The sequence below is a fragment of the Micromonospora sp. DT228 genome, assembly GCF_049841595.1.
In the GTDB taxonomy this organism is placed as follows: domain Bacteria; phylum Actinomycetota; class Actinomycetes; order Mycobacteriales; family Micromonosporaceae; genus Micromonospora.
In genome coordinates this window covers 109,489-165,866 of the sequence record NZ_JBNCKO010000017.1, presented here as the reverse complement: position 1 = coordinate 165,866, position 56,378 = coordinate 109,489, and the positions used below count along the sequence as shown (strand labels likewise).

Annotated in this window: 54 protein-coding genes and 1 pseudogene (1 of these 55 running past the window's edge); 36 read left to right on the top strand and 19 right to left on the bottom strand. The window is 71.9% G+C overall.

Annotated features, from left to right (window positions below; translation table 11 throughout):
• Positions 1–1,082, top strand: partial view of a Pup--protein ligase gene (pafA, locus tag ACLQ29_RS28345; protein WP_007459930.1) — the 3' portion only. The gene continues 277 nt to the left of window position 1, outside the view; 1,082 of the gene's 1,359 nt are visible here — the last part of the coding sequence; its start codon lies off the left edge, out of view; it ends in the stop codon at positions 1,080–1,082.
• Positions 1,083–1,161: 79 nt separating this feature from the next.
• A complete protein-coding gene (locus tag ACLQ29_RS28340) occupies positions 1,162–1,356 on the top strand; it encodes a hypothetical protein (protein WP_425774476.1) in 195 nt (64 codons plus the stop codon).
• Positions 1,357–1,495: 139 nt separating this feature from the next.
• Here ACLQ29_RS28340 and ACLQ29_RS28335 read toward each other — a convergent pair whose 3' ends face one another.
• Positions 1,496–2,581, bottom strand: coding sequence for a DUF3866 family protein (locus ACLQ29_RS28335; RefSeq protein WP_425774475.1), 1,086 nt, complete (start codon positions 2,579–2,581; stop codon positions 1,496–1,498).
• A 61-nt stretch (positions 2,582–2,642) separates the two neighbouring features.
• Positions 2,643–3,647 carry a cation diffusion facilitator family transporter gene (locus ACLQ29_RS28330; protein WP_425774474.1) on the bottom strand — a complete coding sequence of 335 codons (1,005 nt, stop codon included), beginning with the start codon at positions 3,645–3,647 and terminating at the stop codon, positions 2,643–2,645.
• A 117-nt stretch (positions 3,648–3,764) separates the two neighbouring features.
• Between ACLQ29_RS28330 and ACLQ29_RS28325 the strand changes: the two genes are divergently transcribed.
• From ACLQ29_RS28325 to ACLQ29_RS28300, 6 genes are all read left to right on the top strand, one after another.
• A complete protein-coding gene (locus ACLQ29_RS28325) occupies positions 3,765–4,763 on the top strand; it encodes a helix-turn-helix transcriptional regulator (protein ID WP_425774473.1) in 999 nt (332 codons plus the stop codon).
• Complete coding sequence (locus ACLQ29_RS28320) at positions 4,760–5,815, top strand: helix-turn-helix transcriptional regulator (protein ID WP_425774472.1); 1,056 nt, start codon at positions 4,760–4,762, stop codon at positions 5,813–5,815. Before ACLQ29_RS28325 ends, ACLQ29_RS28320 begins: the two co-directional genes overlap by 4 nt.
• A 10-nt stretch (positions 5,816–5,825) precedes the next feature.
• Positions 5,826–6,071 carry a hypothetical protein gene (locus ACLQ29_RS28315; RefSeq protein WP_425774471.1) on the top strand — a complete coding sequence of 82 codons (246 nt, stop codon included), beginning with the start codon at positions 5,826–5,828 and terminating at the stop codon, positions 6,069–6,071.
• 168 nt (positions 6,072–6,239) lie between these two features.
• Positions 6,240–6,554 (top strand): Sec-independent protein translocase subunit TatA, encoded by a 315-nt coding sequence (tatA, locus tag ACLQ29_RS28310; RefSeq protein WP_425774470.1) that lies wholly within the window; start codon positions 6,240–6,242, stop codon positions 6,552–6,554.
• Between the two features lie 84 nt (positions 6,555–6,638).
• Positions 6,639–7,529, top strand: coding sequence for a twin-arginine translocase subunit TatC (gene tatC, locus ACLQ29_RS28305; protein ID WP_425774487.1), 891 nt, complete (start codon positions 6,639–6,641; stop codon positions 7,527–7,529).
• Positions 7,530–7,805: 276 nt separating this feature from the next.
• Complete coding sequence (locus tag ACLQ29_RS28300; protein WP_425774486.1) at positions 7,806–8,690, top strand: diacylglycerol kinase family protein; 885 nt, start codon at positions 7,806–7,808, stop codon at positions 8,688–8,690.
• Positions 8,691–8,759: 69 nt separating this feature from the next.
• Here ACLQ29_RS28300 and ACLQ29_RS28295 read toward each other — a convergent pair.
• Positions 8,760–9,062, bottom strand: a pseudogene (locus ACLQ29_RS28295) (EamA family transporter); the annotation flags it as partial.
• Positions 9,063–9,899: 837 nt separating this feature from the next.
• Here ACLQ29_RS28295 and ACLQ29_RS28290 point away from each other — a divergent pair.
• The 3 genes from ACLQ29_RS28290 to ACLQ29_RS28280 all read left to right on the top strand — a co-directional run bounded on the left by ACLQ29_RS28290 (position 9,900) and on the right by ACLQ29_RS28280 (position 11,913).
• Positions 9,900–11,108 (top strand): MFS transporter, encoded by a 1,209-nt coding sequence (locus ACLQ29_RS28290; RefSeq protein WP_425774469.1) that lies wholly within the window; start codon positions 9,900–9,902, stop codon positions 11,106–11,108.
• A 101-nt stretch (positions 11,109–11,209) separates the two neighbouring features.
• Positions 11,210–11,518: a hypothetical protein gene (locus tag ACLQ29_RS28285; protein WP_425774468.1), complete on the top strand. Its 309-nt coding sequence runs from the start codon at positions 11,210–11,212 to the stop codon at positions 11,516–11,518.
• The gene (locus ACLQ29_RS28280) at positions 11,515–11,913 is read left to right on the top strand and encodes a hypothetical protein (protein WP_425774467.1); all 399 of its coding nucleotides are present in this window, start codon (positions 11,515–11,517) and stop codon (positions 11,911–11,913) included. The genes ACLQ29_RS28285 and ACLQ29_RS28280 overlap by 4 nt, the downstream gene beginning before the upstream one ends.
• A gap of 17 nt (positions 11,914–11,930) precedes the next feature.
• On the opposite strand, the gene ACLQ29_RS28275 is transcribed toward ACLQ29_RS28280, so the two are convergent.
• On the bottom strand, positions 11,931–12,698 hold the full coding sequence (locus ACLQ29_RS28275; protein WP_425774466.1) for an HAD family hydrolase: 768 nt from the start codon (positions 12,696–12,698) through the stop codon (positions 11,931–11,933).
• Positions 12,699–12,784: 86 nt separating this feature from the next.
• Between ACLQ29_RS28275 and ACLQ29_RS28270 the strand changes: the two genes are divergently transcribed.
• A complete protein-coding gene (locus ACLQ29_RS28270; protein WP_425774465.1) occupies positions 12,785–15,577 on the top strand; it encodes a DEAD/DEAH box helicase in 2,793 nt (930 codons plus the stop codon).
• 164 nt (positions 15,578–15,741) lie between these two features.
• Positions 15,742–16,626 (top strand): MHYT domain-containing protein, encoded by an 885-nt coding sequence (locus tag ACLQ29_RS28265; RefSeq protein ID WP_425774464.1) that lies wholly within the window; start codon positions 15,742–15,744, stop codon positions 16,624–16,626.
• Between the two features lie 14 nt (positions 16,627–16,640).
• Here the strand turns inward: ACLQ29_RS28265 and ACLQ29_RS28260 are convergent, their stop codons facing one another.
• The 4 genes from ACLQ29_RS28260 to ACLQ29_RS28245 form a co-directional block, all read right to left on the bottom strand.
• Positions 16,641–17,507 (bottom strand): endonuclease/exonuclease/phosphatase family protein, encoded by an 867-nt coding sequence (locus ACLQ29_RS28260; RefSeq protein ID WP_425774463.1) that lies wholly within the window; start codon positions 17,505–17,507, stop codon positions 16,641–16,643.
• A gap of 104 nt (positions 17,508–17,611) precedes the next feature.
• Positions 17,612–18,550, bottom strand: a complete 939-nt coding sequence (locus tag ACLQ29_RS28255; protein ID WP_425774462.1) for an SMP-30/gluconolactonase/LRE family protein — start codon at positions 18,548–18,550, stop codon at positions 17,612–17,614.
• Positions 18,551–18,710: 160 nt separating this feature from the next.
• The gene (locus ACLQ29_RS28250; protein WP_425774461.1) at positions 18,711–21,047 is read right to left on the bottom strand and encodes a beta-L-arabinofuranosidase domain-containing protein; all 2,337 of its coding nucleotides are present in this window, start codon (positions 21,045–21,047) and stop codon (positions 18,711–18,713) included.
• A gap of 39 nt (positions 21,048–21,086) precedes the next feature.
• Positions 21,087–21,254 carry a hypothetical protein gene (locus tag ACLQ29_RS28245; protein WP_425774460.1) on the bottom strand — a complete coding sequence of 56 codons (168 nt, stop codon included), beginning with the start codon at positions 21,252–21,254 and terminating at the stop codon, positions 21,087–21,089.
• 701 nt (positions 21,255–21,955) lie between these two features.
• Here ACLQ29_RS28245 and ACLQ29_RS28240 point away from each other — a divergent pair.
• Positions 21,956–23,797 (top strand): family 43 glycosylhydrolase, encoded by a 1,842-nt coding sequence (locus tag ACLQ29_RS28240; protein ID WP_425774485.1) that lies wholly within the window; start codon positions 21,956–21,958, stop codon positions 23,795–23,797.
• A gap of 414 nt (positions 23,798–24,211) precedes the next feature.
• Positions 24,212–25,621, top strand: coding sequence for an endo-1,4-beta-xylanase (locus ACLQ29_RS28235; protein ID WP_425774459.1), 1,410 nt, complete (start codon positions 24,212–24,214; stop codon positions 25,619–25,621).
• Positions 25,622–25,711: 90 nt separating this feature from the next.
• On the opposite strand, the gene ACLQ29_RS28230 is transcribed toward ACLQ29_RS28235, so the two are convergent.
• The 3 genes from ACLQ29_RS28230 to ACLQ29_RS28220 form a co-directional block, all read right to left on the bottom strand.
• Positions 25,712–28,624 carry a glycosyl hydrolase gene (locus ACLQ29_RS28230; protein WP_425774458.1) on the bottom strand — a complete coding sequence of 971 codons (2,913 nt, stop codon included), beginning with the start codon at positions 28,622–28,624 and terminating at the stop codon, positions 25,712–25,714.
• A gap of 156 nt (positions 28,625–28,780) precedes the next feature.
• A complete protein-coding gene (locus tag ACLQ29_RS28225; protein WP_425774457.1) occupies positions 28,781–29,188 on the bottom strand; it encodes an MmcQ/YjbR family DNA-binding protein in 408 nt (135 codons plus the stop codon).
• 40 nt (positions 29,189–29,228) lie between these two features.
• Complete coding sequence (locus tag ACLQ29_RS28220; protein ID WP_425774456.1) at positions 29,229–29,924, bottom strand: DUF1223 domain-containing protein; 696 nt, start codon at positions 29,922–29,924, stop codon at positions 29,229–29,231.
• A 116-nt stretch (positions 29,925–30,040) separates the two neighbouring features.
• Between ACLQ29_RS28220 and ACLQ29_RS28215 the strand changes: the two genes are divergently transcribed.
• Positions 30,041–30,355 carry a GNAT family N-acetyltransferase gene (locus ACLQ29_RS28215; protein WP_425774455.1) on the top strand — a complete coding sequence of 105 codons (315 nt, stop codon included), beginning with the start codon at positions 30,041–30,043 and terminating at the stop codon, positions 30,353–30,355.
• A gap of 42 nt (positions 30,356–30,397) precedes the next feature.
• Positions 30,398–31,114: an isocitrate lyase/PEP mutase family protein gene (locus tag ACLQ29_RS28210; RefSeq protein WP_425774454.1), complete on the top strand. Its 717-nt coding sequence runs from the start codon at positions 30,398–30,400 to the stop codon at positions 31,112–31,114.
• A gap of 164 nt (positions 31,115–31,278) precedes the next feature.
• Here ACLQ29_RS28210 and ACLQ29_RS28205 read toward each other — a convergent pair whose 3' ends face one another.
• Positions 31,279–32,205, bottom strand: coding sequence for a 5'-3' exonuclease (locus ACLQ29_RS28205; RefSeq protein ID WP_425774453.1), 927 nt, complete (start codon positions 32,203–32,205; stop codon positions 31,279–31,281).
• Positions 32,206–32,263: 58 nt separating this feature from the next.
• Positions 32,264–32,491, bottom strand: a complete 228-nt coding sequence (locus ACLQ29_RS28200) for a hypothetical protein (RefSeq protein ID WP_425774452.1) — start codon at positions 32,489–32,491, stop codon at positions 32,264–32,266.
• Positions 32,492–32,697: 206 nt separating this feature from the next.
• Between ACLQ29_RS28200 and ACLQ29_RS28195 the strand changes: the two genes are divergently transcribed.
• Entirely contained in the window at positions 32,698–33,348 is a 651-nt protein-coding gene (locus ACLQ29_RS28195) for a hypothetical protein (protein ID WP_425774451.1), read from the top strand.
• 51 nt (positions 33,349–33,399) lie between these two features.
• Here ACLQ29_RS28195 and ACLQ29_RS28190 read toward each other — a convergent pair whose 3' ends face one another.
• Entirely contained in the window at positions 33,400–33,648 is a 249-nt protein-coding gene (locus ACLQ29_RS28190; protein ID WP_425774450.1) for a hypothetical protein, read from the bottom strand.
• Positions 33,649–33,728: 80 nt separating this feature from the next.
• On the opposite strand from ACLQ29_RS28190, the gene ACLQ29_RS28185 reads away from it, so the two are divergent.
• Positions 33,729–34,616, top strand: coding sequence for a winged helix-turn-helix transcriptional regulator (locus ACLQ29_RS28185; RefSeq protein WP_425774449.1), 888 nt, complete (start codon positions 33,729–33,731; stop codon positions 34,614–34,616).
• 31 nt (positions 34,617–34,647) lie between these two features.
• Here the strand turns inward: ACLQ29_RS28185 and ACLQ29_RS28180 are convergent, their stop codons facing one another.
• Complete coding sequence (locus tag ACLQ29_RS28180) at positions 34,648–36,015, bottom strand: glycosyl hydrolase family 18 protein (protein WP_425774448.1); 1,368 nt, start codon at positions 36,013–36,015, stop codon at positions 34,648–34,650.
• Positions 36,016–36,251: 236 nt separating this feature from the next.
• On the opposite strand from ACLQ29_RS28180, the gene ACLQ29_RS28175 reads away from it, so the two are divergent.
• Both ACLQ29_RS28175 and ACLQ29_RS28170 read left to right on the top strand, forming a co-directional pair.
• Entirely contained in the window at positions 36,252–37,394 is a 1,143-nt protein-coding gene (locus ACLQ29_RS28175; protein ID WP_425774447.1) for an acyl-CoA dehydrogenase family protein, read from the top strand.
• Positions 37,395–37,497: 103 nt separating this feature from the next.
• The gene (locus tag ACLQ29_RS28170; RefSeq protein WP_425756531.1) at positions 37,498–38,004 is read left to right on the top strand and encodes an Lrp/AsnC family transcriptional regulator; all 507 of its coding nucleotides are present in this window, start codon (positions 37,498–37,500) and stop codon (positions 38,002–38,004) included.
• On the opposite strand, the gene ACLQ29_RS28165 is transcribed toward ACLQ29_RS28170, so the two are convergent.
• The gene (locus ACLQ29_RS28165) at positions 37,934–38,545 is read right to left on the bottom strand and encodes a histidine phosphatase family protein (RefSeq protein WP_393374537.1); all 612 of its coding nucleotides are present in this window, start codon (positions 38,543–38,545) and stop codon (positions 37,934–37,936) included. The two genes, ACLQ29_RS28170 and ACLQ29_RS28165, sit on opposite strands and share 71 nt — an antisense overlap.
• A gap of 157 nt (positions 38,546–38,702) precedes the next feature.
• On the opposite strand from ACLQ29_RS28165, the gene ACLQ29_RS28160 reads away from it, so the two are divergent.
• From ACLQ29_RS28160 to ACLQ29_RS28150, 3 genes are all read left to right on the top strand, one after another.
• Complete coding sequence (locus ACLQ29_RS28160) at positions 38,703–38,897, top strand: CsbD family protein (RefSeq protein WP_393374539.1); 195 nt, start codon at positions 38,703–38,705, stop codon at positions 38,895–38,897.
• A gap of 73 nt (positions 38,898–38,970) precedes the next feature.
• Complete coding sequence (locus ACLQ29_RS28155) at positions 38,971–39,312, top strand: YnfA family protein (RefSeq protein ID WP_393374541.1); 342 nt, start codon at positions 38,971–38,973, stop codon at positions 39,310–39,312.
• Positions 39,313–39,459: 147 nt separating this feature from the next.
• The gene (locus tag ACLQ29_RS28150; protein WP_425774446.1) at positions 39,460–40,368 is read left to right on the top strand and encodes a polysaccharide deacetylase family protein; all 909 of its coding nucleotides are present in this window, start codon (positions 39,460–39,462) and stop codon (positions 40,366–40,368) included.
• Between the two features lie 7 nt (positions 40,369–40,375).
• On the opposite strand, the gene ACLQ29_RS28145 is transcribed toward ACLQ29_RS28150, so the two are convergent.
• Positions 40,376–41,320 carry an NADP-dependent oxidoreductase gene (locus ACLQ29_RS28145; RefSeq protein ID WP_425774445.1) on the bottom strand — a complete coding sequence of 315 codons (945 nt, stop codon included), beginning with the start codon at positions 41,318–41,320 and terminating at the stop codon, positions 40,376–40,378.
• A 103-nt stretch (positions 41,321–41,423) separates the two neighbouring features.
• On the opposite strand from ACLQ29_RS28145, the gene ACLQ29_RS28140 reads away from it, so the two are divergent.
• From ACLQ29_RS28140 to ACLQ29_RS28130, 3 genes are all read left to right on the top strand, one after another.
• The gene (locus tag ACLQ29_RS28140; protein ID WP_425774444.1) at positions 41,424–41,981 is read left to right on the top strand and encodes a TetR/AcrR family transcriptional regulator; all 558 of its coding nucleotides are present in this window, start codon (positions 41,424–41,426) and stop codon (positions 41,979–41,981) included.
• Between the two features lie 409 nt (positions 41,982–42,390).
• Positions 42,391–42,960, top strand: a complete 570-nt coding sequence (locus ACLQ29_RS28135) for an RNA polymerase sigma factor (protein ID WP_425774443.1) — start codon at positions 42,391–42,393, stop codon at positions 42,958–42,960.
• On the top strand, positions 42,957–44,018 hold the full coding sequence (locus ACLQ29_RS28130) for a hypothetical protein (protein WP_425774442.1): 1,062 nt from the start codon (positions 42,957–42,959) through the stop codon (positions 44,016–44,018). Before ACLQ29_RS28135 ends, ACLQ29_RS28130 begins: the two co-directional genes overlap by 4 nt.
• 58 nt (positions 44,019–44,076) lie before the next feature.
• Here ACLQ29_RS28130 and ACLQ29_RS28125 read toward each other — a convergent pair whose 3' ends face one another.
• A complete protein-coding gene (locus ACLQ29_RS28125; RefSeq protein WP_425774441.1) occupies positions 44,077–45,468 on the bottom strand; it encodes a KamA family radical SAM protein in 1,392 nt (463 codons plus the stop codon).
• A gap of 152 nt (positions 45,469–45,620) precedes the next feature.
• On the opposite strand from ACLQ29_RS28125, the gene ACLQ29_RS28120 reads away from it, so the two are divergent.
• From ACLQ29_RS28120 to ACLQ29_RS28080, 9 genes are all read left to right on the top strand, one after another.
• Entirely contained in the window at positions 45,621–46,670 is a 1,050-nt protein-coding gene (locus ACLQ29_RS28120; RefSeq protein WP_425774484.1) for a zinc-binding alcohol dehydrogenase, read from the top strand.
• Between the two features lie 4 nt (positions 46,671–46,674).
• Positions 46,675–48,240: an amidohydrolase gene (locus tag ACLQ29_RS28115; RefSeq protein WP_425774440.1), complete on the top strand. Its 1,566-nt coding sequence runs from the start codon at positions 46,675–46,677 to the stop codon at positions 48,238–48,240.
• Entirely contained in the window at positions 48,237–49,796 is a 1,560-nt protein-coding gene (locus ACLQ29_RS28110; protein WP_425774439.1) for a lysine 5,6-aminomutase subunit alpha, read from the top strand. Before ACLQ29_RS28115 ends, ACLQ29_RS28110 begins: the two co-directional genes overlap by 4 nt.
• Complete coding sequence (locus ACLQ29_RS28105) at positions 49,793–50,542, top strand: OAM dimerization domain-containing protein (RefSeq protein WP_425774438.1); 750 nt, start codon at positions 49,793–49,795, stop codon at positions 50,540–50,542. The genes ACLQ29_RS28110 and ACLQ29_RS28105 overlap by 4 nt, the downstream gene beginning before the upstream one ends.
• The gene (locus ACLQ29_RS28100) at positions 50,539–50,931 is read left to right on the top strand and encodes a hotdog domain-containing protein (RefSeq protein ID WP_425774437.1); all 393 of its coding nucleotides are present in this window, start codon (positions 50,539–50,541) and stop codon (positions 50,929–50,931) included. The genes ACLQ29_RS28105 and ACLQ29_RS28100 overlap by 4 nt, the downstream gene beginning before the upstream one ends.
• Positions 50,928–52,265, top strand: coding sequence for a glutamate mutase L (locus ACLQ29_RS28095; RefSeq protein ID WP_425774436.1), 1,338 nt, complete (start codon positions 50,928–50,930; stop codon positions 52,263–52,265). Before ACLQ29_RS28100 ends, ACLQ29_RS28095 begins: the two co-directional genes overlap by 4 nt.
• Before the next feature lie 488 nt (positions 52,266–52,753).
• Complete coding sequence (gene lnt, locus ACLQ29_RS28090; protein ID WP_425774483.1) at positions 52,754–54,412, top strand: apolipoprotein N-acyltransferase; 1,659 nt, start codon at positions 52,754–52,756, stop codon at positions 54,410–54,412.
• Positions 54,413–54,446: 34 nt separating this feature from the next.
• Complete coding sequence (locus ACLQ29_RS28085; protein WP_425774435.1) at positions 54,447–55,256, top strand: polyprenol monophosphomannose synthase; 810 nt, start codon at positions 54,447–54,449, stop codon at positions 55,254–55,256.
• 67 nt (positions 55,257–55,323) lie between these two features.
• On the top strand, positions 55,324–55,842 hold the full coding sequence (locus tag ACLQ29_RS28080) for an FxsA family protein (RefSeq protein WP_425774434.1): 519 nt from the start codon (positions 55,324–55,326) through the stop codon (positions 55,840–55,842).
• A 67-nt stretch (positions 55,843–55,909) separates the two neighbouring features.
• On the opposite strand, the gene ACLQ29_RS28075 is transcribed toward ACLQ29_RS28080, so the two are convergent.
• Positions 55,910–56,251: an RNA polymerase-binding protein RbpA gene (locus tag ACLQ29_RS28075; protein WP_030489777.1), complete on the bottom strand. Its 342-nt coding sequence runs from the start codon at positions 56,249–56,251 to the stop codon at positions 55,910–55,912.
• Positions 56,252–56,378: the final 127 nt, after the last annotated feature.

The window sequence follows — 56,378 nt, the reverse complement described above, 5'->3', positions numbered from 1 at the left end:
CGGAGAAGCGGCTGCACGACGAGGGCATCGCGGGTGAGATCTATCTGTTCAAGAACAACACCGACTCGGCCGGTAACTCGTACGGCTGCCACGAGAACTACCTGGTCTCCCGGCACGGGGAGTTCGGCCGGCTCGCCGACGTACTCATCCCGTTCCTGGTCACCCGGCAGTTGATCTGCGGGGCCGGCAAGGTTCTGCAAACCCCACGCGGCGCGGTCTACTGCCTGTCGCAGCGGGCCGAGCACATCTGGGAGGGCGTCTCCTCGGCGACCACCCGCAGCCGTCCGATCATCAACACCCGCGACGAGCCGCACGCCGACGCGGAGCGCTACCGGCGGTTGCACGTCATCGTCGGTGACTCCAACATGAACGAGGTCACCACGCTGCTCAAGGTCGGCACCGCCGACATCGTGCTGCGGATGATCGAGGCCGGGGTGGTGATGCGCGACCTGTCGCTGGAGAATCCGATCCGGGCGATCCGGGAGGTGTCCCACGACATCACCGGCCGGCGCAAGGTGCGGTTGGCCTCCGGCAAGGAGGTCAGTGCCCTGGACATTCAGCAGGAATACCTGTCCAAGGCCACCGAGTTCGTCGAGCGTCGCGGCGGCGACCAGGCCGCCAAGCGGGTCGTCGAGCTGTGGGGGCGGGTGTTGAACGCGGTGGAGAGCGGCGACCTGGAGCCGGTCTCCCGGGAGATCGACTGGGTCAGCAAGCTGCGGCTGATCGAGCGTTACCAGCGCAAGCACGACCTGCCGCTGTCGCACCCCCGGGTCGCGCAGATGGATCTGGCCTACCACGACGTGCGTCGCGGTCGCGGCCTCTACGGTCTGCTGGAGCGGCGTGGCGAGGTCGACCGGGTGGCCACCGACCCGGAGATCTTCGAGGCGAAGGAGACCCCACCGCAGACCACCCGGGCTCGGCTGCGCGGCGAGTTCATTCGGCACGCCCAGGAGAAGCGGCGGGACTTCACCGTCGACTGGGTGCACCTGAAGCTCAACGACCAGGCGCAGCGCACCGTGCTCTGCAAGGACCCGTTCCGGGCGTACGACGAGCGGGTGGAGCGGCTGATCGCCAGCATGTGACCGGTTGCCGGCCCCGGCGGTGTGCTGCGCCGACGGGGCCGGTCAGCCCGGCGCACCGAGCGGTTAAGCTGAGCGCGCCATGACGACTTCTGGACCTTCCGACCGCTCCGAGGGCGGCACCGAGCGGCAGAACTGGGTCGAACGCCGGCGGGAGAAGATCCGCGCCGAGATCGACCGTAACCGGCGCGGCGACTACGCGGTGCCGACGTGGGTGCTGGCCCTGGCCCTGGTGCTCATCGTGGGCGGCTGGCTAGCCCTGATCCTCCTGGCCTAACCCCCCCCACCCCACCCCCACCCCCACCCACCCCCCCAGCGCGCGTTGATCATGAGGTTATTGCCCTGACACGCCGAGGCGGCGGGCAATAACCTCATGATCAACGCCGAGGAGCGGGGTGGGCCGGGGTGGGGTGGGGTTAGGGGAGGAGGGTGGTGGCGTGGCGGCCTGCTGTGGCGGCGGCCAGGAAGTACGCGTGGTCGGCGTCGAGGCCGCGGCCCATCGTGGACAGCGGCACGGTGCTGGCGCGCAGCGCGGCGTCGAGGCCGGCGGTGGGCACCCGGACGATCCGGTGCCGGGCGGCGAGGGGAGCCAACGACGCGTCCACCTCGGCCGCGAGGGCCGGGTCCAGGTCGTCGGGCACCACCAGCTCCGCCGGGGCGAGGGCCACCCGGCCGTACGCGGTGAGGCTGTGGTGGGACACGCCCCGGTGTCGGGGGCGGGGGTCGGCGGCGGAGATGCGCAGCGAGCCGACCGGCCGTCCGCCCAGTGTGGCGATCGCGTTGACCGCTTCGCCGACGGCGACGCCGGAGAAGCCCCACCGGGTGCCGGTGCCCAGGTTGCCGGGCCCCTGGGCGACGATGGCCACGTCAGCGTCGAGCACGTGGCGGGCGGCGAGCAGGCCACCGTGCAGGGTGGTCGCCTCCAGGTCACCGCCGAAGGCCTGCCCGACGGTGATCGTGCCGGCCAGGTCGGCGCGTAGCCCGGCGAGGGTGCGGGAGAACCAGGCCGGCAGGGCCCCGCCATCGGTGAGCAGGTACGCCACCCGCGCCCGCGGGGCGTCGGCCCGGATGCCGGCCAGGATCGCCGGCAGCGCCGAGTGCAGGTCGGCGGTGACCACGGGCAGGCCGGCCAGGTCGTCCGCGTCGGCGAGCACCGCGCGGTGCGGGGACGCCTCCTCGTCGACGCCGAGCAGGATCGGCTGCAGCGGGGTGTAGCGGGCCTTGACCAGGTGCCCGGCGTCACGGGTGTCGCCGACCTCCGGCGGGTCCGGTGGCAGCCGGTCCGGCAGGGCCACCACCAGGGCGTACCCGCCGGTGCCCAACCCCATCAGCAGCGCGCCGGCGTTGAGCAGCACCCGGTCGCCGGGCTCGGGTGTGCCGACGAGTTCCGGGTAGGCCAGCGCCCGCATCCGCGTGCCGTCGGGCAGGTCGACGTCGAGTTCCACCGCCCCGGTCCACTGCCGTCGCAGCGTCGCCACCGTCCCCGTACGCCATCGCACCATGACGGGCACGCTAGCCGCGCGGGCCCGACGGCCCGCGTCCGGGTGCGGTGGTGGTGGCGGATCAGGTCGGTTCGGGGCCGCCGGCGTCCGGGGTCGGCCCGGCCTGGGTGTGTCGGGCGGTGCCGGTGGCCCCCGGCAGTGAGCGGGTGGGGTCGAGGAAGACGAAGCGGATCTCCGGGTACCGCTCGGTGAGCCGCCGCTCGGCCTGGTCGGCGGTGGCCTCGATCTGCGCGCCGGTGGCCTCGTCGCGGAAGTCGACCTTCGCGGCGACCAGGATGTCCTGGGGGCCGAGCTGCATGGTGAGCAGGGTGTCGATGCGCTCCACCTCGGGCAGCCCGGCCAGGTCCTGCTCGATCTCGTGGCGCAGCCGCTCGGGGACGGCCCGGCCGACGAGCAGCGACAGGTTGTTGCCGGCGAGGATCCCGGCGACCGTCAGCAGCAGCAGCCCGATCAGGATCGACGCGACGCCGTCCCACACCTCGTCGCCGGTGGCGTGTGACAGGCCGACGCCGGCCCCGGCCAGCAGCAGGCCGATCAGCGCCGCGCTGTCCTCCAGGAAGACCGCCTTGACCGTGGTGTCCGCGGTCAGCCGCAGGAACCGCCGCGGCGTGGTCCCCCAGCGTCGCGACTCGCGGCGGACCTGCCGGACCGCCCGGGCCAGTGAGATCGACTCGATGACGAACGACACCCCGAGCACGATGTACGAGACCAGGTAGTCGCCGCTGTGCTCGTGCACCAGGATCGTGGTGACGCCGTGGGTGACGGCGAAACCGGCCCCGGCGACGAATGTGAACATCGCGGCGAAGAACGCCCAGACGTAGCTCTCCTTGCCGTACCCGAAGGGGTGTCGCTGGTCGGCCGGCCGGGCGCCCCGGCGCAGCGCCTGGAAGAGCAGCACCTCGGTGGTGGTGTCGGCGACCGAGTGGGCGGCTTCGGACAGCATGGCGGCCGATCCGGAGATCAGCCCGGCGATCAGTTTGGCGATCGCGATGGCGAGGTTGGCGACCCCCGCGACGATCACCGTGCCGACGCTCTCGCTCTCCGGCCTGGCCTCCGCTTGCGACATGAGTTTCACCCTATGACCGCGGACGCCGAGGCGCTGGGGGAGGCCAGATCCGAACAAGTGTGCGGCACGCCCGCGTGGGTGCACGTCGCGGGCGTGTCGGCTGCTAGCGTCTACCGGGTGTCGCGGACCCGCACCGAACGCCTGGTCAACCTGGTGATCTGCCTCCTGTCCACGCGACGGTTCCTGACCGCCGCGCAGATCGCCGCGACCGTGCCCGGTTACGAGCACGACCCCGACGACGCGCGCGACCACGAAGCGTTCCAACGCAAGTTCGAGCGGGACAAGGCCGAGCTGCGCGAGTTGGGTGTGCCACTGGAGACGGGCACCGCCAGCGCCTTCGACGCCGAGCCCGGCTACCGCATCGCCCACCGCGAGTACGCGCTGCCCGACATCCTGCTGGAGCCCGACGAGGCCGCCGCGGTGGGCATCGCCGCCCGCCTGTGGCAGCACGCCGGGCTGGCCGCCGCCGCGTCGTCCGGGCTGGCCAAGCTGCGCGCCGCCGGGGTGGACGTGGACCCGCAGGCCACCCTGGGCCTGGAGCCGATGGTCACCGTCGATCCGGCGTTCGCGCCGCTGACGGCCGCCGCCCGGGACCGCCGCGAGGTGGGTTTCGACTATCGGGTGCCCGACCGTGACGCGCCCAGCCGGCGGCGGCTGCAGCCCTGGGGCGTGGTCTGCTGGCGCGGCCGGTGGTATGTGGTCGGCCACGACCTGGACCGGGAGGCGACCCGCTGCTTCCGGCTGTCCCGGGTGGTGGGCACGGTCCGGGTGACAGGCGTGCCCGGCGCGTACCAGCCGCCGCCGAACGTCGACCTGATCAGCCACGTGGCCCGCTGGTCCGGTCCGGTGGAGCGCACCGGGCGGTCCACCGTGCTGGCCGCGTCCGGCCGGGCCGCCGGGCTGCGCCGCTGGGCCGTGGAGGTGACCACCGGGCCGGACGGCGACCGGCTGGTCCTGCCGTACGCGGACCCGGACGGGTTGGCCGGGCACCTCGTCGGCTACGGCCCGGACGTGCGGGTGCTCGACCCACCGGAGGTCCGCGAGGCGGTCATCCAACGACTCAAGGAGATCGCCGTCCGGCACGACGAGCTGGCCGTCACCGGGGGTGCCCGGTGACCCGCCCGGCCGCCCGGGGCGGTTCCCGCGCGTCCGCCGACCGGCTGGCCCGCCTGCTCAACCTGGTGCCCTACCTGCTGGCCCGACCCGGCATCGAGATCGCCGAGGCGGCCGGTGACCTGGGTGTCACCGAGCGCCAGCTGCGGGAGGACCTGGAGCTGCTCTGGGTGTGTGGGCTGCCCGGCTACGGTCCCGGTGACCTGATCGACATGGCGTTCGACGGTGATCGGGTGACGATCACCTACGACGCCGGCATCGACCGGCCGCTGCGGCTCACCCCGGACGAGGCCCTCGCGCTGGTGGTGGCGTTGCGGATGCTCGCCGAGACGCCCGGGGTGGCCAACCGGGAGGCCGTCGAACGGGCCCTGGCGAAGATCGAGGACGCGGGCGACCTGGTGGGCGCGCCGGTGGCGGTCCGGCTGCCCGGCGACACCCCGCTGGTCGAGGCGCTGCGTGCCGCCGTGGAGGGCGGCCGGGCGCTGCGGATCACCTACTACACCGCCGCCCGGGACGAGACCACCGACCGCGTCATCGACCCACTGCGGATGCTGATGGTCGGCGGCCGGGCCTACGTGGAGGCGTGGTGCCGGCGCGCGGAGGCGGTCCGCCTGTTCCGGGCCGACCGGATCGACGCGGTCACCGAGCTGGCCGAGCCGGCCACCGTCCCGCCGCAGGCCGTTCCGCACGACCTCACCGAGGGTGTCTTCCGCCCCTCGCCCGACCTGCCGCTGATCACGCTGCGCATCGGCCGCAGCGAGCGGTGGATCACCGAATATTATCCGTGCGAGCGGGTCGAGGCCGGTGACGGCGACCGGTGGCTGGTCTCCCTGCGGGTCACCGACCTGGGGTGGGCCCGCCGGTTCGTGCTGGGCCTCGGCCCGGACGCCGTCGTGGTCGCCCCGGCCGAGCTGGCCGATCAGGTACGCGCGGCGGCGGCCGCCGCGTTGGACGCCTACGCGGTGCCCGCCCCCACGGCCGCGCCCCGGCCGGCCGCCCTCGACGGGACAAGCGCGCCGTCGGGCGATCCAGCGGTGGCCGGCCGCACCCAGTAGGCTGACCGCCGTGCTGATCTGGATCGTGCTCGCGGTCGTGCTGCTCCCGCTCGTGGCGCTCGCGTTGGCGGTGCGCCCCGTGTTGACCCGGCTGCCTCGGCTGCACCGCGCCGCGGTGGCATTGCAACGGCGGGCCGCCGAGGCCGAGGCGCTGCGGGAGACCGCCGAGGTGTTGCAGCAGCGCGCCGAGGATGTCCAACGCCAGCTCGACACCACGTCCCAGCGGCTCGCGGTGATCAAGGCCAAGCACGGCTGATCGACACCCGTCGAGCTGGTGCCCGGCGGCGGTTGACGATCATCGCGCGTTGGTCAAGACTTCACCCTTCGGGTCGAACCACCCCCACCCGGCGGGTGGCAGGCAGCCGATCCGCACGTACGATGGGCTGCGTACCACCCCTCGGACACAGAGCGACTGGAGCTTCTCATGGGTGCCCTCAAGCCGTGGCACATCGCTGTTCTCGTGGTTGTGCTGATCCTGCTCTTCGGTGCGAAGCGGCTTCCCGACGCGGCCCGTTCGCTGGGTCGGTCGCTGCGGATCATCAAGGCCGAGACCAAGAGCCTGCAGGACGACGACCGCGACCTCGCCGAGAAGGCCGACGCGCAGGCCGGCTACCAGCCGCTGCCGCCGCACGCCGGGCAGCCGGCGCCGCACGTCGGGCAGCCGCAGCAGGCGCCGTACCAGCAGGCGCCGACGCAGCAGCCGGTCGTCGACCCGGTGCACCGCGTCCGCGACAACTGACCGAAGGGCCCCTTTCCCGTGGCCTTCGCACTGCGACTGCGCAAACGCGGCCCGAGCACCTTCGAACGGGCCGCCGACGGCTCGATGACGCTCATCGAGCATGTCCGCGAGCTGCGCAACCGTCTGTTCCGCGCCTCCGTGGCGATCCTGATCGGCTTCGGCGTGGGTGTCTGGCTGCAGAAGCCGGTGCTGCACCTGCTCCAACAGCCCTACTGCGACCTGGACCAGGCCCGATACATCGACGGCAAGTGCGAGTTCGTTCAGCTCGGGCCGGCCGACCTGTTCCTGCTCCAACTGAAGGTCGCGCTCTGGGTCGGGTTGATCGTGGCCGCGCCGATCTGGCTCTACCAGCTCTGGGCGTTCATCGCGCCCGGCCTGCACCGGCACGAGCGGCGCTACGCGTACTTCTTCACCGCCCTGGCGGCGCCGCTGTTCGCGGCCGGCGCGGTGCTGGCGTACTTCGTCACGGCCAAGGGCCTGGAGTTCCTGCTCAGCATCTCCGACAGCGAGATCAGCACGACGCTGGAGATCACCAAGTACATCTCCTTCGTCACCAACCTGATCCTGCTGTTCGGGGTGGCGTTCGAGTTCCCGCTGCTGGTGTTGATGCTCAACTTCGTGGGCATCACGAGCGCGAAGCGGTTGCTCAGCTGGTGGCGGGTGGCGATCTTCGTGTTCTTCGCGTTCTCCGCCGTGGTCACCCCCACCCCGGACCCGTTCGGGATGACCGCGCTCGCGATCTGCCTCTCGGCGCTCTACTTCGGCGCGGTGGGCATCGCGTTCCTCAACGACAGGCGGCGGGGGCGTGGCAAGGAGATCTACGCCGGCATCGACGACGACGAGGTGTCGCCGTTGGAGTTCGACGCGGACCCGGTCGTGGCCGGGCAGCGGGTCGACTCGGCCGCGCCGATCGGCGTACCCGAGCCGGTCGCCCCGCCGGCACCGATCGAGCGTCGCTACGACGACATGACCTGACGGCCCCGCGCCGCCCGGTTCGCCGACGCCGTCCCCGTTGCCCGGGGGCGGCGTCGCCGCGTTGCCCAGGGGGCGGCGTCGCCGCGTTGCCCGCAGCGCCGGCGGCGGGACCGGCGGTGAGCGCTCCGGCCCCCGGTGAACGGCGGGTGTCCGACAGGTACGGTGCTGCCCGTGACCGCAGACGATCACCTGCCCGGCCCGCTCGCCGACGGCCCGGCCGACCGCGCCCCGCTCGCCGACGGCCCGGCCGGCAGTGCCCCGCTCGCCGACGGCCCCGTGGCGGTGCTCGCCAACCCGACCGCCGGTCGGGGGCGGCACCGGGCGCTGCTGCCCCGGCTGCTGGACGGGCTGGCGGCCGCCGGCCGACCGGTCCGTGTGCTGCCGGCGGCCAGTCCGGGCGAGGCGGAGGCGGCCTGCCGTGCCGCCGTCGCCGACGGCATCGGCGCGCTTGTCGCGATCGGTGGGGACGGCACCGTGCACCAGGCGATGCAGGCGGTCGCCGGCACCGACGTGCCGTTCGGTCCGGTGCCGGCGGGCACCGGCAACGACTTCGCCGTCGACACCGGCTTCCCCGCCGACCCGGTGGCGGCGGTGGACGTGATCGCGTCAGCGTTGCGGGCCGACCGGACCCACGTCGTCGACCTGGCCCGGATGACCGGTGTCGACGGCGCCGAGCGGTGGTTCGGGGCGGTCCTCGCGGCGGGGTTCGACGCGATCGTCAACGAGCGGGCCAACCGGATGCGCTGGCCGCGCGGCCCCCGCCGGTACGACCTGGCGATCCTGGTCGAGCTGGCCCGGCTGCGGCCCCGTCGCTACACGCTGCGCCTCGACGGGGTGCCGCACCACCTCGACGCGGTGCTGGTGGCGGTGGGCAACTGCCCGACGTACGGCGGCGGGATGCGGATCTGCCCCGACGCCGACCCGACCGACGGGCTGCTGGACGTGGTGGTGGCGGGTCGGGTCGACCGCCGGACGCTGATCCGGGTGAAGCCGCGCATCTACCAGGGCACCCACGTGAGCCACCCCCTGGTCACCAGCTACCGGGCCCGCACCGTGGAGTTGGCCGCCGACGGCATCGTCACGTACGCCGACGGGGAACGCTCCCTGGACCTGCCGGTGACGATCACCGCCGTTCCGGGCGCCCTGCGGCTGCTGCGCTGACCGTACCGCTCCGATGCTGGCCGCGATGACAAGCACGATGGCGGCGCACTCCAGCGGGGTGAGGGCCTGCCGCAGCACCAGCCACCCGGCGAGCGTGGCGGTGGCCGGGCCGAGGCTCATCAGCACCGCGAACGTCGCGGTCGGCATCCGTCGCAGCGCCAGCAGCTCCAGCGTGTAGGGCAGCCCGGAGGCGAGCACCGCGAGGGCGGTGCCGAGGGCCAGCACCGGCGGGTCGAGCAGGGCCGCGCCGCCGTCGATGATGCCCAGCGGCAGGGTGACGAGCGCGGCGAGGGTCAGTGCCAGGGCCAGCCCGTCCGCGCCCGGGAACCGGCCGCCGATCTGGGCGCTCAGCACGATGTACGCGGCCCACATGGCGCCGGCGCCGAACGCGAGGGCCACGCCGACCAGGTTGAGTCGGTCGAAGCCTCCCTGCCCGAGCAGCGCCACCCCGGCCACGGCGAGCCCCGCCCAGCCCCAGGCGGCCAGCCGCCGGGCGCTGAAGACCGACAGCGCCAACGGGCCGAGCACCTCGAGCGTCACCGTCGGCCCCAGCGGGATGCGTTCGATGGCCTGGTAGAACAGCGAGTTCATGCCGGCCAGCGCCAGCCCGAAAGCGCCCACCGCGAGCCACGCCGAGCGGTCGTGCCCGCGCAGTCGGGGCCGGCACACGATGAGCAGCAGCACCGCCGAGATGGTCAGCCGCAGGGTCACCGCACCGGCCACCCCGGTACGCGGGAAGAGCAGCGCGGCCACGGCGGACCCGAACTGCACCGACAGCGCCCCGCCGAGCACCAGCCCCACGGCGACGACGCCACCGTGCCGAGCCGGTGGCGTGTCGGCCGGCGGTGGCGGGGGCAGCGGCGTCGTGATCACGGGCACGACGGTAGGCGGTCGGTTGCGGCCCCCTCGCGGCGGTGTCGACCTGCCGAAATGCGGTCGGCCCCGGCGAGGGTACGCGTCTGCCGCCGTCCGTCCGGCCGGCGGAGGTGGGGATACGGGAACCTCGATGGGCGGCTAGCCTCCTCGGAACGGTATTGATCCACAGTTGGGAGCTGACATGCGCCTCGACCTGGTCACGGTCTCCGCCTCGCCGCGAGAGCCTGCCCGGCACTGATCGGGCACCACCGGGGATGTCCGCCGGTGGTCCGGTGCTCCTCGCCGCGGAGCGGTCCCACGACGACCGTCTTCTTCCCTGGCTGAGGAGAACTTGTGCGTGCCCTTGTATCCGCGCGTCTTGGCGCGGACTTCACCAAACTGTGGACCGCCGCAGCGGTGTCCAACGTCGGCGACGGCGTCACCATGGCTGCCGGCCCGCTGCTGGTCGCCTCCGTCACCGACAATCCGGCCTCCATCGCCGGAGCCGTCTTCGCGCAGCAACTGCCCTGGCTGCTGTTCGCCCTGATCAGCGGCGCCTACGTCGACCGACTCGACAGGCGCCGCCTGGTCGTGGGTGTCAACCTGATGCGCGCCGTGGCCCTGGCGGCGTTGGCGGCCACCATCGCGACCGAGACCGTCACCGTGCTGATCATCTACCTGGTGCTCTTCCTCCTGGGTGTCGGAGAGACCCTCGCCGACACCGCCCTGGGCGCCCTGCTCCCGACGGTGGTCACCCCCGACGAGTTGCCGCGCGCCAACGCCCGGCTGTACGCGAGTTTCACCATCGGCAACCAGTTCGTCGCCAAACCGCTCGGCGCGTGGCTGTTCGTCCTCGCCGCCGCCGTACCGTTCGGCGTCGACGCGCTCAGCTTCGCGATCTCCGCGGCGCTGGTGGCGGGTATCCGCACCGGTCCGGTCGTCGCGACTCCCCGTCCGCGGACCTCGCTGCGTGCCGAGGTCGCCGCCGGTCTGACCTGGTTGTGGCGACACCGCCTGCTGCGGATGCTCGCCGTCACCATGGGCCTGAGCAACATCGCGTTCGGCGCCGCGTTCGCCGTGTTCGTGCTCTACTGCCGGGACCGTCTGGGCGTGTCCGGTGTCGGCTACGGCTTCCTGCTGACCACGTTCGCGGTCGGCGGCCTGGTGGGCACCACCCTCGCCGCGAAGCTCACCCGGGCGCTCGGCAGCGCCACCGTGTTGCGGGCGGGCCTGGTCATCGAGATCGTCACGCACGTGTCCCTCGCGATCACGACGACATCCTGGACTGCCGCCATCGTCCTGGTGGTGTTCAGCATCCACGCCATGGTGTGGGGCATTGTCGTCACCTCGACCCGGCAGCGGGTCGTTCCGCCGGACCTCCGTGGTCGCGTCGGCAGCGTGTACGCGTTGCTGGATCTCGGCGGAGCCGCGCTGGGGTCGCTCCTCGGCGGCCTGTTCGTCAGCGTCTGGGAGATCACCACGCCGTTCTGGATCGCCGCCGTGCTGATGGCGACGATCGCTGTCCTCGCCTGGCGTCCGCTGGGTGCGGCAGCGGCCGTCTGACCACTGCACTGCTCGGCCCCGAGCGGCGATGTCTCGTCGTTCGGGGCCGACACGGCCGTTCCTGGTCGCCAACGTGGTGCTACCGGCGTACGGTGCCTGGTATGACCAGCGCGATGCGGAAGCTGTCGATCTCCGTGCCCCCCGACGTGGCGGAGCGCCTGGAGCGCGAGTCCAACGCCAGCGCCTACATCACCCAGGCCGTCCGCGACCGGATGCGGCTGGACGCGTTGGACGCGGAGTTGGCCCACCAGGGCATCACCATCTCCGAGCAGGGTGTGGCCGAGGCGCGCGCCCGCCGTGCCGCCGTGGAGGCCGACTGGTCCCCGGAGCGCCGCCGCGCCCTTCGTGAGCGGGCCCGCCAGCACGCGCTGGACGCCGCCGCCGGCACGCTCGCACAACCGGCGGCGTGAGCGCCGAGGACGACCGCCCGGTCCGGCTCGTGCTGGACCGGGCGGCACTGCTGGCGTACGTCGCGGGGTCGGTGCATGTCGGGGAGCCGCTGCACGAGGTCATCCAGGACCGCAACAGGTTCGGCGTCACCGCCGTGACCGCGGCGGAGACGCTGGCGATCGTCAGCGACCCGAAGGAACGCGCGACCCTGCACCGGCTGCTGACCCTGGACGCCTGCGAGGTGCTCTCCACCGAGGGGCACTCCTGGCACGAACTCAGCTACTGGCGCACCGTGACGGGCCGTGCCGATCTGGCCACCACGGCGCTTGCCGTCCTCGAACACGACGCCTCGATCCTCACCGCGGAGGACCGGTACGGCGACGGCGCACTACCGGTGATTCACATCCCCGACTGACGGCACGAAGCCGCGGGTCAGGCCGGCAGGGCAAGGTCGAGCACCGCGCCCAGCCCGTTCTCCCGACCCGGGTCGGCGGTGGGGAGCACCAGCACCGCGCAGCCGGCCGCCACCGCGCCCGCGTCCGCCGGGGTGTCGCCGACCATCAGCGTCTGCTCCGCCTCGACGCCGAGCATGCCGCAGGCCCGCCAGAAGATGGCCGGGTCGGGTTTGCAGCGCCCCACCTCGTACGACAACACGAACGCGTCGACCAGGTCGGTCAGTCCCCAGGCGTCGAAGTGCGGTCGTACGTCGAAGCCGATGTTGCTGACCACCGCCACGGGGACTCCGGCGGCGCGCAGCGCGGTCAGGGTGGGCGCGGTGTCCGGGTACGGCAACCAGCCCTCGGCGGTCAACAGCCGCTCGTAGAGCGCGTCGGCGAAGCCCTCGATGCCCGCGTCGACGGTCTCGGCCAGCCCGGTGTAGGCGCCCCGGTGGGCGTGCTGGTAGAGATCCCGGTCGGCCCACAGCTCGGCCAGCCGGGGTGGCACCCGCGCCGGCAGTGGCCCGCCGGCGCGCCCGGCGGTCAGCAGCCGGTCGGCAAGTGAGGTGGCCTTGACGCGGTCCAGGGTGACCCCGCACGCCGCCGCGGCCTCCAGCACCCACTGCCGGGGCTCCTCCACCTGCGCCAGGGTGCCGTGGAAGTCGAAGAGCACCGCCTTGACGGGTCGTCGGGACGCCCGGGGGGCGGCGGCCTCGGGGCTGCCCGGCGAACGAGTCTGGGGCGGTTGCGCATGGTCCGGCACGCCGTGCACCCTACCGACCGCCCCGGACGGCCCAACCGGACGGCCTTGTCGGGTGTCCACTCCCGGCACGCACTAATCTTGGTGCCATGTCGAGCCCCGCCGAGCGGTACGCAGCGGCGCGCCGCCGGGCCGCACAGGCCGCAGAGTTTCCGGCGTTGGACGAGTTCGCCCTCGATCTGGGGTTCGACCTCGACGACTTCCAGCGGGAGGCGTGTCAGTCACTGGAGCGGGGCAGCGGGGTGCTGGTCTGCGCCCCCACCGGGGCCGGTAAGACGGTGGTGGGGGAGTTCGCGGTCCACCTGGCGTTGCGCGGGCGGCCCGGCGACCCGGCGCCCGGCGACGACCCGCCGGTCCGGCGCAAGTGCTTCTACACCACGCCGATCAAGGCGTTGTCCAACCAGAAGTACCACGACCTGGTCGCCCGCTACGGCGTCGAGCAGGTTGGCCTGTTGACCGGCGACAACGCGATAAATGGTGACGCGCCGGTGGTGGTGATGACCACCGAGGTGCTGCGCAACATGCTCTACGCGGGTTCCAGCACGTTGCAGGGGCTGGCGTACGTGGTGATGGACGAGGTGCACTACCTGGCCGACCGGTTCCGCGGCGGCGTGTGGGAAGAGGTGATCATCCACCTGCCCTCCTCGGTCACCCTCGTCTCGTTGTCGGCGACCGTGTCCAACGCCGAGGAGTTCGCCGACTGGCTGGTCACCGTGCGCGGCGAGACCGCGGTGGTGGTCAGCGAGCACCGACCGGTGCCGTTGTGGCAGCACATGCTTGTCGGCAAGCGGATGTTCGACCTGTTCCACGACGCGGACGCCGCCCGCAAGCACGACGTGCACCCGGAGTTGCTGCGCTACACCCGGGACCAGGTGCGCCGCCTGGAGCTGGGGGAGGGGCGCAGCGCGGGGCCGGGCTCCGGCCGGCGTGGCCCGCGCTGGCGTGGGCCGTTGCGCCCGGACATCGTCGACCGGCTGGACCGGGAGGGTCTGCTCCCGGCGATCCTGTTCATCTTCAGCCGGGCCGGGTGCGCCGCCGCGGTGCAGCAGTGCCTCGCCGCCGGTCTGCGGCTCACCTCGCCCGACGAGCGGGCCGAGATCCGGCGGGTGGTCGAGTCGCGGGTGACCGCGATCCCCAGCGAGGACCTGTCGGTGCTCGGTTACTGGGAGTGGCTCGACGGCTTGGAGCGCGGCCTGGCCGCCCACCACGCCGGCATGCTGCCGGTGTTCAAGGAGATCGTCGAGGAGTTGTTCGTCCGGGGCCTGGTCAAGGCGGTCTTCGCCACCGAGACCCTGGCGTTGGGCATCAACATGCCGGCCCGGTGCGTGGTGTTGGAGCGGCTGGTCAAGTACAACGGTGAGGCGCACGTCGACCTGACCCCGGGGGAGTACACGCAGCTCACCGGTCGGGCCGGCCGTCGGGGCATCGACGTGGAGGGGCACGCCGTGGTGGTGTGGTCCCCGGAGACCGACCCACGGCACGTGGCCGGGCTGGCGTCCACCCGCACGTACCCGCTGCGCTCCAGTTTCCGGCCGTCGTACAACATGGCGGTGAACCTGGTCGGCACGGTCGGCGCGGAGCCGGCTCGGGCGCTGCTGGAGTCCTCGTTCGCCCAGTTCCAGGCGGACCGTTCGGTGGTCGGCCTGGCCCGGCAGGTGCAGCGCAACACCGAGACCATCGAGGCGTACGGCGCGGAGGCCGCCTGCCACCACGGCGACTTCGACGAGTACTTCGCGCTGCGGGTGGCGATCGCGGACCGGGAGAAGGCGATCGCCCGGCAGGGGCAGACCCAGCGCAAGGCGGCCGCGGTGGCGTCGCTGGAGCGGCTGCGCATCGGCGACGTGATCCGGGTGCCGTCGGGCCGGCGGGCCGGCCTGGCCGTCGTGCTGGACCCGGCGACCGGCGGGTTCGGTGAGCCCCGGCCGCTGGTGCTCACCCAGGACCGGTGGGCCGGGCGGGTCAGCCCCGGCGACTTCACCACGCCGGCCGAGGTGCTGGCCCGGATCCGGGTGCCCAAGCACTTCAACCACCGTTCACCGGGCGCCCGGCGGGATCTCGCCGCCGAGGTCAGCGGCACCGGCCTGGACCGGCACGGCGGCCGACGGGGTGGCCGTTCCCGGCAGGCGGCCGGTGAGGATCACCAGATCGCCCAGCTCCGCACCGAGCTGCGTAACCACCCCTGCCACGCCTGCCCGGAGCGGGAGGACCACGCGCGCTGGGCGGAGCGCCGGCGGCGGCTGGAGCGCGACACCGAGGAGCTGCGCGAGCGGGTCTCCGGGCGGACCGGGTCCCTCGCGCGGACCTTCGACCGGATTGTGGCGCTGTTGACCGACCGCGGTTACCTCGCTCGCGACGGCGCGGTCACCGACGCCGGCCGGATGCTCGGTCGGATCTGGACCGAGGCGGACCTGCTGGTCGCCGAGTGCCTGCGCCGGGGGGTGTGGGACGGCCTGTCGCCGGCCGAGTTGGCCGCCGCGGTGTCGGTGGTGGTCTTCGAGGCGCGTCGCGACGTCGACGAGCGGGCGTCGTTGCCGCGGGGGCCGGTGGCCGACGCGGTGGACGAGACGGTGAAGCTCTGGGGCGAGATCGAGGCCGACGAGGCGACGCGGGGGCTGACCGCGACCCGGGAGCCGGATCTGGGCTTCGCCTGGCCCGTCTACCGGTGGGCCCGGGGCGAGGCGCTGGCCAAGGTGCTCGGCAGCGGTCACGAGATCGACGGCGAGATGCCCGCCGGTGACTTCGTCAGGTGGGCGCGTCAGGTGGTCGATCTGCTCGGTCAGCTTGCCGACTCGGGCGGCGCCTCGCCGGAGTTGCGGTCGACCGCCCGGCAGGCCATCGCGGCCGTCAACCGGGGTGTGTTGGCGTACCACACCACCGCCTGATCGTCACACTCCGTAACGGTCGTCGCCGAGTCGACGCTTCGGACAGTCACCGCGGCAGCACCCCCCGAATAGCTCGGGGGGCGCTGTTGCGCCTGATCACGGCACCCCTGATCATTGCCGAGCGCGCCTGTTAACGCGCCGGTAACGAACGGGAGAAGACCGCTGTGGCGGACATCAATCACTTTGAGTACGGGTGGATCACACCCGCGCTGAGCTACGCGCTGTCCGTGCTCGGTTCCGTCCTCGGTCTGGTGTGCGCCGGGCGCATCCGTACCGCGCGCACGACCGGCCAGCGGGCCTGGTGGGGTCTGCTGGCGGCCTGGGCGCTGGGCGGCACCGCCATCTGGGCGATGCACTTCATGGCCATGTTGGGCTTCGCCGTCGAGGGCACCCGGATCCGCTACGACGTGCCGCTGACCGCGGCGAGCACGGCCATCGCGGTGGTGGCGGTCGGCATCGGTCTGGCCATCGTGGGCACCGGCCGGTTGAATCCGGTACGCCTGATCGCCGGCGGCACCTTCACCGGCGCCGGGGTCGCCTCCATGCACTACACCGGGATGGCGGCCATGCTCCTCAACGGCAGTCTCGGCTACGACACCGTCCGGGTCGTGCTCTCGGTGGTCATCGCTGTCGTGGCGTCCACCGTCGCGCTGTGGCTCGCCATGACCGTCCGACGAGGGCTGGCGATCTTCGCCTCCGCGCTGGTCATGGGCATCGCCGTGAACGGCATGCACTTCACCGGGATGAGCGCCCTGTCGGTGCACCGGCACGAACGTGTGGGCGGGGTGACCGGCGCCCAGGTGAGCACGCTGCTGGTACCGATCATGGTGGCGGTGATCTTCGGCGTGGTCGGTCTGCTCTACGCCCTGCTCGCCGCGCCGACCGACGACGACCGGGCCGCCGCGGCGTACCTGGACGGGCGACGGGCCCCGGAGCCGGCCGCCGCGACGCCCGCCGTCGCCCCGGACCCGGTCGGACTGCGCGCCCGCTCCACCCTCGGTCAGCCGGGCACCCCGTTCCCGTCCCGCCGGGACACCCCACCCCGCTGACGCCCGGTGCGGGGTCAGGTCGGCGGCCGGCCGGGCCGGCTGCCCTCGATGCCGAGGGTGGCCAGCAGCCCAGGATGGTCGGTCGCCCCACCCATCGCCACGGACCTGCGGCAACAGAGGCCGACGTCGGTCGTCGCCACGATGTGTTGCCGCGCGCCGTCGTCGATCCGCTGGTGACCCGGCGGCACGCAGGAGCGCACATCGGGGTCGCCGCCTTCGCGGAGGTTGAGGTCGCCGCCGAGCAGGACCGGCGCGTGCCCGCTACGTCGGCGGACGGTCGGCAGGATCGTGTCGAGCAGGTGGCGGCACTGGGTGAGCGCGACACCGTCACCGGTGTTCGCCAGATGTGTGGTGCAGGCGAGCAGGACCCCGTCGACGTCGACGCAGAGCCAGGCGCGTTCCTCGGGATCCGCGAGGTCCTGCGTGGGATGGGTCCCGCGGTACACGGCAGGCGCGGTGTCCGGCGTCCGCACCCGGGCCAGCAGTCCCACGCCGTACGGTTGGCCGTCGCGGCACCTGGTGTCGCCCCCGCTGGGGCGGTCACCGGCGGCCTGAAACGCGGAGACGACCCGCCGCCCGGTGTGAACGGTCGCGAGCACCCGCTCCAGGACGGCCACGTCGTCCTGGCAGATCTCGTTGAGGGTGACCAGGTCGGGTGCCTCGGCGCTGATCACCTCGGCGGCCCGGTGCAAAGCTCGGCCGGTGTAACAGCCGGCGCGGCCACTGTTGCAGAGGTTCATCTGCAACACCCGCAGGATCGTCGGCCCGGTGCGGTCCGTCGGGAGGCTCACCGGCGGCTCGGCAGGCAGTCCGGCGGCGGCGACCAGGCAGCCGACGGCCAGGGCGCGACGGAGAAGACGGTGCGAGCGGCGGTCGGCCACGCGGGCTCCGGGTGCAGAGGGCGACGGTCTTCGCCGAGGTGCCCGCGATCCTACTGACGGTCGGCCCGGGGGGTACGCGCACCGCGCGTACCCCCCGGGGTAGCTCAGCGGGCGCGGACCGCGACGACCGTGTACGGCGTGGTCGGGGTCGGTGGCGTGGTGAAGCGGCCGTTGGGCAGGTAGAGCCGGCCCCACGCCTCGGCGACGGTGGTGGGCACGTCGAAGTTCGGGTCGGTGATGGTGCCGGTGACCGTGCCCCTGGTGCCCGCGTGGTTCAGCGTGGCCACCGCGATCTGGTTGAGGCTGTTCTGTACGACGTAGAGGGTGCGCCCGCGCAGCAGCAGCCCGTCGCCGTTGGTGAAGGTGTAGCCGGGCACGTCCACGGCCGTGGTCGCGCCGGTTGCCTCCTCGACGCGGTACAGCGTCCCGGTGTTGGACTGGACGACGATCAGCGCCCTGCCGTCCGGTGTGGTGGCGATGCCGTTGACGTTCACGCCGGTGCCGACCTGCTGGTACGCGCCGGTCAACGCGATTGTGGTGAACCCGTCGGCGGGCGGCAGCGCGCCACCGCGACCGAGCGGCAGCCGGTAGAGCACCGGCCGGTTGGAGTCGGTGAAGTACGCGGCGTCAGGGGTCAGCACGACGTCGTTGACGAACGTCGGGGTGGTGGCGAACTGGTAGCGCGCCAGCACCTCGCCGGTACGGGTGTCGAGCACGCGGGCGTCGCCGGCGGTGCCTCCGGCGACGAAGAGCCGGCCGCGTGGGTCGATCTTGAGGCCGAGGGACGGGGTGCCGGTGGCCGCGCCGAACGTCGTACCCCGGCCGGTCAACAGGTCGACGCGCTGGATGGCGCCGGTGGCGCGGGAGCCGAGGTAGGCGTACCGGCCGGCGGTGGCGATGCCCTCGGGTGCGAACCCGTCGGGCAGGGCGAGGACGGTGGGCAGTCGCCCCGGGGAGTGCGCCTGTGCGGGCGCGACGGCGACGCAGGTCAGCAGGGCGGCGGTCAGGGCACCGCCGAGCGCGGCCCGGATGGGTCGGTTCACTGTGCTCCTTCCGGGCGGACGGCGGCACGAGCCGACAGATCCGCCACGATCACTGGGGCCAGGACCCTGCCACTGTACGACCGCTGCCGGCCGCTCGCCCGGCGTCGCCGGCGCGGTCCTCGGGCGACCGCGCCGGCGAGCCGGCGAGCTGGGTGGATCGTCAGGCGTTGCGGACCAGCCGCCACCGGTTGTCGGCGCTGCCGTTGTCCGAATCCTGCACGGCCTGCGCACCCATCGCGGTGGAGGCGTTCAGAATGCCGAGCAGCTTGTTGCTGTTGACGTTGCGGATCTTGTAGGTGCCGTCGCCGTTGTCCACGAGGATCCACCTGTGGTCGGCGGTGCCGTTGTCCGCCCACTGCAGGACCCGGGCGTTGTCGGCGGTGGACATGTTCTCCACACCCAGCACCTTGTTGCTGTGGGCGTTGCGGAACCGGACCGCGTTGCCGTCGGTCACGACCACCCAGTTGTGGTCGGCGGTGCCGCTGTCGCTCCACTGCACGGCCAGACCACCGTCGGCGGTGGACATGTTCTGGACACCGAGGACCAGCCCGGTACCGACGTTGACCAGGCGGTAGCTGCCGGTGGGGCCACCGCCGCTGCCGCTGGTGTTCCAGTAGACCGTGTAGTTGTAGCCGTGGGCGTCGTAGAAGGGAGCGAGGTTCACCGTGGACCCGTTGGCGGTGGCGGTGAACGCCAGCGAGCTGGTGCTGGTCCGGGTGATCGAGGAGACGGTGAGGGTGGGCAGGGTGCTCAGCGCCGTGTTGCCGTAGTTGCCGGCCAGCACCGTGGGGCCGTACGTGACCGCGCCGACGTTGGCGTTGTCGTTGGCGGCCTTGATGGCGACCTGCATGGGCAGCCGCACGGTGATGGTGTCGCCCGCGGCCCAGGTGCGCGTGACAGTGGCGTAGCTGCCCGGGGTGGCGGTGACGTTCTCCACGGCGCCGTTGACGGAGATGGTCGCACCGCTGGTCCAGGACGGGATCCGCACCCGGATGCTCCAGGAGCCGCTCATCGAGCCGGACAGCGTCAGCGTGGTGGTGTCACTGACCGGGAAGCTTGTGGTCTGGGTGACGGTGATGCCGCGCTGCGTCCAGTCGAGCACCGACGGCGTGAACAGGTTCACGCTCAGCGTCGTGCCGTTGTAGAAGTAGATGGAGTCCATCAACCTCGTGTTGATCTCCAGGCCGGTGCCCTGGCAGCACCAGAACGAGTTGTAGTCGGTGCTCCAGGTGCCGCCACCCCACGCCGGGCCCACACCCCGACGGCCACCCGGCCGCAGCGGGGTGAAGTAGGTGATGTGGCCGCGGCTGTCGGCCGAGTTCTGGCCGCCGATCAGGTGGTTCATCAGCGCGCGCTCGTAGTAGTCGAAGTAGTCGGCCCGGTTCGGGTCGAGCAGCCACAGCTCCCGGGTCAGTTTGAGCATGTTGTACGTGTTGCACTGCTCGCAGGTGTCATTGGTGAGGTAGCCGGCGATCGCGTTCGGCGGCCGGAAGTGCTCCGCCTGGCTGTTGCCGCCGATGACGTAGGTGTGCGCGCCGACGGTGATGTTCCACGCGTTGCTGGCGATGCTCCGGTAACGGGTGGTCCCGGTGGCCTTGAACTCCCGGGCCGCGCCGATCCACTTGGGCACCTGCGTGTTGGCGTGCTTGCCGTTGAGCTGGTCCTGGCCGGAGGCCAGCGGGTCGAAGATGCCGGCGTGGTCGAACCGCTGTGCGGTGGCGAGCCACCGGCTGTCGCCGGTCATCTGGTAGATGTCGGCGAGCACGTCGTTCATGCCCCCGAACTCGGTGCCCAGCATCGACTGCATCTGGCTGTAGCTGAGCCGCGATGTCCGGGTGTCGACCCAACCCGCCAGCGACAGCAGCACCGTACGGGCCTGCGTGTTGCCGATGTAGCGCCAGACGTCGAGCAGCCCGGCGAGGGTCTTGTGGATGCAGTAGTAGGGCACGTTGCCGTTGGACAGCGTCCGTGCCTCGACCGCGGCGATGTCGGACTCCGGGAAGCCGGAGAGGTAGCCCGCGCCGAACCCGGCGGCGCCGTTGTTCGCCTGGCACTTGGCCAGCTCGGCGACCATGTAGTTGGCCTTGTCCCGGCAGGTGGTGTCGCCCAGCACCGCGTACGCGTACGCCCAGGCGCTGAGGAAGTGGCCCTGCATGTGGGTCCGGAACGGGAAGTTCGGCGCGTCCCAGCCCCCGTTGGTGGCGGCGCCGTTCGTGGACAGCCGGTGGTTGGCCCGGAAGTTGTAGAGCATCCGGTCGACGTCGACGAACCGCAGGTAGTTGAGCGTCCGCGACTGGTTGTCCATCCACCGGCCGGAGGTCAGCCGCACCTGACCGAGGTCGAACGCGTACGCCGAGACGCCGATGTCCGCCCGTGCCGGCGGGACCACGGCGGCCGCGGCGCTGCCGGCGACGAGGGTGGTGCCGGCCGCGGAGACCACCGCGGTGGCTCCGGCGGCCTGAAGGAGGTGGCGGCGGCTGAGGGGCAGGGGTGGCATGGGAACCTCCAGGAAATTCGGTACGGGGGGACGGGTGCGCTACGGGGTGGCGTGCTGGCGGTCGGCGGCGCTCGAGGTGCCGCGGTGCGCGTCGGTGCTGGCGGTCGCCGGCGCGGCGACGACGGCGCTCGGAGGGCTCGGTGCGCTGCTGGCGGTGGCAGCGGTGGACCGCGCGCTCTGGGCGAACGTGCGTCGAGTCAGCGGCACGGTAGGCGACCTTTCCGAGGCGCGGGACGGGTGGTGTGGCCGCCCGAGCGGTGGTCGGGGGCCGGCTGGTTGGCGGCGCATCGATGGCGGCGGGTCGTCAGCGGAAACACGCACGACTGTTGTGGTGATTGTGGATCGGTTGTCGCCGTGGTCGCGACGGGCTGCCCGGAGGCCAATCGCGGCACATCGATGTGATCGCTAACATAGTTGGTCGTTAACACGCCCGCAACCCCCGAGTGCGCCTCGCCGATCGCCCTGGCGCGTCGATCCGGCGGCAGCACGCCGTGACCCCTGGTCGGCGGCGGTCGAATGGAACGCCGATGGTCCGGAATGGACGCGGATGGGGCTTCTGGCCACCACAAGATAACAGCGCGTAACGGGCAGTCATCGTCGAGGGTCGATCGTCGCCCCGTTGACGTCGGCCGCACAGCTCAGTACCTTGCATCGTAAATCTTGGATGTCGTCGTCGCTACATCCTCGCGGCGAGGTCGTTACGACGGGCCCTCCGCATCGCCCCAAAAGTCCAGGTCACCTGCCGAGCAGGGCATCGACGAAGACCTGTTAGCGCTAACACGGTTGCCGCCCGTGCTCCTTCGTACGCGCACGGTGCAGCCCTTCCACAGGCAACCCGGGTGGCGGTGACTCGTCGACTCGACGCGGACCTCGCGCACAGCGCACTCTCTCTGGGAGTAATCGTGAAGGTGAGAACTCGAACCACCACCCCCACCACCCGCAGGCTCAGGCGCGCCATCGCCTGGCTGGCGAGCCTCGTCTGCGTCGTCGCACTGGTCCCCGCCAGTGCCGCGAAGGCGGACAATCCGATCGTCCAGCACGTGTACACCGCTGATCCGGCGCCGATGGTGCACAACGGTCGGGTGTACCTGTACACGGGCCATGACGAGGACGGTTCGACGTACTTCACCATGCGTGACTGGCGGGTGTTCTCGTCGGCGGACATGGTGAACTGGACCGACCACGGGTCGCCGATGAGTCTGGCGACGTTCGCGTGGGCGGATGCCAACGCGTGGGCGGGTCACGTGGTCGCGCGCAACGGGAAGTTCTACTGGTACGTGCCGGTGCGGCAGCGCTCGAACGGGCAGATGGTCATCGGGGTCGGCGTGGCGGACTCCCCGACCGGGCCGTTCCGCGACGCGCTCGGCCGGCCGTTGGTGGGCAACAACGAGATCGATCCGAATGTGTTCATCGACGATGACGGGCAGGCGTACCTGTACTGGGGTAATCCGGGCCTGTGGTACGTGCGGTTGAACGCGGACATGATCTCCTACTCGGGCAGCGCGACGCGGATTCCGTTGACGACCGCGGGTTTCGGCACCCGGACGGGGAACGCGTCCCGGCCGACCCTGTACGAGGAGGGGCCGTGGGTGTTCAAGCGCAACGGGTTGTACTACAACGTGTTCGCGGCGGAGTGTTGTTCGGAGTTCATCGCGTACTCGACGGCTCCCGGTCCGACCGGGCCGTGGACGTACCGCGGGACGATCATGCCGCGGCAGGGTGCGAGTTTCACCAATCACGCCGGGGTCGTCGACTTCAACGGCGGGTCGTACTTCTTCTATCACAACGGGGCGTTGCCCGGTGGTAGTGGCTACACCAGGTCGGTGGCTGTGGAGAAGTTCTCCTACACCTCCGCCGGGATGTTCCCGACGATCACGATGAGCACGACGGGGGCGCCGCAGGTGGGGACGCTCAACCCGTACGTGCGCCAGGAGGCCGAGACGATCGCGTGGGGCCAGGGGATCGAGACCGAGGTGTCCAGCGAGGGCGGTATGAACGTCGGGTGGATCGAGAACGGCGACTACGTCAAGGTCAAGGGCGTCGCGTTCGGCGCGGGGGCGACGTCGTTCACGGCCCGGGTCGCCTCGGGCACCAGCGGTGGGCGCATCGAGGTCCGCCTCGACAGTGCCACCGGCCCGGTCGTCGGCACCTGCACCGTGGGCGGCACCGGCGGCTGGCAGGCCTGGACCAGCACCACCTGCGCGGTCAACGGCGCCACCGGCACCCACGACCTGTACCTCCGCTTCGCCGGCGGCAGCGGCAACCTGTTGAACATCAACTGGTGGCAGTTCGACGGCACCGGCGGCAGCGGCACCGTGCTCACCAACGGTGACGTGGAGAACGGCACGACGGGCTGGGGTGTGCACGGCAGCGGAACGCTCTCCCGGAACACCGCCGTCGCCCACGGCGGCGGCGGGTCGCTGTCGATCACCGGCCGGACCGGGGCGTGGAACGGCCCCGGTCAGGACGTGACCTCGAAGCTCACCAACGGCAAGAGCTACACCACGAACGTCTGGGTACGGGCGCAGAGCGGCACGCCGTCGGCCAAGGCCACCCTGTCGCTGACCGCGAACGGCACCACGAACTACGTCCAGCTCACCCCGGCCGTGGGGGTGAACGTCAACGGCTGGACCCTGCTCACCGGCACGACGACCGTGTCGTGGAGCGGCACGCTGTCCAACGCCACCTTCTACGTCGAGACGGCGGCGGGCACCGACAGCCTCCTCGTCGACGACGCCTCGTTCCAGTGACGTGTGCTGCCGGAGCCGTCCGCGAACGGCTCCGGCAGCGCCGGGCCCTCGGCGCCACGACCGGAACAGCCCGCCTCCCGGTGGCGGATCGTTACGACTTGACGAACGGCATGTTATCGCTCACAGTCGATGGTTGAGGGCGGCCGCACCTGTGGTTCACCGGGCGAACCTGTTGGCCGCACCTCGGAGCGTGACGTCCGCCCAGGGCATGCCGGACGTCGTGTCGGGGTCTCCCACCACCGGTGCCGTGCTGGCGACTGGGCTTTCGGTCGTCAGGGTTCCGCCACCGTGAGCCGACCCCGCGGCGGCACTGGCATCGGCGTCGACATCGCCGGTGCCGATATCACCGGCTTCGCAGGAGCAGATTCGGGCGCTGCACCTCCATCACCGAACCACCACAGACAAGGAATTCGCATGAATCACAAGAGAGTCCTGCGATTGGCGGTGACCGTCGCTGCCACCGGCGCACTCGCCGCCGGAATGACGATGACGCTGACCTCCACGGCCAGTGCCGGTACGACCCTGAAGGCGTCGGCCGCCGAGAAGGGCCGTTACTTCGGTGCGGCCGTCGCGGGGCAGAAGCTCTCCGACAACGCGTACGTGACGATCCTGAACCGCGAGTTCAACAGTGTCGTGGCCGAGAACGACATGAAGTGGGACGCGACCGAGCCGCAGCAGGGTCGGTTCAACTACACGGGTGGTGACCGGCTGGTCGCGCACGCGCAGGCCAACGGCATGAGTGTGCGGGGCCACGCGCTGCTGTGGTACCAGCAGGAGCCCGGTTGGGCGCAGAACATGTCGGGCAGTGCGTTGCGCAGCGCGATGATCAACCACGTCACCCAGGTGGCGACCCACTTCAAGGGGAAGATCTACGCGTGGGACGTGGTGAACGAGGCGTTCGCCGACGGTAACAGTGGTGGGCGGCGTGACTCGAACCTGCAGCGCACCGGCAACGACTGGATCGAGGCGGCGTTCCGGGCGGCGCGGGTGGCGGATCCGGGTGCGAAGTTGTGTTACAACGACTACAACACCGACGGTATCAACGCGAAGTCGACGGGGATCTACAACATGGTGCGGGACTTCAAGTCCCGTGGCGTGCCGATCGACTGTGTGGGTTTCCAGTCGCACCTGGGCACCTCGTTGTCCAGTGACTACCAGGCCAACCTGCAGCGTTTCGCCGATCTCGGCGTGGACGTGCAGATCACCGAGCTGGACGTGATGGGCGGCGGCAACCAGGCGAACATCTTCGCCGGGGTCACCCGCGCGTGCATGAACGTCTCGCGCTGCACCGGCATCACCACGTGGGGTGTGCGTGACTGTGACTCGTGGCGTGGGTCGGACAACGCCCTGCTCTTCGAGTGCAACGGTAACAAGAAGGCCGCGTACACGAGCGTCCTGAACGCCCTCAACGCCGGCCCGGCCATCACCCCGTCGCCGACGACCCCGGGGCCGACGACGCCTGGGCCGACGAGCCCGCCGCCCACCACGCCTCCGCCCACCACCCCGCCGCCCACGACGCCTCCGCCGGGCCCGGAGGGTTGCACGGCGTCGGTGTCACTGAACTCGTGGAACGGTGGCTTCGTGGCCAGCGTGAAGGTCACCGCCGGCTCGGCCGGCACGAACGGGTGGAACGTCAGCGTCACGCTTCCCGGTGGCGCGAGTGTCACGAACACCTGGAGTGCGACGGCCAGTGGCTCCACCGGCACGGTCCGGTTCACGAACGTCAACTACAACGGCCGGCTCGCCGCCGGCCAGGTCACCGAGTTCGGCTTCCAGGGCACCGGCAGCGGGGCTGGCCTCACGCCCACCTGCACCGCCTCCTGATCGAGCACGACTGACCGACCCGTCCCCGTCGGCCGGTGTGCGGGACCATTCCCGGTCCCGCGCACCGGCCGATCGTCGTGCGCGAGCAGATCAGGAGTACGGCAGCCGCAGCACCGACTGGTTGCCGATGCCCACCGTGCTGGGGTTGTTGCCGATCGCCGACCAGATCTCCACCCGGACCGTGCCGTTGCTCAACGTGCCCAACGTGCCGGTGGCCGAGGCCAGGCCGGCGTTCTGGGTGTAGTGCTCGTAGCCGGACACCGGGTCGGTGGCGAAGTAGCGCAGCGTCTCCACCCGGTCCCAACTGCCGTTGCCGGTGAGGTCGTAGGAGATCCGTACCTGCACCCCGTTGCCGACCGCCGTCCCGGCATCCACGAACAGGTCGAACGCGGTCTGCCCGCCGGAGTAGGCGAGGTTCAGGCCGGTCGCCGTGAAGACCTGCGCGTTCGTGGGCGTACCGTCGTGGTTTCCGTTGGCGGCCACGACAGTCGTCGTGGCCGCGCTGCCGGCGGCGCCCAACCCGCCCCCCGGCAGCAGATACCGGGTGGGACTGCCCGTCGTGGGTGGCGAGGTGGTCGGTGGGGCCGTCGTCGGCGGTGCCGTGGTCGGTGGCCGGGTCGTCGGTGGGGCCGTCGTCGGCGTCGAGCCCGGCGGCACCCCGCCGGACGCGTTGCCACCACTGAAGGTGTACGCCCCGGTGGTCGCCGTCTTGCCGGCCGCCACGGTGAGACTGGTGCCGTTGGAGAACGTCACGGTGATCGGCGCGGCGGTCGGGTTCGACGCCACGTAGGTCCGCGCGCCGTTGCGGGAGAACACCGCCGACAGTGGGTAATTGCCGGTGACGGTGGTGTCGACACTGCCCAGCGCCGCGAGGTTGCGGATCCAGTGGAAGGTGTGTGCCCGGCTCTCGCCCTCCTCCGGGGTGTAGCCGGGGTTCGCGCGGAGGTTCGCCAGCGCCGCGTCGGGGTCGCCGAGGGCCTGGAACTGCCAGAGGATGTCCTGCCACACCGTGGGTTGCCCGCCGTTGTTGCGGACCAGCTCGGTGTAGTTGGTCCGTACGTACGCCGGGTTGTTGCCCAGGTAGAGGTGACCGCCGGTGACCGGCAGCAGGTTGATGCCCTGGATCATCTCCGGCTCGCCGCTGAACCAGGTGGCGTACGCGCCGCCGTCGCCCCAGACCATGCCGACCGTGGAGTGCCCGAAGGCGGCGGGGAAGTTCTGGTCGCTGACGTCGAACCAGTACTCCTGGATGGCGGCGGCCTGGGTGGTGTAGAGGAAGACGCCGGCGTCACGGACGGCGGCGTCGCCGGTGACCTGCCCCCACTGGATCAGGGCGTTGGCGAAGTTCATCCCCTCGGACGAGGACTCCTGGTTGTTGCCCGAGCCGAAGGAGCCGTGCCCGGACGCCCAGTCGTGGCCGGCGTAGATGTCGAAGTCCCGCAGGTAGGGGAAGCGGGTGTCGCCGCGCTGGTAGTTGTTGGCATCGCGGATCAGCAGGTCCACCATGCCGCCGTAGCGGCCGGCGGTGGCCCACGTCGGGTCGAACTTGGCAAGCGTGGCGGCGGCCGCGATGAAGTAGCCGTAGTGGAAGTGGTGGTCGTTGAGCTCCTGGTCGGAGCCGTACGACGCCGGGTAGCCGATCAGGGTGCCCCAGTTGTTGTCGTAGTAGAAGACCCGGCTGGTCTTGCCGCTGGACGCGGTGAACCAGTCGGTGAGCGTGCTGCGGATGGCGTTCAGCGCGCTGTCGCGCGTCGTGGTGTCGTTGACCAGGTCGGCGATCTCGGCGATGCGGGCGGCCCGGCCGAGCCCCTTGCCGGTCCAGTAGGTGTCGTTGCCGCGCTGGTCCATCGGGTTCGCACGGACGGCCGTCAGTTGGCTGGTGAGGGTGGCCAGGTCGCTTCCGCTGCCGTCGCCGACGGCCGGCAACTCCGGCACGACGCCCTGGAACCTCATGGCGGTGCGGAACTGGTTGACGCCGGTGAGCACCTTCATCCGGCCGCGCGCCGACGAGTAGGTCGGAGTGATGGCGGTGGACCCGCTCAGCGACTTCCACTGGTGCGGGTAGAGGCTGACCACGGTCTGCGTGGCGGAGCCCTCCCGGGCGGTCGTGGTGAACGCGTACGTGGTGGTCAGGCCGCTGGTCGCCGGGTTGTACGCGTACGACACCTGGGTGCCGGTCACGTGGGCGTGCGCGTACCGGCCGTAGGTCGCGGCCAGGTCGGCGCGCTCGGTCGCGCTGGACGTCGGCGGCAGCAGGGCGACGGAGAAGTAGCCCCGGCCGGCGAGGGTGGACGAGATCCGGCCGCCGGCGACGGTCCAGGTGGCGCCGCTGGGCGCGTATCCGACGTAGTCGTGACCGTTGACCCGGAAGCCGATGGTGGCGCCGCTGGCGGACCACACGTCGGGGGTGCCGGCGGTGCCGATCACCGCGTCGCCGCCGGTGGTCTGGAAGTACGCGAAGGGCAGCCCGTGGCCGATGGTGGCGCGCATCGTGCGGGTGCCGTCGCTCCAGTGTGGGCTGACCGTCCAGTCGGTCCAGCCGTCCACCTTTACCTGGGGTGCGCCGAGCCCGGCCACGCCGACCCGGATGTCCTGCACGTAGGGGTAGTGGAACTCACCGACGCCGGTCGCGGTGCCGCTGATGGCGGGTGTGGAGTTGGCGGAGAAGCCCAGGCCGTCGGTGAAGGTGTCGTACGAGATCGGGTGGGCGTGCAGTGGTTCGCTGAAGGAGCAGTCGGTGCGCTTCCACAGCAGCGAGGACCACCAGTCGTTCGTGGGTATCGGCCCGGTGGGCGCGTTGGCGGTGGCGAACTGCCGGGGGTTGCTGGACATCGCGCCGCAGCCGCTGGGGAGCGGGCCGACCGCTGTGGTGGTGTAGCTGCCGGCGCCGACGGGTGCGGCCTCGGCGGCGCGGGTGACGGGGATCGCGAGACCGCCGACGACAAGGGCCAGGGCGGTCGCGGCGGCCAGGGCCCAGCGGCGGTGGGGGACGGGAGGTGTCATGGTGCCTCCATCGCGCGCCGGGGTGCGGCAGGTGCCGCGTCCGACGCGTTGCGTCTGAATTAGGGAGAAGGTCGGGCGAGAGAGCGCTCTCACGGCAACGGTAGTGGAGCACCGAGATCCCCGTCAATGTGTCACACGCGTTGCGTGCTGATGTCGCTAACTGCCAGCGCCCGCGTCCGTCGCTACCACCGGCACAGTGGCGTCGTCGAGGTCGCCCAGGAGCGTCTCGGGCGCGCGCATCCGCCACGCGTCGGTCACCAGCTCACCGAGCCGATCGAGATCGACCGCCGTCAGCCGTACCAGCACCAGGGGCAGGCCGGCGTAGCCGGGCGTGGTGAAGAAGAGATCGGGCTCGCCGAGCAGGAGCGCCTGCTTCTCGGCCTCGTCGCCGACGAACAGCACGGCGATGTCGAGTCGGATCACCCGGGGCTTTCCGGGGACTCGCTCCGGATAGGACCAGATGAAGCCCCTGTCGGCCACCCGGAAGTCGAAGCCGTCACTGGGGATCTCCACCGTGTGCGGCAGGGCCAGCGCCACCCGGCGTACGTCGTCGGCGTCAGCCACCGAGGCCCCCCGCACCACACACGATCAGCATGTGCCGAGATTACGCGGTGGGCAGGTCGATGGCGGTGGCGCCGAGGACGGCCCGGTTACCGCCCTCCTGCACGTACCCGATCACCGTGGCGCCGTGCGGATCGAGATCGGGTGGTGTCGCCAGCTCCACCCGTCCCCGCTCGGCGCGCAGGCCCACCGACGTGAAGGCGCGCACGACGTTGTCCTGCCGTAGCGTCCGTCCGGCGTTCTCCCCCCGGGCGATCTCGGTGTCCAGCCCACGGGCCACGACCGCCACGTGCAGCACCGCGCCGTCCGGTGGCGGCGCGCTCTGGTAGTCCACCGCCATCCGCTGCCCGCCCAGGTCCGCTGCCTGGAGCGTGACGGGTGTGGTGGCGCTCGAGGTCAGGGCGGCGGCGATCGCGCCAGCCGCGCGCCGCCGGTCGGATCCGACGAACTCGACGGCGCCGTTGACGACCATCTGCGGTGTGTACAGACGCCCGGTGCCGAAGGCGCGGGCGTACGCCTCCTGCCGCGCGGTGTACGCCGCGTCGGCGAAGCGGTCGGGCCAGCCCAGATCGTCCCAGTAGTCGACGTGGAATCCGAGGGCGAAGACCCGCTGCCCCCGATCCCGGGCATCGTGCTCGATCTCGGTCAGCACCTCCTCGGCGGGAGGGCAGCTCGAGCAGCCCTGCGAGGTGAACATCTCCACGACGGCGAAGCCGAGGTCTGTCGACGGGGTCGTCATCTGGCACGCCTCCTCCCGGGTCTCGACCGACGGCGCTGCGTTTCCCGTTACCGCCGGGACAATGCGCGCGGCGTCACCCGAACGCGGCCGCGCGGTCAGCGGGGCGCGGCGGGTGGTTGGATGATCGGATGCAGATCACCGTGACAGACGCGCCGGAGCGGGAGCGATTCGAGGCGCGCGACGAGGCGGGGACGATAGCCGGGTTTGTCACCTACCAGTTGACCGGCGGCATCATCGCCTACACCCACACCGAGGTCGACCCGGCGTTCGAGGGCAGGGGAGTCGGCTCGACCCTGGCTCGCGCGGTGATGGACGACGCGCGGGCCAGGAAGCGGACCGTCGTGCCCATCTGTCCGTTCCTCGCCGACTGGCTGGTCAAGCACCCGGAGTACGAGGGCATCGTGGTCCGGTCGACCCGCAAGGTCAAGTAAAGTTCGGCAAGCCTGACCTGCGCATCCCTGGGGAGCCGAACGATGACAGTCGCCACCTTCCGCGCCCTGCACCACGGCCGCGCCGCCGGCGACCCGCTCGTCCTGCCCGGGCCGTGGGACGCCGGCAGCGCCCGGGTGTTCGCCGACGCCGGGTTCCCGGCGCTGGCGACGCCGAGCGCGGGGGTCGCCGCCTCGCTCGGGTATGAGGACGGCGCGACACCGGCCGACGAGATGTTCGCGGCGGTGGCGCGGATCGTCCGCGCCGTGTCCGTTCCGGTGTCCGCCGACGTGGAGGGCGGTTACGGCCTCGCCCCCGCTGAGCTGGTCGGTCGGCTCCTGGACGCCGGTGTCGTCGGCTGCAACCTGGAGGACTCGGACGGCCACGGCGCGCTGAAGGATCCGCGGCAACACGCCGACTGGCTGGCCGAGGTCCGGGCGGAGGCGGGCGACGCCCTCGTCATCAACGCGCGCGTCGACACGTTCCTGGTCGGGACGGGCGACCCGGCCGACGCGGTGGCACGGGCACGCCTCTACGTGGCGGCCGGCGCCGACTGCGTCTACCCGATCCTGGCGCCGCTGGCGGTGCTGCCGGTGCTGCGTGAGGGCATCGCCGGGCCGATCAACATGGCCGCCGTCCCGGACTGGGAGTCCGTGGTCGAGCTGGGCCGGCAGGGCGCGACACGCATCACCTTCGGCCCGGGCATGCAGCGGTACGCCATGGGGGCGGTCGGCGACCTGGCGGCGGGCCTGCGCGCCTGAGGCCGAGCGGCCGCGACGTCGCCGAACAACCGCGGCCACGCCAGCGGTCGGCGCGGCCGCCTCGGCGGCCGGCTGTGCTGGTCGGGCGTCGGGCCCCGGCGGTCGGTGGTCGGCCTGGGCGGTCAGTGGTCGGCCTGGGCGGTCGGGCGCGGCCGCCTCGACGGTCAGGCGGCGGCGCGGGCGGCGAGGGCGTCCACCAGGCGGCGGGTGGAGCCGGCCAGGTTCCAGCGGCCGGCAAGCTCGAGCAGCAGGTCCGGATCGGCGGGCGCGGTCGGTAGCGCGGTGGACAGCTCCGGCAGCGGCACGTCCAGCGCGACCCGAACCACCGTGGGCGCGACGGCCAGGTAGTCACGTGCCGCGGCCAGCTTGGTGCGCAGGCCCGGTGCGAAGGACGAGTCGGAGTCGTCGAGCGCGGCGAGGATGCCGGCGATGCTGCCGTACCGCTCGATCAGCCGGGCGGCGGTCTTCTCACCGACGCCGGCCACCCCGGGCAGCCCGTCGCTGGGGTCGCCGCGCAGCGCGGCGAAGTCGGCGTACCGGTCGGCCGGCACGCCGTAGCGGGCCCGCACCGCGGCGTCGTCGCAGTCGTCGAGCTTGGCGACGCCGCGCCCGACGTAGAGCAGCCGGACCGGCCGGGCATCGTCGATGAGCTGGAACAGGTCCCGGTCGCCGGAGACCACCTCGACCGGGCCCGGCTGGGTGACCGAGAGCGTGCCGAGCACGTCGTCGGCCTCGTAGCCGGTCGCGCCGACGGCGGTGATGCCGACCGCGGCCAGCACCTCCAGGATCATCGGCACCTGCGGGGAGAGGGTGTCCGGGACGATCTCGCCGCCCTGCGGGGCGACCCGGTGTGCCTTGTAGGACGGCAACAGCTCGACCCGCCAGGCGGGCCGCCAGTCGTGGTCCAGGGCGCAGACCATCCGGTCGGCGCCGCGTCCGCGGATGAGGGTGGCCAGCATGTCGAGGAAGCCGCGCACCGCGTTGACCGGGGTGCCGTCCTCGGTGCGGGCGGCGGACTCCGGGATGCCGAAGTAGGCCCGGAAGTAGAGGCTGGCTGCGTCGATCAGCAGGATCGGAGGTCGGTGTGCCACGCCGGACAGCCTGGCACAAGCCTCCGACGTTCCGGGGTACCCCCGGCCGTCGGCGGTGTCAGCGTCGCTCGTCGTGCCGGTAGACGGTCGTCCGCCGGGCCAGGTGCTGCACGACGTAACTGGTCACCAGCAGCAGGATCGCGACCAGCACCTCGAGCCAGGCCGCGACACCGTCGGCCACTGTGACACCGATGATCAGCAGGATCAGGCCGACGAGCGCGAGCACCCCCGCCCACAGTTGCCGGCGTCGGCGGGTCGCCGCCCGGTCCTCCTGGTTCGGTGCCACGTGATCCTCCCGGTCGGCGACGCCCGCGCGGGCCTGCCCGGATCCAGGCTATGGCCCCGTCCGCCCGTACGAACGGAAAATCACACTGCCTGTGGGCGGCCCGGCCGCGCCGTCGCGTCGGGGCAGCCGGCGTCGGTACGCTCGTCGCGCAGCCGCACCAGGACGGAGCCGGCAGCCGACCGGGCGCCGTGACGCGGGGAGGGTCGATGGACGAGCCGGCAGCGCGCCGAGCGAAGCTGCTCAGCCAGGTGGAGGCCGTGTTGGCCCCGGGCGAGACCCTGCGGGACGCGTGCTGGGTCGCCCGCGTCCCGGGCCGCCGCTCGGCGGGGGAGGTGTTCCGTGCCGAGTTCAACCCGCTGCGGGTGGCGGAGGGGCTGGCCGGCGATGCCGTCGGGGTGACCGCCTCCACCGGGCCGGGCGTGGAGTGGTACGAGGCGGCCCGCAACGGGGTGCTCGGCGGTCCGCCGGGTTCGGTGGGGGTCGGGCTGGACGAGCAACTGCCCGAGCCGAGCGTGGTGCGGGTGCTGGCGTTGACGAACCGCCGGGTGTTGGTGCTGCGCCGCCACCGCGCGCGGCAGGTCACGACGCCGCCACCCGCCGGTGGTGGCCTACGGGATCGCCTGTCGGCGGCGGCCAGTCAGGTGCGGGCGGCCTGGCAGGGGCCCGGCCCGGTGGATCGCGACGCGCCACTGGAGGTGGCCTGGCAGGTGGGCGCGGAGTCGTTGGTCCGCCTCGACGCGCTGCCCGGCGGCATGATCGGGCGTCTCGCCCTGCTCTTCGTGGACGGCTCGTGGATCGTGCTCGGCCCACCGGACGACACGACCGCGCTGCGGATGGCGTCGTCGCGCGCCGGGTGATCCGCAGCGACACGGCTCGCGGCGGCCGGCTGGGCCCTTCCGGGGGCGCCGTCACCGCCTGCCGGCGGTGACGGGCGGCGCGACCGGGCGCGGATCGTCGTGGTCGGTGAGGTCGCGCAGGTGGCGGACGGGGGAGAGCAGCAGCACCAGCGGCGCGCACACCAGGGTCGCCGCGAAGACGAACAGGGTGGCGCGGGCGCCGAGCAGGCCGGCCACCGCGCCGACCGCCGATCCGACCATGCTCGTCGTACCGGCGGTCCACCAGCGCCAGAAGGCTCCGGCCCGATCGTCGACGCGCATGTCGTCGGCCCCCGTTCGTCGGACTGAAGCGTTCCAATCTGGAACGCACTATAGTCGGGTGGGACCGACGGAGGTAACGGGTGCGGCGAGAGGATCTCGCCGATGCGGACTGCGGCATCGCGCAGGCGCTCGGCGTACTGGGGGATTGGTGGACGTTCCTCATCGTGCGCGACGTCGCCGGGGGGACGACCCGCTTCGACGCGCTGCAGCGCGAGCTGGGTGTCAGCCGGCGGGCGCTTACCGAACGCCTCGCCGCCCTGGTCGAGCACGGGGTGCTGGAACGCCGGTCCTACTCGCGACACCCACCCCGGTACGACTACCTGCTGACCACGCGGGGCGAGGGGCTGTTGCCGGCGCTGATCGCCCTACAGGACTGGGGGACGAGGCATCTCATGGGTGACGGTGACCTGACCGCGACGGCCGACGCCGACTCCGCCGAGGCGCGCCGGGCTCATCACCTGGTCGGGCGGCGACTGCCCGAGGTCGTCCTGCCCGGTCCCGACGGTCGGCCGGTCGCGTTGGCGTCGATGGACAGCTGGGCGGTCCTCTACCTCTTCCCCGGGGCGTACGCGCCGGGGACGCCCGGCTATCCGCCGGGCTGGGCGGAGATCCCCGGCGCCCGGGGCTGCACCCTGGAGTCGCGCACGTACGCCAAGCGTCACCCGGACTTCGAGGCCGCCGGGGTACGGGTGCACGGGATCAGCACCCAGCGTCCGGATCAGCTCGCCGACTTCGCCGCGTACGCCGGGTTGCCGTTTCCGCTGCTGTCCGACGAGGACGGCCGGTTGGCCGCCGGGCTGCTGCTGCCGGTCTTCCGGGCCGGCGGGGTGACCCGGTTCAAGCGACTGACGCTGCTCGTCGACCCGTCGGCGGTGGTGCGCGCCGTGCAGTTCCCGGTCACCGATCCGGCCGGCTCGGTGCAGGAGATGCTCACCCTGGCCCGCGAGCACGCGGCTGTCCCCGGCTGACGCCTGGCGTCAACCGGGGACCTCGCACCCGTCAGGCGGGGAGCGTCCAGCGCTGGTTGGCGCCGGCGAAGCATTCCCAGATCTGCAGCCGGGTGCCGTCGGCGGAGCTGTTGTCCGTGACGTCCAGGCACTTGTTCGACTGCGGGTTGCGCAACGTGCCGTTGGACTGCGCCTGCCACACCTGGGCGCCGCTGCCGTTGCACTCCCAGAGCTGGACCTTCGCGCCGTTGGCGGTGGAGCCGCTGGCGATGTCGGCGCACTTGCCGAGGGCCCGCAGCGTGCTGTCGCCGGCCACCGTCCAGGTCTGGGCGTTGGTGCCGTTGCAGCCGTAGAGCTGGATGGCGGCGCCGTTGGCGGTGCTGGCCGCCGCCACGTCGACGCACTTGCCGCCGAGGCCGGTGATCCGGCCGGTGCGACCGGTCGGCGGCGGGGTGGTGCCGCCCATGATGGTGTCGTACATGGCGCTGAGCAGTGAGGTCGATCCGCTGGTGTCCTGGCTCAGCTCCCAGTTCATCACGCCGCCGGCGTTGGCCAACGCCCACTGCGTCTTGCGCTTGACCGTCGGGATGCCGTTCCAGCACTGCTGCGACCCGCCGATGGTGGCGCAGTCCCGGTTGGCGTTCGCGGGGTCCAGGCCGACGATGTACGAGTAGTTGTAGTAGACCGGGCGGCTGTAGAACGGGATGCCGAGCACCGCCTTGCTGGCCGGCAGACCGCGGGCCTTCCACAGGTTGATGCTGTTGATCGACCAGTCGTAGTTGGCGTGGGGGCTGCCGCCGTCGTACGCCATGATGTTGAGCCAGTCGACCTGGTTGAAGACGGCGGTCTGGACGCCCTGGACGCTGCCGCCCTCGGAGACCACGGCGGCGGTGAGCAGCTTGCCGCGGCTGTGCAGGGCGCCGCCGAGCTGCGTCATGAGCGCCGTGTAGTTGTTGGCCGAGGCGCCGGGGTCGGGGTACTCCCAGTCCATGTCGACGCCGTCGAGGTTGTACTGGTTGACGAAGTTGACCAGGTTGTTGACGAAGGTGGTCCGGCTGCCGGAGTTCGCCGCCAGGGCTTCGAAGGCCGAGTCGTTGCCGTCGTTCCAGCCGCCGACCGCGATCGAGACCTTGACGTTGTTGGCGTGGCCCTGCGAGACCAGCGAGGAGAGTCGAGCCCCGTCGACCCCCTGCAGGCTGCCGTCGCTGTTGGGCAGGATGAAGGCGTAGTTGATGTGGGTGAGCTTGTTGTACTGGATCGTGTTGATGTTGCCGGCCCAGGAGGGCATGTAGCCGACGCTCTTGAAGTTGTTCGGCAGCACCACGGCCTGCGCGGCGGTGGAGGTGACGGTGAGGGTGGCGCCGGCGGTGGCCAGCGCGAGGAGGCCGGCGGCGAGGACGCGGCGCAGTGGTGAGGACATCGGGGGCCTTCCCGTGGGCGGGGGACGACACCCGCCCGCGCGGGTTGTCGCGGGCGGGCGGTGCGGGACGCAGGAACGGGTGGGCCTCGAGGCAGCCAAATCTTAAAGAGTGTTAACTGTCCGCGTCAATCAACATCTGTGGATTTCCCCGGTAGCGGTACCAATATGGGGGTTTACCCAAACGACCGTTAAGCTTGCGCAACGGCTCACCACCACCCCACGGAGCTCATCGCGCTATGACTGTCGACCGGATCCTCCCCACCGACGAGGCCCACGACCTGCTGGGCCTCGCCACCGAGCTCGCCGATCGCGAGCTCGCCCCGAACGCCGCCGCCTTCGAGGAGCGCGCCGAATTCCCCCGCGGCGTGCTCCGGACCCTCGGCCGCGCCGGCCTGCTCGGCCTGCCCTACCCCGAGGAGTACGGCGGCGCGGCCCAGCCCTACGAGGTGTACCTGCAGGTGTTGGAGATCTTGGCCAGTCGCTGGCTCGCGGTGGCCGAGGCGGTCAGCGTGCACACCCTGTCCTGCTACCCGCTGTTCGCGTTCGGCAGCGATGAGCAGCGCAAGCTGCTGCCGGACCTGATCGGCGGCGAGCTGCTGGGCGCGTACTGCCTCTCCGAGCCGCAGGGTGGCTCGGACGCGGCCGCGCTGAGCACCCGGGCGGTTCGGGACGGGGACGCGTACGCGGTGTCCGGCACCAAGGCGTGGATCACCCACGCGGGGACCGCCGACTTCTACAACATCTTCTGCCGCACCGGCGGTCCCGGGCCGAAGGGGATCTCCTGCCTGCTCGCCGACGCGGGCACGGTCGGCATCAACCCGCAGGCGGCGGAGCGGACGATGGGTCTGCGCGCCTCGCCGGTGGCGCAGATCGTCTTCGACGAGGCGCGGGTGCCGGTGGACCGGCTGATCGGCGACGAGGGCGCCGGCTTCACCATCGCCATGTCCGCACTGGACTCGGGTCGCCTCGGCATCGCCGCCTGCGCGGTGGGGCTGGCCCAGGCCGCCCTGGACTACGCGGTGTCCTACGCCCGGGAGCGGCAGCAGTTCGGCAGGTCCATCATCGACTTCCAGGGGCTCGGTTTCCTCCTCGCGGACGCGGCCACCCAGATCTCCGCCGCCCGCGCGTTGACCCTCGCCGCGGCCCGGCTGCGCGACGCCGGCCGCCCGTACGCGATCGAGGCGGCCAAGGCGAAGCTCTTCGCCACCGACATGGCGATGCGGGTGACCACCGACGCGGTGCAGGTGCTCGGCGGCGCCGGCTACGTGGCCGATCATCCGGTGGAGCGGTACATGCGCGAGGCCAAGGTGTTGCAGATCGTGGAGGGCACCAACCAGATCCAGCGAATGGTGATCGCCCGGTCGCTGGCGAAGGGCTGAGCAGGCCGACGAGCGGTGCCGGGGCGGCCGCGGTGAACCCGTCGCGGCCGTCCCGGCGGGTACCTCGTCGCCGTCGGGCGGTTTTCCCGGTAGGTTGCACGCCGTGGAGGAGATCGACCGCGCTATCGTCGCCGCGCTGACCGCCGACGGCCGATTGTCGTACACCGACCTGGCCGAGAAGGTGGGGTTGTCGGTGTCCGCCGTGCACCAGCGGGTGCGCCGGCTGGAGCAGCGCGGGGTGATCAAGGGGTACGCCGCGCGGGTGTCGTTCGAGGCGCTGGACCTGCCGCTGACCGCGTTCGTGGCGATCCGCCCGTTCGACCCGTCACAGCCGGACGACGCGCCGGAGCGGCTGGCGCACCTGCCCGAGATCGACTCCTGCTACTCGGTGGCGGGGGAGGACTTCTACCTGTTGTTGGTGCGGGTGGCCGGCCCCACCGACCTGGAGCGGGTGCTGCAGGAGATTCGCACCTCGGCGAACGTGACGACCCGGACGACAGTGGTGCTGTCCACCCCGTACGAGAATCGGCCTCCGAAGATCAGCGCGGCGGCACCGAGTCGGTCGCGGTCCCGGGCGCCGGAGGAGCCGGCTGGTTCCACCGCAGGATGACCTGCCGGCCGTGCTCGTGACCGAGCGCGCTGACCGTGGCGGTGTCCAGGCGCAGTCGTCCGCCGGCGGACGGGGGCAGGCCGATCCAGCGGGCACCGAGCACGCGCAGACTGTGCGCGTGGCCGACAAGCGCGACGGTGCCCCGGTCGAGCAGTGGGGTGACCCGCTCCAGCACCCGGTCGAGCCGTTCGCCGACCTGCGCGGGTGACTCTCCGCCGGGGCAGCCGTCGGTCCAGATGTTCCAGTGCGGCTGGTCGGCGTGGATGTCGACGGTCGTGCGGCCCTCGTACTCGCCGTAGTTCCACTCGCTGAGGTCCTCGTCGACCCCGTCGACGGTGAGCCCGGCAAGCTGCGCGGTGCGCAGCGCCCGGGAGCGGGGGCTGGACAGCACGGTCGCGAACCGCCGGCCGGCGAGGAACGCCGCGAGGGTGCGGGCCTGTCGTTCGCCGTCGGGGGTCAGCTCGAGGTCGGTGTACGAGGTGTGCCGGAGGCTGGCGCTCCAGGTGGTCTCGCCGTGCCGGATCAGCAGGAGCTCTCCCATGGGGCCAGTTAACCATCGGGCCAACTCCCGGCGGGCCACCCTCCCTCAACCTATCTTCCTAGGATGCCTTAGCGGGTGTGCCGACCGGCACCACCGGTTTCGGCACCCGGAGACCGGGCAAGCGTGCGGGGACCGATCGCCAGACCGAGGAGGCGCGATGAGCTTCACCGAGAAGGCACGAAACAAGGTCGAGCAGATGGCCGGCGCCGCACGTGAGCGCGTCGGCGACATGACCGACAACGAGCGGATGCGTGGCGAGGGCGCCAGCCAGGAGAGCGACGCGCGCGCCAAGCAGGCCGGTCAGAACGTCAAGGACGCCGGTCGCAACGTGAAGGACTCCTTCACGAAGTGACCTGAGCGGTCCACGGGTCCCCGGGCGCACCGTCGCCCGGGGACCCGTCGTGCGCTGCGGCTACGGTCGTGCGGTGACGGTGCTTCGTTCTCTGGTGTTGTTCGTGCTGGCCGCGGTGGCCGAGATCGGCGGCGCCTGGCTGGTCTGGCAGGGCTGGCGGGAGCAGCGTGGGCTGTGGTGGATCGCCGCGGGCGTGGTGGCGCTGGGCTGTTACGGCTTCGTCGCCACGTTCCAGCCGGACGCGAACTTCGGCCGGATCCTGGCCGCGTACGGCGGGGTGTTCGTGGCCGGCTCGTTGGGCTGGGCGATGCTCGTCGACGGCTTCCGCCCGGATCGGTGGGACCTGACCGGCGCGGCGCTGTGCCTGCTGGGCGTCGCGGTCATCATGTACGCCCCGCGTGGCGCCTCCGGGTGAGGTCCCGGCGACCCTCTTTCCGCGATCTCCCGCTTACTGTGGCGACCTAGGGGGCATTGCGCGCATCTCGACGACCGAAAGCTTCGACGGTCAACGGGCCGGCTCGCGGGACGGTGAGCGTTCTTCGCTTCTGCGATGATCGGCGGCGTGAATCGACCTCGGCTTCGTTTCCTGTGCGGCGTCCTGGTGGCGGTGGCTGTGCTCGGCGGCGCGGCGTGCGCGACTACCCGGGCGTCGTCGCCGGACGGGCCGGCCTTCGTTGGATCGTCCGCCACCACGGCCGCCCCGTCGGTCGGCGCCACCGCGGCCGCCCCGTCGGTCGGCGCCACCGCGGCGCCGAGGGCGTCGACGGTCCCGGGGGCGGCGCGGGCGGGCACGCGGGCGGGCACGCGGGCGCGGGTGGTCGATCACGGCCCGCGGACCGGGAACAAGGTCGCGTTGACCTTCGACGCGGACATGACCGACGGGATGCTGGCCAGTCTGCGTGCCGGTCGGGTGAAGTCGTACGCCAACCTGCGCATCCTCGACCTGCTGGAGCGGGAGGAGGTGGCGGCCACGTTCTTCCTGACCGGCAAGTGGGTGCAGCGGTATCCGGACGTGACCCGGCGGATCGCCGGCAACCCGCGGTTCGAGTTGGCCAACCACACCTACGGGCACGCGGCGTTCACCGGGGACTGCTACGACCTGCCCTCGCTGCCGGTGGACGAGTTGGCCGGGGACGTGGCGAAGACGTTCGAGGTGATCAAGCCGTACGGGGGTCGGCAGACCCGGTACTTCCGCTTTCCGGGGCTCTGCCACGACGCGGCGACGCTTGACGCCCTGGCGCCGCTGGGTGTGACTGTCGTCGACGGTGACGTGGTCAGCGGTGATCCCTTTGCGACCGCGTGGAAACCGCTGGTGCGGGCGGTGTTGGACCACGTCCGCCCCGGCTCGGTGGTGATCATGCACGTGACCGAGGCGAACGCCGCGATGACCGACGAGGCGTTGCCGCACATCCTGGAAGGGCTACGCGAGCGGGGGCTGAAGCCGGCGCCGTTGTCCGAGGTGTTGGGCTGACCTGGGGTCAGACCTCGTTCGTGTCGTCGACGGTCAGCACGATCTTGCCGCGGCGGGAGCCGTGCTCGGCCGTCTCGTGGGCGTCGGCCGCCTTTTCCAGGGGGAAGGCGGCCTCGATCGGCACGGTGAACCGGCCCTCGGTGAACAGTTGGGCTGCGGCGGGTAGTCCGTGGCGGCCGTCGGGCTCGCCGGCCAGTTGCCCCATGGACAGGCGGACGCCGTGCGTGGGGGCGGTGAAGTCGGCCAGGGTAACCACCGCCGTCGGGTCGCCGGTCAGGTCGATCAGTTCTGGCAGGGAGCCGGCTCCGGCGACGTCGAGCGCGCGGTCGATCCGGGTGATGCTCAGGGCGTTGAGTCGGTCCGCGAGGCCGGGTCCGTAGGGGACAGGTGTCGCGGCGAGCTGGTGCAGGAGGTCGTGGTTGTCGGCGCGGGCGGTGCCGATGACGCGGATGCCGCGAGCGGTGGCGAGTTCGACGGCGATGCTGCCGACGCCGCCTGCGGCGCCGTCGACGAGGAGCGTCATGCCTGGTTCGAGGCGGAGGAGGTCGAGGGCGCGGGTGGCGGTCTCGATGCTGGTGCCCGCGGCGCCCGCCTGGGTCCAGGGCATGGTGGCGGGCTTGTGTGCCCAGAGGTGGAGTAGCGCGTACTGGGCGCTCGCGCCGCCGAGTTGTGCCAGGTTGACGACGCCGAAGACGTGGTCGCCGATGGCGACGTCGTCGACGTCGGGGCCGATGTCGTCGACGACGCCTGCCGCGTCGACGCCGGGGATGTGTGGCAGGGGCAGGCGGGCGCTCATCGGGGTGCGGCCGGATCGGAGGCCGAGGTCGACCGGCGAGATGCCGGCGGCGTGGACACGTATCCGGATCTGGCCGGGTCCTGGCCGGGGAGCGTCGGCGGTGGTGAGGTGGAGGACCTCGGGGCCGCCGAACCTGTCGAACCGTACTGCGAACATCGGTGGCTCCTCTGCCGTGGTGGACGTGGTGGTAGCCGTACCGTAGGTCGGAAACGGAGCAGCCGTTCCGCTGTGCGGTGAAGTGAGAGGGGGCTGGTGGAAGATGTCTCAGAACCAGCGTGCCGATGCTCGCTCCAACCGTGCGCGGGTCGTGGTGGCGGCGCGGGAGACGTTCGCGGCGGTGGGGCTGGAGGCGCCCATGCGTGAGGTGGCCCGGCGGGCCGGGGTGGGCGTGGCAACCCTGTACCGGCATTTTCCGACCCGTACCGAGTTGGTCGCCGCGGTTCTCGCTGAACAGGTGGCGGGGTGTGGTGTGCGGATGCGTGCCGCGTTGGACGATCCGGACCCGTGGCGGGCATTGTCCGGGGTGGTTCTGGATTTCGCCGATCGGCAGGTCCACGACCGGGCGCTCAACGAGGCGCTGTTGGGGTCCGGCGAGGTGGGGGCCGCTTTTCAGGAGGAGCGCCGAGACCACGCGCAGGGGTTGAACGTGCTGGTCGCCCGTGCGCGGGCGGCGGGTGTGCTTCGCGAGGGTGTGGACGCCGACGACGTACGGGCCGCTCTGGTGGCCATCGCGTCGTTACGGCGGTTGCCGCCGTCGAGGAGCGCGCACGTGATCGGCAAGCTCGCCGGTGTCATCCTCGCCGGGATCCGTGGCTGATCTCCGCCGCGCTCCCCGGGTGCCGGCCCGGGGAGCGGGTCAGTCGTCGCGGTGGTCGTTCCACCACTGCTGGCCGTCGGCGGGGAGGGTGTCGATCGGGTCGTAGTAGGCGTTGCGAGCGGCGGGCGCGGACGCGGCCAGGGCCGCGGTGGCGGGTTGGGTGGCGACGAAATGGGCGGGGCGCAGGTGGAAGGCGTCGGGAACGCCGGTCCAGGACGAGGGGTGCGGCGCCGAGGTTGTCGGGAGCGAGTCGGAGTGCGCCGCGGCGGGCGTCGGAGTGCAGGAACAGAGTGAGGTGTACGGCGACGACGATGAGGTAGCCGACGGCGAGGAGCGCTCCGTTGTTGGTGAGGGCGTCGGGTAGAGCGACGGCTGTCACGGTTGGGGTCCTACCGGACATGGAGTGGATGTGAGCTCCGGCATTGAGTACTACGAGGACCGCTTCCGGCGCGTCTACCTTGAGCACTTCGAGCCGCTGTTGGCGTACGCGCTGAGGCGTGTCGCGCATCCCGAGGACGCGGCCGACGTCGTCGCGGAGACCTTTCTGGTCGCATGGCGGCGCAGGCATGACATTCCGGTCGACGATGAGGCTCGGCTCTGGCTGTACGGGGTGGCCCGGCGGGTGTTGGCCAATCATCACCGGGGTGGGGTTCGCCGCCAGCGGCTGGGTGAACGGCTGCGTGAGCAGATCGCCGTCGCGGTCGCCGCCGATCCGGGCAGTGAGGTGCCCGAGCGGCTCACTGTCCGGGCGGCGTTGGCGGGTCTGGGTGAGCTGGACCGTGAGGTGTTGATGCTCACCGTGTGGGAGGGCTTGCCGCCGCGCGAGGTGGCCGCGGTCCTCGGGGTTGGTCCCGCCGTGGTGCGGACACGGCTGTCGCGTGCGCGAGCCAGGCTGCGGGAGATGGTCGGTGACGACCTCGGGCCGCCTGGACATGTACTTGACGTGCTGGCCGCAGCGACCCGGAAGGAGCAGAGATGACCGAGGAACATTGTGACCGGCTGGTTCGAGAGGCCGATCCCGCTCGGCTGGACCTCGTCGGGCAGCTTGACGGGGTGAAGCAGACCCTCCTGGGGGAGATCATGTCCGAGTCGACGCTCGGTCGGTTCGTGGAACCACCCCGACGGCAACCGAGAGTGCGTCGCTTCGCTGGCGTGGCGGCGGTGGTCGTGGTCCTTGCCGGCGTCCTGGCTGTCTCTGTTCTGCCGGGCGAGCCCGCAGAGGTCGGGGAGGTGGCTTCCGCTCCCAGCGCCGGTGCTCCGGTCGTCTACTCGCCGGTGGCGATGCGGGCTGCGGAGAAGAATCCGCGGCTGCTGATCAACGGGCCCGGCTGGAAGGCGACCAACGTGTCCGGGTTCACCCAGGAGGCGGGCACCATCACTTTTCGCAACGGTGGACGCGAGTTGGAGTTCGACTGGTATCCGGCTGACGGTTACGCCGACCGTTACGCCGACCGGCTCCACGACAGTCGTCCGAAGGCTGTGCAGGTCGATGGCTGGCCGGGTGACCAGTTCGAGTATTCCGCCAGCGACTTCGAGGTGTTGCTCCGTCCCCGTGACGGGGTCTTTGTCGAGTTGCAGACCGGGGGTGACTGGTCTCGGAAGGATTTCGTCCGGGTCCTCGCCAGCGTGGTCCGGGCGGATGCGCGTACGTGGTTGGGCGCGCTTCCGCCGGAGATCGTCATTCCCGAGCGGGCGTTGGCGCGGGCGGGCGAGGTGCTCGCGGATGTGCCGCTCCCGCCGGGTTTCGACGTCGCGACCCTGGTTGATGTCGGCATCAACGATCCCTACCACTTCGGTGCGGCTGTGACGTCGCGGGTGGGTTGCGGGTGGATCGCGGAGTGGCAGCGGGCGAGGTCGAGCGGGGACGAGGCCGGGGTGCGGCGGGCCGCCGACGCGTTGCGGGGCAGTCACGGGTGGCGGGTGCTGCGGGACATGGACAAGGCCGGCGACTGGCCGGAGGTGTTCTGGGAGTACGCCGACGAGATCGCGGCCGGGACGTTGCGGGCCAGCTATTCGCAGGGTCTGGGCTGCGCCTGACCAGGGAGTGCGCGACACCCCCGGGAGTGGTCTCCCCGGGGGTGTCGTCGTCGGTGGGTCAGTCGTCGCGGTGGTCGGTCCACCACTGCTGGCCGTCGGCGGGGAGGGTGTCGATCGGGTCGTAGTAGGCGTAGCGCTTGTTGAGCGCCTCCAGGTCGGCGGACTCGATGGAGGTGCGGTAGTTCTTGGTCCAGTAGGAGATGCCGCGTTCGCGGTCGTAGTCGGTGAGCATGTGCACCCAGCGTTTGCCGACGAAGGGGACGTCGCAGACGATGCGGGGGGTGGCGTAGCCGGGGAGGTAGCCCATGATGTCGTGCTGGAGTTGTTGGGCGTGCCAGACGGGGACGCGCCAGTGTTCGGCGTTGGGGATCATGTCGCACATGTAGAAGTAGTACGGCAGGATCCCGGCTTCGCCCTGCAGGGCGAAGCAGAGGTCGAGCAGCTCGGGGGTGGTGGCGTTGACGCCGCGCATGAGCACGCCCTGGTTGCGGACGTCGCGGACGCCGACGTCGAGGGCGGTCTGGGCGGCTTTGGCGACCAGTGGGGTGAGCGACTGGGCGTGGTTGACGTGGGTGTGGATGGCGAGGTTGACGCCGCGGCGGGCGGCGGTGCGGGCGACGCGTTCGAGGCCCTGGACGACGTCGGGCTGCAGCCAGTGTTGGGGGAGGCCCATGAGGGCCTTGGTGGCGAGCCGGATGTCGCGGACGGTTTCGAGTTCCAGGAGTCGCATGAGGTAGGACTCGAGGTTGCGCCAGGGGACGTTGGCGACGTCTCCGCCGGAGACGACGACGTCGCGGACGCCGGGGTGGGCCTTGAGGTAGGCGATGTGGGCGTCGTAGCGGTCGACGGGCTTGAGGGTGAGTTTGAGTTTGTCGACGGCGGGGGTGGAGTTGCCGACGAGGTCCATGCGGGTGCAGTGCCCGCAGTATTGCGGGCAGGTGGAGAGCAGTTCGGCGAGGACCTTCGTGGGGTAGCGGTGGGTGAGGCCTTCGGCGACCCACATGTCGTGCTCGTGGAGGCTGTCGCGGCTGGCGTAGGGGTGTGAGGGCCAGTCGGTGCGGCGGTCGGAGGCGACCGGGATCATGTAGCGGCGGATGGGGTCGGCGAGCAGCGCCTCGGTGGTGGGGGTCGCGAACGGCACCATCGTGTTGATCATTTGTGGTGGCACCAGCATGGACATGGTGGCCAGGGCCAACTGGTCGGCCTCGAGGTCGGCGTAGAAGGTGTCGTCGATGAGGTCGCCGAAGACGGCGCGGAGCTGCTTGATGTTCTTGACGCAGTTGACGCGTTGCCACTGGGCGGATTCCCACTGGTCGCGGGTGATGTGTCGCCAGCCGGGGAAGCGGGTCCAGTCGGGTTCGACCAGGGGGCGGCGGTGGTATTCGTAGGGCTGCCCGGTGGTCGGTGTGGCGACCGGGTCGTGACGGGGGTGCGGGATGGTCTGGGTCACGGCCCCTCCTCGGTGGTGCTGTTGATCGACGGGCCCGAAGGCTACTGGAAAATATTCGGTACAGAAACTAGTCTGCCGTAAGTTTTCCCGTTACGCGAGCCTTGACCGGGGCTTCGGGCGGCTGGGCAGGGGAGGTCGGCGTGACGTCACCGGTGGGACTGCACCGCGTCGTACAACCGGCGGGGGTGCTGCCGCAGGCGGCTTGGCGGCTGGACACGTCGGCGGCGATCGCGCCGAACGAGGTGCGGATCCGGGTGCGGCGGCTCAACCTGGACGCGGCGAGCTTCCGGCAGTTGTCGGAGAAGCACAGTGGCAACGGTGCCGCGGTGCGCGCCGAGGTGCTGGAGATCATTTCCACGCGGGGGAAGATGCAGAACCCGGTGACCGGGTCGGGTGGGATGTTGATCGGCACGGTCGAGGAGGCGGGTCGGCGCTCCCCGCTCGGGCTGAGGGCGGGCCAGCTGGTGGCCACGCTTGTGTCGTTGACGTTGACCCCGCTGGTGATCACCGATGGGCTGGCCCGGTGGGACGGGCGCAGCGAGCAGGTGCCCTGTGACGGGTGGGCGATCCTGTTCGCGCGGTCCATCGCCGCGGTGCTGCCCGACGACGTGGACCCGCAGTTGTCCCTGGCGGTGCTCGACGTGTGCGGGGCGCCCGCGTTGACCGCGCGGGTGGTGTCGCGTTATGTCGAGGAGCGTCGGCGCAGTGGTGACCCGACGCCGGTGCGGGTCGCGGTGATCGGCGGGGCCGGTAAGAGCGGGTCGCTGTCGCTGGCGGCGGCGCGACGTGCGGGCGCCGCGCGTACCGTCGGGGTGGTGCCGGTGGCGGCGGAGCGCGACGCGCTGACGGCGGTTGGCCTGGCGTCGGTGGTGGCGTTGGCCGACGCGCGGGACCCGGTGGGGTTGTCCACGGCGGTGACCACCGCGCTGGGGGCCCCGGCGGACGTGACGGTGGTGTGCGTGGACGTGCCGGGGTGTGAGCACGGGGCGGTGTTGGCCACCGCGGACGGCGGCACGGTGATCTTTTTCTCGATGGCGACGAGCTTCTCCGCGGCGGCGTTGGGCGCGGAGGGGTTGGCCGCGGACGTGACGATGCTGGTGGGCAACGGGTACGTGCCGGGGCACGCGGAGTTGGCGCTGGGCCTGTTGCGTGCCGAGCCGGGGGTGCGTCAGCTGTTCACGGCGCGGATCGCGGCAGACTGAGGCCATGACGAACCCCTCGACGTTGTACCGCGGCGGCGTGCTGCACTGTCCCGCCGACCCGAGCGCCACCGCGCTGCTGGTGTCCGGTGGGCGGATCACCTGGTTGGGGACCGACGGTGACGCGCCGCCGGCCCAGAAGGTGGTGGATCTGGGTGGGGCATTGGTGACGCCGGCGTTCGTCGACGCGCACGTGCACGCCACCGACACCGGGTTGGCGTTGTCCGGGCTGGATCTGGCCGGGGTGCGCTCGGCGGGGCAGTTGCTGGACGCGGTGGCCGGGTTCGCGGCGGGTCTGCCGGCGGACGCGGTGGTGCTGGGGCACGGCTGGGACGAGTCGGCCTGGTCGGACGCGACGGTGCCGGACGCGGCGGCAGTGGGTCGGGCGGCGGGCGGGCGGCGGGTGTATCTGTCGCAGGCGTCGTTGCATTCGGCGTTGGTGTCCTCGGCGTTGCTGGCGGCGTTCCCCGAGGTGGTCGAGGCGGCCGGTTACGACGCGTCGGGGTGGTTGCGTCGCGATGCGCATCACGTGGTGCGGGCGGCGGCGCAGGGGTCGGTGAGTCGGGCGCAGCGGGTCGCCGCGCAGCGGGTGGCCCTGTCGCACGCGGCGTCGTTGGGGATCGCGGCGGTGCACGAGTGTGGTGGGCCGGAGATCTCCGACGAGGAGGACTTCACCGGTCTGTTGGGCATCTCGGGTGCGGGGTTGCCGGAGGTGTACGGGTACTGGGGTGAGTTGGGTGGCGCGGCGCGGGCCCGGGAGTTGGGTGCGGTGGGCGCCGGTGGTGACCTGTTCGCCGATGGCGCGTTGGGTGCGCGGACGGCGCACGTGTCGCAGGCGTACGGCGATGGTGACGGGTGTGGGCACGGGTATCTGACGGCCGAGCAGGTGCGTGATCATCTGCTGGACTGTGCGGCGCACGGCGTGCAGGGCGGGTTCCACGCGATCGGTGACGCGGCGATCGGCACGGTGCTCGACGGTTTCGCGGGCGCGGCGCGGACGTTGGGTGTGGAGCGGCTGCGGGCTGCCCGGCACCGCATCGAGCATGCGGAGATCATGAACAAGCGGTTGATCGCCGGGTTCGTGGAGTACGGGGTGGTGGCGAGTATGCAGCCGGCGTTCGACAGGTTGTGGGGTGGTGCGGGTCGGATGTACGAGTCGCGGTTGGGGTTGGACCGGTCGTTGGAGTCGAACCCGGTGGGTGCGATGCACTCGGTGGGGGTGGCGTTGGCGTTCGGGTCGGACTCGCCGGTGACGCCGTTGGATCCGTGGGGGTCGGTGCGGGCGGCGGCGGCGCACCACAACCCGGCGCAGCGGATGGGTGTGCGCTCGGCGTTCGCGGCGCACACCCGTGGTGGGTGGCGGGCGGTGCACCTGGACGTGGAGGGGGTCCTCGCGTTGGGCGCGCCGGCGACGTTCGCGGTGTGGTCGACGCCCGCGGGGGTGGAGCGGGGTCTGCCGGTGTTGTTGGCCGAGGACCCGGAGCAGCGGGGTCCGGACGACCCGACGCCGTTGCCGGTGTGTCGGCGTCTGGTGCTGCGCGGTGAGGTCATCTACGAGGAAGGGTCATCATGACCGGAAAGCTTGATCTTGATCCGGTGCTGGTGGCGCGGGCCCGGGAGTTGGCGCGTCGGGCCGGGCAGCCGGTGGTGGACCTGGCGCGCAGCCACACCACGGTGTCGGTGGAGCGGGCGGTGCTGCGGTTGGCCGGGGTGACCGGTGCCGACCCGGACGGCATTCCGTGGGTGAACCGGCTTGTCGACGCGGTCGCCGCGGATGTGGGGTTGGGTCACGGCGTGGCGGTGCCGGTGTTCGACGCGCTGGTGCGTGAGGGCAGCACCGACGTGACGTTGCTGGCGCAGAAGGCCGCCGCCGGGTCGGTGCGGTTCACCCAGCCCACCGGGCGGGCGGCGACGGCGGCCCGGTCGGCGGCGCGTCGGGCGGTCGGCGCGGGTATCCGGCGCATCGACCGGCGGCGCGCCGAGCGGGATCGGCTCGTCAAGCGCCACGGTGACCCGAAACAGCGGCCGTGGATCTACCTGATCGTGGCGACCGGGGACATCTACGAGGACATTCCGCAGGCGCAGGCGGCGGCGCGGGCGGGCGCGGACGTGATCGCGGTGATCCGCTCCACGGGGCAGTCGCTGCTGGACTACGTGCCCGAGGGCGCGACCCGGGAGGGGTTCGCCGGCACGTACGCCACGCAGGAGAACTTCCGGCTGATGCGGGCGGCGTTGGACGAGTCGTCGAGGGAGGTGGGCCGCTACGTGCGGTTGACCAACTACGCGTCCGGGTTGTGCATGCCGGAGATGGCGACCCTGGCCGGGTTGGAACGTCTCGACATGATGTTGAACGACTCGATGTACGGGATCCTGTTTCGCGACATCAACCCGGTGCGCACGTTCGTCGACCAGCGGTTCTCCCGGCAGGTGCACGCCCGCGCCGGGATCATCATCAACACCGGTGAGGACAACTACCTGACCACCGCGGACGCCGTCGACGAGGCGCACACGGTGACGGTGTCGCAGTTGCTCAACGAGTTCTTCGCGCACGAGGCGGGGTTGGCGGACTGGCAGTTGGGGTTGGGGCACGCGTTCGAGATCAATCCGGAGGTGCCGGAGTCGTTCCGGTTGGAGTTGGCGCACGCCCTGCTGGCCCGGGAGTTGTTCCCGGACGCGCCGTTGAAGTGGATGCCGCCGACGAAGCACATGACAGGTGACGTGTTCCGGGGCAACCTGCTCGACGGGTTCTTCAACCTGGCCGGGGCGCTGACCGGTCAGGGCATCCTGCTGGTGGGGATGATGACCGAGGCGGTGGTGACGCCGTGGTTGTCCGACCGGGACATCGCGTTGCAGAACGTGCGCTACGTGCTGGGGGCGGCCGGTGGGCTGCACGAGGACTTCGTTCCGGCGCCCGGCGGGTTCATCCGCCGCCGCGCCAACCAGGTCCTCGGTGAGGCCCTGGACCTGCTGGAGCGCATCGGGGAGCAGACGTTGCTCACGGCGATCGCCGAGGGCACGTTCGGGATCATGAAGCGGCCCGCGGATCGGGGCAAGGGCCTGGCCGGGGTCGCCGCGCACGAGGCGGACTACTGCAACCCGGCCACCGACATCCTGGAGGCTGCCGCGTGAGCAAGCAGATCGTGCGGCCGTACGGGGACACCACCGGCGACGGGATGGTGCAGGTGTCGTTCACCCTGCCGGTGGTTCACGACAAGCGGGCCGAGGGCGCGGCGGTGCAGTTGGCCACCAAGATGGGCATCGACCCGGCGATGGTGGTGCACGCGAAACCGATGGGTGACGGATTCACGTTCTTCGTGGTCTACGGGCGGGTCAACCATCTGGTCGACCTCAACGCGGTGCGGGTGGTGGAGCGCGACTTCGCGCTGCTGTCGGCCAAGGACGTCAACACGGTGATCAAGCAGCGGTTGCGGCGCAAGCTGTCGGTGGTCGGGGCGTGCATCGGCACCGACGCGCACACAGTGGGCATCGACGCGATCCTCAACGTCAAGGGCATCGCGGGGGAGAAGGGCCTGGAGTACTACCGGGAGTTGAAGGTCACCAACATGGGTGCGCAGGTCAGCGTGCCGGAGTTGGTGGAGACCGCCCGGGTGGAGAAGGCCGACGCGGTGCTGGTGTCGCAGGTGGTCACCCAACGCGACGCGCACCTGCACAACACCCGGGAGATGTCCGCGGCGTTCCGGGAGGCGATGCCGGCGGGGCGGCGGCCGCTGCTGATCGTCGGTGGTCCCCGCTTCGACGAGTCGATGACCGACGAGTTGGGCGTGGACCGCATCTTCGGTCGCGGCACCACGCCCGGCGAGGTGGCCAGCTACCTCGTGCACGCCCTGATCACGCAGCGGAAGGCGGCAGCATGACCGACGCACGGCTCGGGTTGACGGTGACACACCGGCGGTATGTGCCGTACGCGCACGCCCACTACGCCGGCAACCTCGTCGACGGGGCGTACGCCCTCGGACTGTTCGGTGACGTCGCCACCGAGGTGTGCATCCGCACCGACTCCGACGAGGGCCTGTTCGCCGGTTATTCCGACGTGCGGTTCCACGCGCCCATCCGCGCCGGTGACGTGGTGCAGGTGACCGCGCGGGTGTCGCGGGTCGGCACCCGCAGCCGCACCCTGGAACTGAGCTGCGCGGTGGTGTGCCGGGGCCGACCGGAGCGCTCCGAGTCCGCCGCCGAGGTCCTCGACCCGCCGATCGTGGCGGTCACCGCGACCGGCACCGTGGTCGTTCCCGCCGCGTCGTGAGCCTGGCGGTCTGCGCGGACGTCGGGTCGACGTACACCAAGGCGGCGGTGGTGGACCTGGCCGCCGGTGTGCTGGTGGGCGCGGCGGCCGCGCCGACCACGGTGCGCAGCGACGTGCTGCACGGCCTGGACGCCGCGGTCGCGGCGGCCACCGCCGGGCTGGGGGTGCGTGACGCGCCGTGGTACGTGTGCTCGTCGGCCGGTGGTGGGCTGCGGCTGGCCGTGATCGGCTACGAGCCGCTGGTCACCGCGCAGGCGGGCCGGCGGGTCGGGTTGTCCGCCGGCGCGCACGTGGTGCACGTGGCGGCCGGTCGGCTCGGCGCGGCGGACCTGACGACGCTGCGGGCGGCCCGATGCGACGTGGTGCTGCTCGTCGGCGGCACCGACGGCGGTGACGCCGAGACGATCACCCACAACGCGACCCGGCTGGCCCGCGCCCGGTGGCGGGTGCCGGTGGTGTACGCCGGCAACGGCGACGTCCGCGAGGAGCTGACCGGGCTGCTGCGTGACGCCGGAGTGCCGGTCACCGACGCCGACAACGTCCTGCCCCGCATCGGGGTGCTCGCCCCGGCGTCGGCGCGGGCGGCGATCCGCGCGGTGTTCCTGCGTCACGTCATCGGCGGTAAGCGGCTGTCGAGGGGCGCCCGGTTCGCGCGGCTGGTGCGGGCGGCCACCCCGGATGTGGTGCTCACCGGTGTGGAGGTGCTCGCCGACACCATCGGCGGTGACCTCGCCGTGGTCGACGTGGGTGGCGCCACCACCGACGTGTACTCGGTGCTCACCCCCGACGAGCGGGCCAGCGGGCCGGCGCGGGAGGTCGCCGGGAACCTGTGGCGGGCCCGGACCGTGGAGGGTGACCTGGGCATGCGGTGGAGCGCCCCCGGGGTCGTGCGGGCCGCCGTCGAGGAGCGGCTGCTCACCGCGGACGAGGCCGACGAGCTGGGCGTCGCGGCGGCGCGGCGGGCCGCCGACCCGGCGTTGCTGGCCGTGGACGACGCCGAACGGGCCGTGGACGCCCGCATCGCCACCCTCGCCGCGACGGTGGCGTTGCGCCGGCACGCCCGGGGCGCCGCCACCGGTGAACGGTCCGGGCGGGACCTGCGTGACGTGCGGCTGCTGGTGGGTTCCGGGGGAGTGTTGCGGCACGCGCCGACGGACACGTCCGGGCGGGTGTTGGCGGCGGTCCTGGCCGACCACGCCGGTGGGTGGGCGTTGCCCCGCGCCGCCGCGGCGGTCGTCGACGTCGACTACGTGCTGGCCGCCGGGGGGTTGCTCGCCGAGGAGCACCGGGCGGCGGCGGTGGCGCTGCTGCGCCACCAGCTGCGCACGCATTGAGACTCGCCGACCCGACACGCCGTGGCGCAACACACGACAGGCCGGGGGTGGGTTGACAAGCGACGGGGGTTGGCACGTACCGTCTTTGAGTCCTACCACGGGAAGCGGCTGTTGTTCGCTTCGTCCTCTCGTCCGCTGGCCGAGCGACATTTTTCAGCGTCATCGTCGCGGCGGCCAGGTCCAGCGGGCGGGGGTCGGCGGGGCGGCGCGAACCGGCCGCGGTTACCGGTGTACGGGCAGGGTGAGGTGCACGGCCAGTAGACAACGGCCCGGCGGGGGCAGCCAGTCCACGTCTGGTCGGTCCGAAGGTCGTCGTGCCCCATTCTCGCCACACCGGCCGGGAAGGGCCTGGGAGCATCGGGGCGCGGCGTGAGCCGCGCCCCGATTTCATGTCCGCTGGGCGGTGTGTGCCCGCCGGCCCGATGCGGTCGGTTCGCAGGCCAGCCAGGTAGCCTTCGCCCCGTGATCGAGGTGAAGCGGTGACGATTCTGGACCGGGAAGACGCGCACAGCCCGGCAGCGCCGCCCCGACCGGTCGGCCCGGGCCGGCCGCTGCCGCTGAGCGTCGCCGTGCCGCTGGCCGTGGCCGCCGGGCTGGCCCTGCTGGTGGCGTTTCCCCCGTACGGGGTGTGGCCGCTGGCACCGGTCGGGGTGGCGTTGCTGGCCGCCGCCGCACACCGGCGGCGGTTGCGCGCCGGCGCCGGCGTGGGCTTCCTGACCGGGGTGACGCTGTTCGCCCCGCTGCTGGCCTGGACCAACCTGCACACCGGTTACCTGCCGTGGGTGCTGCTGTCGTTGCTGCAGGCCGGTTACCTGGCGGTGCTCGGCGTGGCCACCGCCTGGGTGTCGCCGCTGGCCGAGCGGGTCCGCTGGGCGTGGCCGGTGCTGACCGGGCTGCTGTGGGTGGGGCAGGAGGCGCTGCGCGACCGCACCCCGTTCGGTGGGTTCCCGTGGGGTCGGTTGGCGTTCAGCCAGGACTCCTCCCCGCTGCTGCGCCTGGCCGCGCTGGGCGGCGCCCCGCTGGTGACCTTCACGACGGCGCTCGTCGGCGGGTTGCTGGTCACCGCCGGGTGGCGGGCCTGGGCGACAGCCCGGCGCACCTCGCCCGCTGAGGGCCCCCAGGACGCCGACGGCCCGCAGGGGGTCACTGCCGGGCGGCGGTGGGCGCCGGTGGCCGTACCGGCCGTTGTGGCCCTCGCGCTGACCCTCGCCGGGCTGCTCGTGCCGGTCGCCACCGCCGGGTCCGGCGCCACCGCCACCGTGGCCATCGTGCAGGGCAACGTGCCGCGGCTGGGCCTGGACTTCAACGCCCAACGGCAGGCGGTGCTCAACAACCACGCCGACGCCACGATCGCGTTGGCCGCGCGGGTCGCCGCCGGCCAGGAACGTCAACCCGACCTGGTGGTGTGGCCGGAGAACTCCAGCGACATCGACCCGCTGCGCAACCCGGCCGCCGGGGCGCGGATCTCCCAGGCCGCCGATGCGGTCCGCGCGCCGATCCTGGTCGGCGCGGTGCTGCTCGGCCCCGGCCCCGGGCAGGTCCGCAACGCCGGCATCCTGTGGCGGCCCGGCACCGGCGCCGACCTGAGCCAGCTCTACACCAAACGCCACCCCGTGCCGTTCGCCGAGTACGTGCCGCTGCGCGACATCGCCCGGAGGGTCAGCAAGCAGGTCGACCTGATCCGCAGCGACTTCGTACCCGGAAGCACCCCGGGCGTGGTACGCGCCGGGCCCGTCGTGCTCGGTGACGTGATCTGCTTCGAGGTCGCCTACGACCAGGTGGTCCGCGACACCGTCACCGGCGGCGCGCAACTGCTGGTGGTGCAGACCAACAACGCCACCTTCAACGTGGCGGAGGCCCGCCAGCAGATGGCCATGGTGCGGCTGCGGGCGGTGGAGCACGGCCGGCCGGCGTTGATGGCGTCCACGGTCGGGGTGTCCGGGTTCGTCGCACCCGACGGGCGGGTAAGCGATGCCACCGGGTTCAACACCCGGGAGGTCGTGGTGCGGCAGTTGCGGCTCGACGACGGGCGTACCCTCGCCACCCGCCTCGGCTGGTGGCCGGAGGTGACGTTCGCCGCGCTGGCCGTGGCGGCCCTGGTGGGCGCGGCGGTGCTGCGCCGGCGGCAGCGGGTCATGCCCGGATAGCAACAGCCGGTACGCCGGCGGGAGCGGAGGAACCGTGATCCAGGCGACCGATACGATCCGACGCCCGGACGAGGTGCCGGGTGTGGGCCGGGTGCTGGTGGTGATCCCCACCTACAACGAGGCCGACAACATCGCCGCGATCGTGGGTCGGGTCCGGCGCGCCGTACCGGCGGTGCGGATCCTCATCGCCGACGACAACAGCCCCGACGGCACCGGCGCGATCGCCGACGCCCTCGCCGACGGCGACGCGCACGTGCAGGTGCTGCACCGCCAGGGCAAGCAGGGCCTCGGCGCGGCGTACCTGGCGGGGTTCGGGTGGGCGCGCGAACGCGACTACCAGGCGGTCGTGGAGATGGACGCCGACGGCTCACACGCGCCGGAGGACCTGCCGGCGCTGCTCGACGCCGCCCGCGACGCCGACGTGGTGATCGGGTCACGGTGGACCAGCGGCGCGCAGGTGCTCAACTGGCCGCTGCGGCGGCTGCTGCTGTCGCGCGGCGGCAACCTGTACGCGCGCCTCGCCCTGGGCATGCCCGTCTCGGACGCCACCGGCGGTTACCGGGTGTACCGGATCAGCGCGTTGGACGCCATCGACCTGGGGTCGGTGACGTCGCAGGGTTACTCGTTCCAGGTGGAGTTGTCCCGGCTGGCGCACCGGGCCGGGGTGCGGATCGTGGAGGTGCCGATCACCTTCGCCGAACGCGAACGCGGGGACAGCAAGATGAGCCCGCGGATCGTGGCCGAGGCGCTGTGGCGGATCACCGCGTGGGGTGTGCAGGACCGGCGGCAGGCGGTACGCCGTGGCCTGCACGGCACGTCCACCGGTCAGGCGCGGTGGCCGTGAGCGGGGCCGTGTCATGCTGGATGAGCGGGACACGTCCGTGGTGTCGCGGGAATGGCGATGAGGTGAGATGCGCCGAGGACTGAGGTTCGTGCCGTTGGCCCTGTTGCTGACGGTGGTGCTGGAGTTGTTGGTGTTCGTCGGGGTCGGGCGGGCGCTGGGGTTCGGGGCGGCGGTGCTGCTGGTGTTCGCCGCGTCCCTGGTGGGCCTGGTGTTGCTGCGCCGGGAGGGGATGCGCGCCTGGCGTGGTTTCCGCTCCGCCGCGGCGGCCGGGCAGCCACCGGGTGGGCAGGTGACCGACGGGCTCGTGGGTCTGGGCGGGGCCCTGTTGCTGGCGGCGCCCGGTCTGGTCAGCGGGTTGATCGGGTTGCTGCTGCTCGTGCCTCCGGTGCGTCGACTGGCCCGCGCCGGGGTGCGACGCGCCACCGAGCGGCGGGTGTCGTCGATGGTCGCCGGTGACCTGTTCGGCCCCCGCACCGTGCGGGTGCGCCAGGGTGCGCCGCAACCGACCCCGCAGCCGCAGCAGCCGGTGGTGGTCGACGGCGGTCGGGCCATCGAGGGCGAGATCATCGAGCCCGGACGCCAGTAGGCCGCGCACCGCACGCAGACACGACAACGCCCCCGGGGATGACCCGGGGGCGTTGGTGTCGTGTGACTCAGGCGCGGCCGCGGCGGGTCCGCACCTCCTGCAGGCGCTCCTCGAGGATGTCCTCGAGCTCGGCGATCGAGCGCCGCTCCAGCAGCATGTCCCAGTGGGTACGCGGCGGCTTGGCCTTCTTCTGCTCCGGCTCGTTGCCGTCGACGAGTCGGGCGACGCTGCCGTCGAACTTGCATTCCCAGGTCATCGGGACCTCGGCGTCGACGGCGAACGGCACCTCGAACTGATGGCCCTTGGCGCAGAGGTACTCGCGGGTCTGACGCGGCGCGAGCTCCGTGTTGCGGTCGGATTCGTAGCTCACCGCGCCAAGGCGGCTTCCGCGCAGCATACGCTCGCCCATGATCGACTTCCCCTCGTTCGTGGTGCTGGTCTTCTGGGTGTAACGGCGCGTTCCCGTCGAGCCATTCCCGCCCGAGGGCGTGAGGCGTCCACGGGTGGGCCGCGACCAAGGGTAGCCGGCCGGGACG

What these genes read in the sequence shown, in the direction of transcription:
- tatA (WP_425774470.1), top strand. Translation starts at nt 6,240, where the DNA reads ATGGGTGCCCTCAAGCCGTGGCACATCGCTGTTCTCGTGGTTGTGCTG.
- ACLQ29_RS28130 (WP_425774442.1), top strand. Translation starts at nt 42,957, where the DNA reads ATGACCGAGGAACATTGTGACCGGCTGGTTCGAGAGGCCGATCCCGCT.
- ACLQ29_RS28080 (WP_425774434.1), top strand. Translation starts at nt 55,324, where the DNA reads ATGCGCCGAGGACTGAGGTTCGTGCCGTTGGCCCTGTTGCTGACGGTG.
- ACLQ29_RS28335 (WP_425774475.1), bottom strand. Translation starts at nt 2,581, where the DNA reads ATGGTGCGATGGCGTACGGGGACGGTGGCGACGCTGCGACGGCAGTGG.
- ACLQ29_RS28270 (WP_425774465.1), top strand. Translation starts at nt 12,785, where the DNA reads ATGTCGAGCCCCGCCGAGCGGTACGCAGCGGCGCGCCGCCGGGCCGCA.
- ACLQ29_RS28250 (WP_425774461.1), bottom strand. Translation starts at nt 21,047, where the DNA reads ATGCCACCCCTGCCCCTCAGCCGCCGCCACCTCCTTCAGGCCGCCGGA.
- ACLQ29_RS28110 (WP_425774439.1), top strand. Translation starts at nt 48,237, where the DNA reads ATGACCGGAAAGCTTGATCTTGATCCGGTGCTGGTGGCGCGGGCCCGG.
- ACLQ29_RS28235 (WP_425774459.1), top strand. Translation starts at nt 24,212, where the DNA reads ATGAATCACAAGAGAGTCCTGCGATTGGCGGTGACCGTCGCTGCCACC.
- ACLQ29_RS28340 (WP_425774476.1), top strand. Translation starts at nt 1,162, where the DNA reads ATGACGACTTCTGGACCTTCCGACCGCTCCGAGGGCGGCACCGAGCGG.
- ACLQ29_RS28165 (WP_393374537.1), bottom strand. Translation starts at nt 38,545, where the DNA reads ATGGGAGAGCTCCTGCTGATCCGGCACGGCGAGACCACCTGGAGCGCC.
- tatC (WP_425774487.1), top strand. Translation starts at nt 6,639, where the DNA reads ATGACGCTCATCGAGCATGTCCGCGAGCTGCGCAACCGTCTGTTCCGC.
- ACLQ29_RS28115 (WP_425774440.1), top strand. Translation starts at nt 46,675, where the DNA reads ATGACGAACCCCTCGACGTTGTACCGCGGCGGCGTGCTGCACTGTCCC.
- ACLQ29_RS28190 (WP_425774450.1), bottom strand. Translation starts at nt 33,648, where the DNA reads ATGCGCGTCGACGATCGGGCCGGAGCCTTCTGGCGCTGGTGGACCGCC.
- ACLQ29_RS28230 (WP_425774458.1), bottom strand. Translation starts at nt 28,624, where the DNA reads ATGACACCTCCCGTCCCCCACCGCCGCTGGGCCCTGGCCGCCGCGACC.
- ACLQ29_RS28210 (WP_425774454.1), top strand. Translation starts at nt 30,398, where the DNA reads ATGACAGTCGCCACCTTCCGCGCCCTGCACCACGGCCGCGCCGCCGGC.
- ACLQ29_RS28180 (WP_425774448.1), bottom strand. Translation starts at nt 36,015, where the DNA reads ATGTCCTCACCACTGCGCCGCGTCCTCGCCGCCGGCCTCCTCGCGCTG.
- ACLQ29_RS28075 (WP_030489777.1), bottom strand. Translation starts at nt 56,251, where the DNA reads ATGGGCGAGCGTATGCTGCGCGGAAGCCGCCTTGGCGCGGTGAGCTAC.
- ACLQ29_RS28330 (WP_425774474.1), bottom strand. Translation starts at nt 3,647, where the DNA reads ATGTCGCAAGCGGAGGCCAGGCCGGAGAGCGAGAGCGTCGGCACGGTG.
- ACLQ29_RS28100 (WP_425774437.1), top strand. Translation starts at nt 50,539, where the DNA reads ATGACCGACGCACGGCTCGGGTTGACGGTGACACACCGGCGGTATGTG.
- ACLQ29_RS28160 (WP_393374539.1), top strand. Translation starts at nt 38,703, where the DNA reads ATGAGCTTCACCGAGAAGGCACGAAACAAGGTCGAGCAGATGGCCGGC.
- ACLQ29_RS28140 (WP_425774444.1), top strand. Translation starts at nt 41,424, where the DNA reads ATGTCTCAGAACCAGCGTGCCGATGCTCGCTCCAACCGTGCGCGGGTC.
- ACLQ29_RS28145 (WP_425774445.1), bottom strand. Translation starts at nt 41,320, where the DNA reads ATGTTCGCAGTACGGTTCGACAGGTTCGGCGGCCCCGAGGTCCTCCAC.
- ACLQ29_RS28220 (WP_425774456.1), bottom strand. Translation starts at nt 29,924, where the DNA reads ATGACGACCCCGTCGACAGACCTCGGCTTCGCCGTCGTGGAGATGTTC.
- ACLQ29_RS28195 (WP_425774451.1), top strand. Translation starts at nt 32,698, where the DNA reads ATGGACGAGCCGGCAGCGCGCCGAGCGAAGCTGCTCAGCCAGGTGGAG.
- ACLQ29_RS28175 (WP_425774447.1), top strand. Translation starts at nt 36,252, where the DNA reads ATGACTGTCGACCGGATCCTCCCCACCGACGAGGCCCACGACCTGCTG.
- ACLQ29_RS28285 (WP_425774468.1), top strand. Translation starts at nt 11,210, where the DNA reads ATGACCAGCGCGATGCGGAAGCTGTCGATCTCCGTGCCCCCCGACGTG.